Genomic DNA, 56,255 nt, shown 5'->3' with positions numbered 1-56,255 from the left:
CCAGCAGCGGCTCACAGCTCAGAAAGCGTAGAGTTGTTGGAATTTCGAGCAGCATCGGAATGCGATCGTTTGCCTGCTGCTGCCCCTCTACAGTAGTACCGAGCCACACATTCACTGGAGCGTTGCCCTCTAGCCAGGTACTCGCGATGGCGGCACCGTCGTGAGTCAAGCGGCTGACAGCCTTCAAGCGATCGCTCCAGTGCTCGAGGCGCTTTGTCAGTAGCAGCCAATCGAGGTGCGGCGTGGCAGCAATCAGCGTGAGCAAGTCTGCTAGCCAGTCAATTGGCACCTCGTCGTCGAGCCAATCTGCTAACGACGCACAAAACACACGATCGCGCTGACCGTTCGCCTGTGCCTGCCGCTGCCAGCGCGTTGGCTGTTTCCAATAGTCTGCTGTTGTCCGACTACGGGGCTGACCCGCACCCCACTGCACACGATGATACCGGCGCTCCATCATGTCTCTGGCATAACAGTGAGCACAGCCCGGTGAAACCTCGGTGCAGCCAATCCAGGGATTGAAGGTATGGGTGGTCCACTCAATTTTGCTGTTGGTTGCCATGTCTGTCCTGCCAGCTTTGGGCTGATCGATGCGGATGCTTCCTCCGGTATAACAACACTTTGGTGCAGTAGACAGGCAAAGGGAAGAGCGCTATCCTCATGGATGTGAGGAGTTGCCTAGCACTGAAAAGCCCCTGGAGTCGAAACACGGACAGACGCCCAGGGGCTTTTCCATGGCAGTAAACCTGCTGCTACCTCCAAAAACGACTTGTGGTCTCTATTTTCCTCACTGCCAATGCTAGGGTGATAAAAGAACTTTTAACCGGATGACAACCGTTCCATGCAGTTAGCCAGCCGCTTGAGGTGATCCAGGTGTGAAGGCAGTCCAGTGGTATGAGCAAAATGCAGCGACCGTCATCCCTGCCTATGAGAGCCTGAAGGCAGAAGCATTGCATGGTTGGCTACTGGGACTGCTCCCGGATCGTCCCAGGCTAGTGTTGGACATTGGGGCTGGTAGTGGTCGGGATGCCGCTTGGTTAGCGGCGCAGGGACATACGGTAGTGGCTGTAGAACCAGCGGTGGCGATGCGGGCAGCAGGACAGCAACTCCATCCTGATGCCAACATTTGTTGGTTGGACGATCGCCTCCCAGCGCTTCAACACGTACAGCGTTTGGGTATGGCGTTCGACTTTATCCTTGTCAGTGCTGTCTGGATGCATCTGCCACCCGCAGAACGCACACGAGCGTTCCGTAAAGTGATTACTCTGCTGAAACCAGGTGGACTGCTGGCAATCACGCTACGGCATGGAGCCGCAGATAACGATCGTGAGTTGTACGTGGTGTCATGGGAAGAAATCGAACGCTTGGCACAGGATCATGGAGCCACGGTTGTTCGCAAAGTAGTAGACCGCGATCGGCTGGACCGAGACGAAGTTGCCTGGACGCAGATGGCACTCACCTTACCCGATGACGGCACGGGTGCTTTGCCCCTGCTACGACATGTCATTTTGCATGACTCCAAGTCGTCTACCTACAAGTTGGCGCTGCTACGAGTCCTATGCCGGATCGCAGATAGTACGGCTGGCACCGCGCAGTACCAGGATGATGCCTCTGTCAGCGTGCCTTTGGGTTTGGTTGCCCTTTACTGGTTGCGCTTGTTTAAGCCGCTCCTACAAGCAGACCTACCGCAAAGCCCCACGAATCGGGGCATACAGGGGTTAGGGTTTGCTGGAGCAGGCTTTCGGGCGCTCAGTGGTGTTTCTCACCTGGATCTGCGGATCGGGTCGCGCTTTGCAGGGACAACGGCTCAAGCCTTACATCAGGCACTGAAGGAAGCCGTGAAGACAATCACAACGATGCCTGTCCACTACATGACTGACCCTGGTGGCAGCCAGTTACTTAAAGCTACACGCTCAGCCCGTTTACCCACACCAACTGAGCTTGTGATCGATCCAGCCTATCTTGCCAGCTTCGGGCACTTGCTCATCCCGCAACACATCTGGTTAGCCTTACTGCACTTTGAGGTTTGGATTGAACCCGCATTGCTGGCTGAATGGGTACGACTGATGAAAAGCTATGCCAGTGGACAAGGACGATCGCTAAACGAAGCAGACATTGCCTTAGCGCTGACCTGGTCTGACCCTAGCCGTGATGTCACTACAGCACGGCAACGCGCGATCGCCTTGCTAGGCTCACAAGACCTGTTCTGTGTCTGGAGTGGCAAACGTCTAACCGAGCGCTCTTTAGATATTGACCATTGCTTTCCCTGGTCCGCCTGGGCGTGTGATGATCTGTGGAACTTACTGCCGTCTGACCGGACAGTGAATCAACGCCAGAAGCGTGATCGCCTTCCCAGTGCTGCCAGGTTGCAGTCCGCTCAAAACCGGGTGCAAGGCTGGTGGCAGGCAGCGTATCTCCAGGCGCTCAACCCCTTACTGCCTGTACGGTTTACACAGGAAGCCTGTGCTAGCTTGCCGGGATTGTTGTCGATGGCGGATGCGCCCAGTCTGGACGATTGCTTTACCGCCATCCTGCTGCAACAGGTAAGACTGAAGCATGATCAGCAAGTGCCAGAGTGGCGAGATTAGCATTGCCTGCCTCATAAGAGCGCACGCCTCGCATGAGAGCACCACTCAGCGCTGTCTGATGTGAAAGCCTGTGCCTGAATTGTTCTTTCTGGCAATGAATCAACGACAAAGCGCCTGCCAGAGTCAGGTGAAGTTAGCACACGGATGAAAAGTGTCAGTGGGGCAGCAGCCTGCTCCAGCTTGAGTGGTGGAGCCGCGCTCAGGCTCAGCAACGTTCAGTCCCGCACGGGGCTTTTAAGAGTGCACTCGCTTGACCAGACCGGGATCTGGTTGAGGCGGTTGCTCTTTGGGCACAGGTAGCGAGGGAGCAACAGCAATACGGGCTTGCCGCCGGAACTCCCGTACCTCTGCTTTCAGTTGACGTAGCAAGGCAGCATGGCGCGACTGCTCTGCTTGCTCCCAGGCATGGTCTAGCTGTTCAAAGTCACTCATCTTGTCTCTCGCCAATGCTGCTCAAGCACATCTACATTAGCGCAAGCCGGACTGCTTATGGCTGGTGAAAGACTCTTGTGCAATTCGGGATATGAAATGACAGTCAGCCCAGTCGCTCTAAAGCTGGTTGCCCTTGCCCTCCAACTGCTCAATGAGTGTTGCCATTTGCTCCCAATCTAAGTCATCTGCCATGAGTTCACCATCCGCTTCACGTCGCAGGGCACAACCACGAGTGCCATATTTGTAGAGTCGAAAGCCCACAGCCTCAGCGCGATCACTCCAGTCAAAGAACTCAAAGAGCTTCGGTAGTTGCCTCTGTTCCGGTCGTTCTGCTGGTTCTTCCTGCTCTTGTCGGTCTTGCAGTGAGGGCAGTACCGCTAAGACACCCTGACAGCTAGTCGGTAACGCGGCAAGAAATTGCTGTGCTAGCGCCTGACTAGGAAACGCAAACTCCCATCTCCAGCCGTTTGGTGAGCGCTCAGAAGTCCAGCACTCACCCTTCCAAGCCGCTGCCAAAGCACTCAAAGTGTGACGCTGTAAGGCAATCACACGGACGTTAATCAGAGTCATGTTCGCCTCTAGGCTGACATGAAGCCATCATACTTTAAGACTTTATGCCGCTGCGGCTTGTCTGCCACCGCTCGCCATATGGTCTGAAGTTACTGCTCACTCAACGTAGAAAAAGAAGCCCTCAACCTGATTGAAGGCTTTCATACGCGGGGGTACAGAACCCATTAACCTGGCTCAGTCTACCTAAAAGCGACTAAAAGAACAAGTGTACTAAAGTGCTAAAGCGCCTCAGGCAGGCTATGCAATCGGGAAGCTGCTTCTGCTCCAGCGCCCTCAAAACTACTCAGCGGAGCCGCTGCTTGAGGTTTTGTGGAAAGACCGCCTTGGGTCATGAAGTGATCAGTAGCACCTGTTAGCATTCCTACCTGAAAGACCGTGAAGCAACTTGAAATTGAGCATCGTAATCAGATCCTGCGGACTTACCTTGAGAGTCGTACTTGGGACGGCAGTGGTGAATACGCTTTGAAACGGCAACTTGTCCTCAGAAGCACTTAGTTCCTTCCCGACTACCCGTATGTGATTGAGGATGAATGGGAAGTGGAACCCGGTCGCACGGATCGAGGACGTGGAGATCTGGTATTTACGGACGGCGCTGGCTGTTTTGCTGTAGTGGAAGTGAAATGGCTTGACCTTGAGAGCACAGGACGTACTGGTACAACCAAACGCACGAGTAACCGCAAGAAACGCCGTGCTGTTGAGGAGCAGGCTCTTAACTATGCCAGTCCCTATACCGAGTTAGCTTTGAGTGCGTTCGAGGCTGTTAGACGGATAGAAGCCTTTGTGTTTACGAACGAATATCAGCAACCTTGTCTCCTACAAACAAAGAATTTCTAAAGACAGCGGCACTCATAACTTTACCGACCGAGTCTGGTCGTGCTTTATCTACTTATGGCGCGAGCGCTTAGAGCCGTATGCATTCTTCCCGCGCTGGTTGAAGCGTCAAAAGGGGTCAGTACAAAGCTCCCTCAAGGGGTGGAAAACCCACAGCAACGTTTTCTGCCGTAAGGAATGCCTTGTTTCTTGTTTGACTCTACTAGCGAAAGACGTAAGTGCCCCTCGACTCGCACTAGGCTCAAGGAGTGGACTCCCAAGTCCAAGCAAGATGTTCAATCACCGCTGACCCTCATGCGCGCAACCGCCGTGGGAGTCAGCCTTCCTGACCCCAAATCGATCGCTATGCAAAAAGCCCCTGCATGTGCAGGGGCTTCATCATGATTTAAAGCTAGTCGCTTACTTCAACGCTTAGTAGGAGGCGCTCCGACGGGTCACAGCATAGTAGACGAACAGCGCAACAATGGCGCCCAGCACTGCGACTAAGATGCCGCCCAAGCTCAACCCGGCTGAGGTCAACGCTAGGGTACCCGTGGTCAAAAAGCTGAAGAGGCTACCACCGATAAAAGCACCGACAATACCCAGAATCATGGTGCCCAAGATGCCGCCACCTTGATGACCCGGAAACAGCGCTTTGGCAATCGCGCCTGCAATCAAACCTAAAACTATCCAAGCCAAGATATTCATAATGTCAACTCCGGTTAAATAGTGAGTGCGCTGAAAAAGGGCGCTGAAAAACTCTTTTGATGTTCTTAAGTTAACAGGCGCACCCGCTGACTTGTCCCTGCCTGTAGCAAGAACCTGGGCAAAGCAGAGGGAGGAGAAAAAGGGAGCAGCACTCTGCCTGATGGCGCAAGGCAAAGCAGCCAAAGCTGATGATTTCTCTCTCATCAGAGAGGGTCACTTCGCTGATGATGTCCCTTCACGGCTGAGCCAAACCGCTGTCTACATTGGCAAAGAACACTTTCAGACAGGGTGCAAGGAGGCTCGGTAGACACACGCCTTTTTCGTAACGGGTAGGATTACTCTGTCTGCATGGGCATCCTGAATTGGTTGATGCCAGAACATACCTTTATGCGCCTCTACCAGCTTGAAATTAAGGACGATGACTGATCCTGCCTTCCAAAAACTGCCCGAGTGCGATCGCTGCTGGTTCAATGCGGGTAGTCCTTACCTTTGTTGCAGTGTGTATCCCACTGGTGTGCAGAGCGATCGCTGCCCTGACTTCCGAGAAGATACCGCTGCGGCTGATCAGCATCGTGAGTTCATGGCGCTGGAATGGGTTGCCGATGGCGGTAAGAGCTTATGGGAACCCGATGGTGCTAGCTACTACGGGGATGAGTTGGTGATCAACACAGAGCATCGCTGGAACAGGGAACAGAAGCTCGCGCTCTTGGACTGGCACTCGCTGTTCACCGGACGCTGTCCGCACTGTGAAGTGCCGTTGTTGCAAACCGAGCCAGCACGAGTGTACTGGGACTGTGTGTGCGGTTGGCGAGACGATCAGCGTTTGACTGTTGCTGCCAAGGGGCACCCTGTAGTCAAGTAAGCCGTTAAACAGGCAGTGACATCCATGCAGCCGAATAGTGCAGTACTCAACCTTGACCTTGATAGCGGCAAACACAGCACCAGTACGCACGACTTGGTTGCCATTGGCGGTAAGCTGCCGTACTGCTACCAGGTACCTACGAGCAAACTGTTAGATGTCATTGTCGAGGTTGCGCCGGGATGCATAAACCTGGATGCCAACCAGTTATTACCCTACCCCGCACCACCTCAAACCCCTACCACCACACACCATAAAAACAAACTCCCCAAGCTATAAACTAGGAGAGTGTTTGTTAGGAAATAGGGTGAATACTGCTACCTGTTGATGTAAGAGTTTTCAATCAGGCTATTACCTTATTCGGGTACAAGGGTAGGTGTCCAAAAGTTTATGATCATAAGTCCAAGACTGAACAAGATAACCTGAGTCACCAATTTTCACGTCCCAATAGGTCTTTGGGGGAGCACCTTTGTAAGCAGGATTGTTCACAACTGTTAAGTATCCGCCGCCTTGCATTTTGACTCTTGGATAGTTAGGTTCTGGACGACCGAGCATATCTTTACGGGGATTCCCACAGTAATGAGCGTCTCTTGGAAACTCTATACGTACTTCTGCATCTAGAATGCCATTTTGTTTCTTTGTTGGATTACAGTCTTTATTTTTCCAATTGCAGCAAGAGGAATTATTTACAGGGATTCCCACAGAAAAATTCCGGAGGTTTTCAAGGGTAGGAACAGCGCTATAAATAGGCTTATCGGTTTTGTTGTAGACGCAAAAAGCTTGAGCAGGGTCTGTTTTTATCGCAAAACCTAGTGCGGTTACTGCTGTAGCCAAAAGAAATGCGTTCCAAGTTTTCATGTGACTCCTTTAAGTAGGGGCAAGTTTGTAGAAGGGAGGCATTTGCTTCCTCTAATAAAACTTGCGGGCAAGTTAACCGCGTTATGCACAAATCTGGTAAAAGTTTTTTGAAAGCTAGGATTTTGGCGGTCGCGCTACCGGGCTTAGTTATAGCAACGGACAAAAAGTGATCGTTAAGGCTGAAAGACCTATGAATGAAAGCTTTTAGCGGTTGCTTCGTTTTGGTATCTGTTGGCTTGAACTGTTCCATCTTGGACTGTAAACGGGATAGTTGATACCGAAAAAGTCTGATTTTACGTTGGTATAGCCTGCTTATTGTTTACAATCCAAGCATCGAAAATGGGACAGTTACCCTTAACGACCATTTTGACCCCGCTGCTATACAAAGGCGAGTAGGAGCCTTCCGTGCCCCCTGGGTCAAGCACTCTTCGTGCCCTTGGATGCCAATTATCCTTTACAAGCGATCGCTACGCTCCTCGCTGCTAGCAGTGTCTAGATCAAGGTTAATTGCGTGTGCTTGCCGTTGGCTGCAAGCCCAGAGACAGCTTTGCGCTTAGCGTTGGACGCGACAGGACGGGACAAGGTGTAGTGAGACCAGCAGTAGGAAAGCACAACAGCCTCTTGCCGCGCCTCACCGTCTTCACTCAAGGCAGCACCTTTGAGCGCTAATTGTAAAGCGTCTCTACAGGGGTAACCGCCTGTAGACTGAGTGGCGCTATGGACAGCTACATCTTTAGCACGCCACTGCTCTCCCAGAGCCACCAATTGAGCCACAATTGTGTCCTGCTTGGCAGCCAAAATATACAAAGTGTTGGCTGGGTAAAGCGCATCATGAGCACTCTGGATCGCTGGGACAGCACGGTGGATTGCCATTGCCACCAGTGTCCCGATGACTTGATCCAAGCTCCCAGCCTGCTGAGCAGAACCATCGCTGGCTGCCATGAAGAAAAAGCTGCTCCATAACTGAGGCTGCTGGGCGAGATCTGTGATAATCTCTTGCCCATTGAAGGCATTAAACTGTTGCTGCCAAACCCAAGCTGCGTGAAGGTCTTGAGGGCTAGAGTCTTGGGCAAGCTGCCCGATTTTAGCGATGTCCAGCATGTAATTCCTCGCTTTTTAGCGTTGGTTGTTTGATTTGCATAGCTGTTCGCACTTTAATGAATGCGGAGCAACCTCCTGCCACACTAGTCAATGACCTTTGAATCAGCACAAGGGGTTTCAGACGCTGAAGCCAACCGCTGCGTCAGTGTTCGCAAAATGAATGTCACGGTGCTGGAGCAAACCCTGGTTTTACCGATGCTGGTGGCACCGATGGCTTTTCAATGTTCAGCCCATACTGATGGCGAGCGGGGCTAGATCGCCATCAGCTTCAAGGAAGTCGGCTACTTTGCGGGCATACCCAGCTTCAGTGGCTTGTAAAGGAGGTGAGCGCGTACTCATTTAAACATAGGTCAATGAAAACTCCGTGAAGGCTACGCAGTAAGACTAGCGGTAGCAGTTCTGTGGGTGCATGGTTGAAGAGCACCTGTACCTACTGCCTTCATGAACTGCCATCTTTGGTCGATCGCTGCCGCTGTTGGACTTGCCTCCATGACGCTCACTGCTTTGCGTGCCGAGGCTTTACCAGTGGAGTCTGATAGCGCTTGTTACATGACCACTGCGTCTGGGCAAGTCATCGACCTGAAACAATCGCTCTGCCGCACTCAGCCTGCTAGCCGTGCGACCCAAACACGTTCCGCCTACAGCCGACCCGCTTCGTCGCGATCGCACACTGGAGTTCGGTCTGTGGTGAAAAGGGTCAATGGTGGCGTGACGACTACGGTGTACTCTTCGCCTGGCTATAACGCAACCATGCGCTCTGTTTATTCGGGTTCCAACTATGGCTACAACTCCGGTCCCCGCACTCAAACGTCTTCCTCGTCCGGGTATTAAAGCGCTAGTGCTGCCGCTCAACTGCACTGCCGTTAGCCGCCGCTTGCATCTAGCAGAAGGCTGCTCGATGGTTGGATGGCAGACGCTTGCAGCCAATGATGCCCAAAGAACAGCGATCCTGGCGGGATGACAGCCACAAACTCTGCTACAGGAATAGCGATCGTGTCGGTGACAGCGCTCCAGCCGCGTTTCATGCACGCATTTCCACAAGGCTTGACGCTCAGTTGCACCCAGCTTAAATGTAGTGGGCTAGTACTGCTGCTGTCGGTCGTCCGACTGTGCCAGTCATGCCTACGAGCCGTCTAGGTAAGCGGCTAAACTGGAGTCGCCAACTGCAAGCAACCCCCCTAACGACACGATGGTGGTGCCGCGTAAAATCATCCACATCGACATGGATGCCTTCTTTGCCGCTGTGGAGCAGCGTGACCACCCGCAGTACCGTGGCAAGCCTCTGGTCGTCGGCGGTAGACCGGACCAACGGGGTGTGGTTGCCGCTGCCAGTTATGAAGCACGCGCCTATGGCATTCACTCCGCCTTACCCTCACGCCTTGCCCAGCAACGGTGTCCGCACCTGCTCTTTGCCTCACCCCGGTTTGAAGTCTACCGCGCTGTCTCACAGCAGATTCGAGCCATCTTCGACCACTACACCGACTTAGTGGAACCGCTCTCGCTGGATGAAGCCTACCTGGATGTAACCCTGAACAAACCCGGTATTGCTTCCGCGATGGCGATCGCCCGTGCCATTAAACAAGCGATTCGGGCAGAAACGCAACTGACGGCTTCCGCCGGAGTTTCGTACAACAAGTTTCTCGCCAAGCTTGCCTCTGGGTTAGACAAGCCGGATGGACTTTACCTCATTGCGCCCGAGCAGGGGCAGGCAGTAGTGGAAGCCTTGCCAATCGCGAAATTCTACGGCGTGGGAGCGGCGACAGCTCAAAAGATGCAGGCGCTCGGCATTCATAAGGGGGTAGACCTGAAGCAGTGGTCCGAAGCCGATCTGGTGCAACACTTTGGTAAAACAGGCAGCTATTACTACCGCGTTGCCAGGGCTGAGGACGAGCGCCCCGTCAACCCACATAGGGTTCGCAAGTCGATGGAGCCAAGCAGTCCTTTGCGGAAGACCTGGAAGGGCTGGAAGCGATGGATGAGGCGCTGGCAAAGCTGGCTAGGGAAGTAGCGACCCGCCTGGACAAACAGCAGCGCTATGGCTATACCCTGACACTCAAGGTCAAGTACGCCGACTACCAGCAGATGACTCGTGCTCAGACAGTGACAGGGCTGTTGCGGGATGCCGCGACGCTCTACAGTCTAGCTACAAGCTTGCTGCAGTCACACCTTGATCCCAGCCGCAAAGTGAGGCTGTTAGGACTAACGGTGTCCAATCTAACAGAACCCACCATAGAGCGAAGCTACAGTCAGTTACAGCTAGAGTTGCCGCCGTTTTTCTAGGTACTCACCTTAGGTGACACTGTCAACGAAAACCTGCTGCTTTCGCATAGCCTTGTGTGTGTGCGTGCTCTTCAATGTGTTTCTAAAGCAAACGGTTAGGGAGTGAGCGGCATCGCTATTGGAGGGCAGCGATCGCCCGTTAAAACGCGATCTTCTTGAAGAGAAATCAAATCTCTCTTGTCAGCTTCACAAGGACCATAACTTGGTGGTTTATTCTATACGCAATAACTAGACAGCTACCGCTTCATTACTAACTGGGCTTAAAAGTTTGGTAGAACTAGAACCCAACACTTGTTTGATTGTCTCTACATACACTTGATAGGTATGTTCATCTAAACAAACAATTTTGACCTGTTCAATGCTGAAATGCGTATTCAGGAATTGTTGAACCTCACTGATTGCAATCTTTGCCGCTTGATCTACTGGAAATTTACCCCTACCAGTTCCTAGTGCCGGAAAAGCAAGTGTACGAACAGATTGTTGATGTGCCACCGCCAAACAACTTCGATAGCACTGAGCCAGCAGTTCATGTTCTCCACGATCACTTACACCTAAAGTAGGTACAACCGTGTGGATTACCCATTGAGATGGAAGTTTATATCCTTTAGTAAGCTTAGCTTCTCCCACATCACAACCATTAAGGCTTTGACATTCTTTTTGTAATTCCGATCCTGCGGCATCATGAACTACAGTATCGATCTTCCTATTGTCTTTAGGCAAAGGTAACCACCCTATTTTATTGCTTGGAAGCAGATTCTTGTTGGTTGAGTTAACAATCGCGTCTACCGATTGCTGAGTAATATGTCCTTGTACTACTGAAATCCGATCATGTAAGTCTATTCCAGACTTAAGCAAAACTAACCGACGAATTTCATGTACTTCCTCCTCAGCAATATTTACAAATTTTGCAATTCGGTTATGCAAATTAATCTCATCTGAAGTAATAGAACCATCCGCTTTCGCAATTTCCCAGGCAGTACACAATAGCAATCGATATTTCATCTTGGCTTTCTGGGGATTCTCTTCCTTCAAAAGACCTTTATTTAAGACTTCTTCCAAGGTTGTCTGCTGCTTCATCACTTCACGAATTCGTCGTTGGTCTGACTCATTAATGGCGGAGTTGAGTAACAGTTTCTCGAACACATCTTGCTCTGCCATTGAGAAATTTCCATCTATCCAAGCCATAGGTAAAGCAGAAATTAATACGTCAGCAAGGAATGCACTTAATTTTCGCTTCTCACCCTCATCTCGCAGGGTCTTTGCACCATAAATGATGCCAACTCCCGTGATAGCTGTAAGCGCGATTGGAAGGGCGACTGTCAAACCGATAAATGCAGTCGGTGCAACTGCAATGCCACTACCCATACCAATTGCTGCTTTTATAGAAGTTAAAAAACCTGCTTGAACAAACGTAGCAGTTGTAATGCCTTGAGTTGCTGCTCCTGCAATTGCACCACCTACTAATCCTTCTGCAATAGAGCCACCGATTTTTGCAACTGGAGGTAATCCTTCTGTTACGATCCGGCGGTTGATCTCATCTGGTGGTAGTGATGGATCAGATTCGGGATCGGCAAGGTAAGAAATCAGGGCATTCATCAAAGCTGATAAAACGTCATCATACTTACCATTAGGATCGACTGATTCTTTAATTCGATCCAACAAAGCCTGAGTTTGTTGAATTGTTTCTTTCCAAGCTTTAGTTCCTATCAACGCTGTTAGGTCATCAATATCTCGGCTAATCAAGCCAACTTCTTCGGGATATTTGCTAACCAAATAATCCCGATTCGCAGCAACAAGAAAATCTAGAGACACTAAGCTAACAACTGCTGCTACCATACCTGCGATCGGAGTTGTAAGTGCCCCAACTATAGGTACACCTGTCCAGGGTATGTAGGAATATACAATAAAGGTCAAAATACTCCCTAAGACCAACAGCACACTTGTTAAATATTTTCTAGCTTCTGCATTCAGTTCATCATCCTGGTAAATTGTCCAAAGAAGTCGGAGGTAGAGAGGAATTCTTGCTAATCTTGGGAGCGTGAACTTCAAAAGCTGCCCTGCAACGGGAACTATTACTGAAACGAACAGTTGCAACAGTTCGGGAGCAATCTTCATGATAAGCTCAGCAATCACCAGAGGCATAACTCTCTCCTTTTAGAATAAGTACTTCGGTAGTATTTACAGAGTTCCCTTCAAATCATCTTCCCTCGACAATTTCACGAATTGCTTCGCACATCTCGCACGTTTCTCGACTCAACCCCTAGTTAGCATGACCAGCAGCTTAGGCTCGCCTGACAATCAAGAACAGAGCAGCGCTAAGAACCGTGCCAGATGTGAGTGTCTACGGATTTGGCTTCCGATTTAGCGTCCTGTATGGTCAAGCTCTCCGACTAAAATAAGAACCTGCTCAGTGTTGCTTTAGCGAGGGGCACTGCGTGGCGATTTTACCTACCCTCAACTGTTATGGCTTAGCGATGAGTCAACAACCCTGCCCCCTTTGCTCCACATTGATCGCGCACCAGGAAAGATATCCGCGTGCTGTTTGCCAAAATTGCGTTGGTAAAGCGTGCGATGAGCAAGGACGACAGTTGAACTTTGTTAACCTTTCAATGAGCGGCGGCTACGGAGCAGTAGTGGCAGAGACTGGAGCGGACTATCCCAGCCATCTTTGTTATATCAATGGTGTGAAGTGCTGGGCAGATGAAGCCAGGTTTGGCGGGATTGTGATTCAGGTGCAAGATGAGGCGTAGTCTCTGTTTCAGCGACAAACGCATAGCCTTGAGGTGGTTTATTGTTCCACTACTCTCCCAAACCTAAGTACAGCACACCTCCATTGGCGTGGGCATCATTTCATAGTTGCAGCCAAAACGACCGTAAACCAGTGCTTACAGCCTCTGAATGGGCAACCATACCGAGTCCGATTGATCGGAGTACGCATAAGCGCTTAACTTTGGTACAGTAGCGACCCTCTGCCAGGATCGCGTGAGAACCGAACTCTCAAGTCCTGCTACAGCTAATTTTCCTAGCTTGTCTGAGTCTCAATCAAAGGAAACCCCTACTGGTTGGCTGTTTAACTCTTATGTCGATTCTCAAAATCAGTTAGGTGCAATTGTGCGTAACTACTTTACGTGCAAGCTCAATAGTAAAGATGAGTCAATTACTAGCGATCAGCTTGAAGTGACGATGAAATAAAAGGTTTAGCGAAAGGAATGGCAGCGATCGCATACAAAGGGCACAACCATTTCTGATCGTTTTGGTAAAGATCCCGACAACTGATGTCATACAGGGGAATGCTTAATTGTGTTTGAGCGCTTGTAGACAGACAGGAATTTTCGTATGCCTAGATATTTCACACATTACTGGACTAATAAAACTTGGGGGTGGAGCAGAGCCAGTGGTACTGGTAACGACTTACTAGACCATATTGCAGGGAATATGTTTCGCAAACGGAACGTCAGTAAGGACGATGTGATTTACGTCGCCACAGTGGTTCAAGGCAAGCTTTACCTATGCGGAAAGCTCAAGGTCGATAGAATCTGTGAGATGTCTAAAGCTGCCAGCATACTAAATTGTGACATTTATGAGTTATGGGACGCAGGTGAACACATACTTGCATCAGAAGCTACGACGATGGATTTCAAACGTGAAATACCTTTAGACGTAACTGAAAGTCTTAAGTTCAGGAGTGGAGAGAAGCTAAAACCTCTTGCGTTTGTTTCCCCCGGTCATTTGGATCAACAGACCCTACGAGGTGTTAGAGAACTTGATGAGGACTCTGCCTTAAAGCTTGATGAATTTTTACCTCCGCTTGAAGCGGTATCAGCGCTTCGGTCTGAACAGCAAAGGGATATTCCGCTAGCTGAACTCACTTACCCTAATGAAGTTCCTGATGCTCAGACATATTCTGAAGGTGCGGTCAAACAGGTTCTAGTCAATGCCTATGAACGTAGCCCAGAAGCCCGTAAAGCTTGCATAGCTCACTACGGGTTAACTTGTAGCGTCTGCGATTTTAACTTTGAGAAGTTTTACGGCAAGGTTGGTGAGGGTTACATCCACGTCCATCATCGCGTTCCTTTATCTGAAATAGGTGCAACGTATGAAGTCGATCCTGTTAAAGACCTAATCCCTGTCTGTTCTAACTGTCATGCCATGCTACACAGGGAAACACCTCCTTATGAGATTGACCAACTTAGGCAGTTAATGGAAGCGAACAGACAGAGAAAGGAAGAGGCATGATCCTGATAAGGGTAAGGAGTGAAATCGCCAAAGTGTGACGGATAAAAGGCTATCAGGGAACCTAACGATTAAACCTCAGCCTTAACTTTCTCTTACTTGTAGGAATATTAAAGCTTTTGTAAAGCAAAAGTAATATGTCTGGTAATCGCCTAGTTAGCTGGATAATTTTGTGAAATCGGTTCTTTGCAAACGATAAAATCCAACACAAAATTATGGCTCGGATAATTTGTCCTAAATGTGGTTACCCGTTTGAAGCCAACAACCAAGAGAGTTTTGTTACGCGGGGAGGAGCCGCAGCGGTCGGGTCGTGGGTGGGCGCTCAGTGGGGAGCGGGTGTCGGTCTTGCGACGGGTGGCACTGGCATGGCTGCTACGGTGCCTGGAGCAATTGTGGGTGGCTTCATGGGTTGGTTCGCAGCAGATCAATTTCGGCAATGTCCACAGTGTAAAAAGATTTTCAAAACCTAATAGCGGTTGAATCAAAGCAAAAGTTGTCCCTATTATTTACGTTGTTATGGCACCTGATCCAATCGATATGGAATTGGAAGCGCTGAAAACCGCACTGTTTGAGCAGCGCAACTCAGGGCAAGACGAATACTCAAGCTCTATCAGCGCGTCTATTAGAGCATTGCAGACGATCGCATCGGGGCTTGAGGAGTTTGAGCATGAATTGAAACGACGCTGCTTAACCAGTAAAACTAAAGCGGTAGAAGCCGATAAATATCTAAAAATAGCTTTGGCTAAACAGGAGATGGGGCAAGTTTTTCAGCACTCCATTGATAAAACAGTTCATTTAAGGCTTGCTAAAGCGATGGAGAATCAAGCTTCAAAAATAGAGATGGAGCTAATTAAATTAAAGGTCAATTTGGACTTAGCAGCTAAGGAGATTGGTAGACCCTAGATGACTAGGGCTATCTTGAAACGGTTACAAGGCGTGTGCTTAGTGGCTGCTAATGACGATCGTGTAGGTGCTTAGTAGGTGAAATCGCCAAAGTGTGACGGATAAAAGGCATCTGTGACGGATGCGTGACGGATGCGTGATGGCTAGAACCCTTATATAGCGGAATTGTGACGGATGTGGCGGATAAACGTGACTTTATTTACCCCTATACCCCTTTATTGATTGTACCCACAGTTGTTGTTGCAGTGAAAAAAAGTCTTAAATAACGTGAGTTTGGGTTAAGAGTGCCTGAAACTACTGATTTTTCGTACTGCACCGTTTAGAAATTCCCGAATTGGCGGCTTGAGGGCAAAAAACGGGTGTTTTTAGCTGTAGTTCTCAGGGTGGGATGTGGATAAAAGCCCTGTTGAACAAAGCTTTCAGCTTTCCGGCTTAACGTGAGTTCGGGTTAAGCTAGGTTGGGTTGCACCGCCTCTAGCAGGTGTGGCTCCGTTGAAGGGCGAACAGGAACTTAGCCCCGGTCGCCGATCCCAGTTGCACTGAACCTTCTGGGCGCGGCTCTGTTGAAGCTTTGACCAGACACCAATCGGACTTGCACACCTTGTTGCACTATGTGTCCTAGATGGCTTGATGAATACAGGCTTTAGCGTGCCCCAATGAGGGACACCACCCGATTCATCTATGAGCAAAACTCTTGTAAGGAAAGTAGCAGTTCTCAGTCTGACGCTGGCGATCGTTAACGTCTGTCACTTCTCTGCCTCATCTGAACAACACTAAACTTGGCGCTTGCAGATGAGCTTTTCGGTCGGTCGTCTCACTGGCTCCTCGGTGAGGGTGCCGTTGGAGGCTTGCATCAGTTCGTTTCGGGTCAATCCCTTTGGTTGGGAGAGGACGGTCATGAGTGGCGAGTACGTCCATTGCTCCTGGTCAGTCACTGCGTCAAGGCTAAACCAGGCAGAAGACAGTGCATGGCTAGCTGGCAGGGCAGGGGCACCACAAGCGGCGAGCCTGCCCCAGGCGTTCAGTCAAAAGCCTCCCAAGCGCTGTACGGTAAAGCATGTTCCTTATCCAACTGTTCGTGCAGCGATCGATAGAACTCCGCGATTTCGAATGCCTGCTTGGCTGATTCCCAATTGAGCTGCCGTCTGAGGCGATCGACGGCTCCCACGTCCCACTGTAGCCGTAGTTGTTGTTCGATGGTCCACACGAGTTGCTTCACCACCGCCGCATTGTCCTCCACTTGGTCGGGTAGAAAGAACAGCGGCTCGATGGTGAGACAGCCATCTTCCAGCGATTGCAGGTGCGACCATAGCTCCAGCAGTTGTTCACTGGTGTATAGATCCAACCATGGCTCCACCAGTTGTTCAGTGGTGTGTAGACCCAGCCCATCAATAAACGTGTCTTGGTCTAACTTCACAGCTGCATGGATAAAGATAGTCCTGCACGTGTCGTTCAGCCGGAAGGCGACCTGGTACAGTTCACCGCCTACCAATGTGTGGATCGCTTTGGCGATCATCCAAGAGCCTTGAGCCAGCACTTCTAAGCGGTAGCTGTGGTAGGCAAAGAGGCTTTGGTAATCAACCGACGTAACGACTTTGTGCAGTGCTTGGGTTTGCGCTGGAGTCAAATGCTTGAGCATCAGTAGTGTCTTCCTTTTAAAGACAAAAAGCCGCTCCCCCATAAATCGTGGCAGCGGCTTTTTTCAATTGTTGCTGACCATCATAGCACCGACACAGCAAGGGGACACATCTTTCGCTCCAGGCTCTTGCTGCCACCTTTCACTCACAACGTCAACGTCCACATCAACTGAGGCGATTGCCGCCCTGATGCCAGTGCCAGTCTGCACTTGTCACCGTAACAGGGATTGCTTGCCGGATTGAAATGCCAGCACGTAGGGTGAGAACAGTCCTGTTTGCCTACCACTGACGATGCCCATTGAAATCACCCTAGAGCGACGGCAACTGCAATTGACCCGTACAGAAGCAGCACTGGCGAAAGCTGCCACGAGTCGTCACGCCCTACGACGACAGTTTGACCGTGCGATCGCGGTAACCGCGCTGTTTGAGCCTGCTGGCTCTCTCAAAATCGATGAGGCGACTTTACGCTGGTCGATCCATCGCTATTCTGAAGACGAGAGGAAAACAGCATAGTCGATAACGTAGAAAACTGCCAGAGTAAAGCTTTCTCAGTAGTGGTGTGGCAGAAACAGTATCAAACCGGGTGTGTGAACATCACGACAAGTGCTCACGCTTCATCACTGTTTGCCATCATCACTGGTAGGAAAACCCTTCTTGATCAACCAATCCTTGATTGCCTCTTCCAACGCCACTGCTTGGGTCAGTTCCATTCGCACGCAAGCAACTTCAAACGCAATCTTTAAGTCTTTCGGAACTCTGCCCCGAATCTCCCTTATCTCCTTTGCCATAGGACTTTCCGTTTTAGTTCGGGGTTAATTGTTACACGGCAATTTAACAAGATCTCATTTGTGCAAAATTGCACTTGTGCGATTGAGCGATCGTGCCATAATATTAGCGATACAGTTCTGGCGCAGCTTTTTACAGGTATATGCTTCCTGAAACCTTCTTTGCCCTTCCAGAAGAATTCCCACAAACCTCTGCCCTTCCTAAGTTTCAGCTGGGCGATCGCGTCCGCTTTGTCCCCCTGCCTACTGAAGATTACGGCATCATCGTCGGACTCCAGTTCGTACCAGCGGCACACCTTCCGGGCTGGGGGTGGCGTTACACCATCTGGCTTGATCCCCAGTCACCCAGTCGTGCCTGGACTGACTCAGACCTGGTCTGGGAAGACGACCTGCAACGTTTCACGCTTGACCCGGCTGACCCTTTAGCCCAGGAGCAACCCGCATGACCCCGCAAGCCTTAGGCAGACGCGAACTTGCTCTGCTGCACTTTTACTGTGGTTGTCAGTTCAGCATGACCCCGCATGAGTTCTACGCTCGCTGGGGCGTCACACATACGCAAATCGCACAGATCTGTGGTGTGAGTGAGGCATCAGTGGACCGCTGGTTCTCACACGGCAAGCACCACCGTGTGGCTGAAGTCAGGCACCGCCGCAAGCTGGCAGAGATGCATTTTATCTGGGAGCACTACGAGCGCGTGCCGTTAGAACTGGTCGCTTACATCTGTTCACCCCCACGCAATGGTCAAGTCCCCTCACCGTGATAGGAACCATTTCCCTTCGACAGGGGGGCTGTTTTATGGTGATGAAGCTCGGAACTTAACCCAGTGGCTTTGTGATTGAAATTTCCCTGGAAAAACGTTGTCTCACCATTGACCGCATCACCGGGGCGCTCGCCCAGGCTGCCTATAGCCGTTCTGCCATGAAACCCGAACTGCTGACACGGCTGGAGCAACTAGCGGCTCCCTATGCGCCCCTCCCGTCCTGGTCCGTGCATCCCAATACCATCCGTGCCCTGGTGCGGCGTTATTCGGAACAGTCTGCCTTTTACCCGCTGGAGGAAATGGCGCAGTGGCTTGCCTACCAGCGCTACGGGCTGTTCCTGCTGCCAGGGCATCAACCCCTCTTTTATGCCCGTACAGAACATAAAACCGTCTGCCCCAACCGTAGTGCCACCGCTGCCCTCGGTGAAGCCTGCCTAGGCTTGGTGATGCAGTCCCTCTACCACGGTCGGCTGTTAGCGAGACCGATCGGTGATTATCCGGATGCCGTCTGTGCTCACCCCACCGATCAGACGCTCTACTTGGGCGAAGCAAAAGCGACGGCGGCGCAGACGGTAGACGACATCAAGCGCGTGATTGACAGTGAACTACCACGCTTTATCCCCTTTGTGGTAGCAGCCAACGCCTTGGACAATACACCGACTAAAGTGTTAGGGCTACTGGTCGGAACCACGATCCTGAGCAGTGACCAGTGGCATTGCGCGATTTCCGAAGTACAGGTCTAAAGCTGATGGTACAAGTTATTTCCGAGCGTGAGTTTATCCTACAACAGGTGGTGTGTATCCTGGTCGCAAGTGCGGACAGCGGCAATGACAGCAATCTGGTACTGCAACTGGCATTGACGGAACTGGTCAAGCAGGTGATGCGGGAACTGGCACAGGCTAGCGAAGCAGACTATCTTCAGGGCAAGCTGCTACAGGCAGCGATGCAAACCACCACGCAACTGCTGGAGGCACGGGCAGCAACAGTCAACCAGGGCGACCTGTCCCCTTATTGGACACGCATCGCCCGCTCGCTGCGCTGGGTTGCCAAAGAAATGACCACGTTAGGGTTGCGGCTCCAGGCAACACAACAGGGTGAAGTGATGCGTGCGCCCAAGGTGGTGTCTGCTGCCCCCGTCCCTTTCCAGATTACTGAGTTGGGATCACGGGGTCATTCAGAGGGTTTAATTGTCCACCCCCTGGCAGACTGCCGTTTAGCTCTGGAGCGCGTCCCGCAGTCCTACCGGGTCCGAGCTAGCAGGGGTTATCCCTGGGAAGTGGAAAGCGAGGGGATCACGTTCGTGGTTGAGGCGGATAGCAGCATCATCACGTTTCTGGAGGGCTTTCCCGATGCTGTGGTTGAGCAGGCAAAAGCAGCTTTGGAGCAGCTTGCCTATGACTTGTATGCCCCGCTTGAAGTCTGGGAAAAGTTCTAGTCAAGACCAGAATGGCACCCAGGACACTGGAGCATTTGGCGCAGGGCAAGCCGCTCTAGCAAGCAGCAAAATTAGCCAGCACAGCGCTTGGCACGCTCGCTGCTAGTTGTGTGCATGAGTGGGGAGGCTTGTCCTCATTTTCTGATGATGGTTTTACAGCACCTCGGTTTACCGCTAAGCCATCACTCCTAGATCCCCCATCATCCTTGGCGTTTCTATAAACGGCACCGACCAAAGCACAGCCTTTAAAGCTAGGGGAAAGCTACCCCGTGCGGATGAGGAACTTCTGAACAAGGGCAGAAACAGCCTGAAGGCGATCGTGGGTTATTTAGACAACCCAAACACATCAGAGTCGTGGTGGCAAAGCCCAAGTAGAGGAGCAACACTGGCTCTAGCGAGACGATCGCTGCTTTTGTGTCGAGCAAGCTATTGCCGAACAAACGATAGTGCGGTTCAACAGCCATTAGCCGTTCAGTGCCTCTTGAAGCTAGAGTCACCCTCTTCATTCGCTCGTTGACTCTAGAGGTCGATACAAGTCACCGCTAAAAGCTCATCCAACTGCGATTGCACTCGCTACAGGAGAGTAGCAACTTGTCATTTCACCATTTACAGGTGAAAGACTAAATTCTCATTTCAATCATGAGAAATACCTCATCAAAAGATTAAGAAAGTTAAAAATTTGCTCAAACGCAACGATTTTGAGCAAATAAATCTTATCTAAAACATAAGTGCTACTACGGTTGCGAACTAGAAGGAAAAGTGCTTTTCAAAATATCAAATTTCTTGCTTACCTTCTTACTCTCTTTATATCAGCATGCAACCAAAAATGTCAAGTTTTAAGGGAATCCGCTTCAGCAAAGCAATCAAAGATTTTTCGGTCGCAACAGCATGAGAAGAAATTCAGTATCAACCTTTGCTTTCGATAATTCACACATCCTATAAAACTCTTTTTCTTAGCTTTGTAACGTAAGTTTAACTTTGAGTTAAGGTCTCAAAATCCACGGTATCGCGCGCTTTTATTTGTATGTTATGAATGCCGTATCACAGAAAAACAACGGCAAAAATATGCTGACTGACCATAGAAAATTAAATTTTGCGAAACATGTGAAAGCTCTACTTAGTCGAGACTGTGTATATGTGATCCTGCGATCTCTTTTTGAGTCGAGCACTCATCGAGTCAGCAATGCTTCACTCTCTTACGAGGTAGGAATCTAATATGGCAGCCTTTTTAACGCTACCCAATTTCATTGTGAATCTTGAAGCCATTCAAATGATCAAAATCAGCCCAGATCCCCTGACTGTTTTAATCTTCTGGACTTCAGGCTACGAAGAAACAATGCTTCAGGGTGAGGATGCTTTGCGTTTTATAGATGCCGTTGATAAATATTCGATCAATGGCTTCAACAACTCTACCCTTCACGATTGAAGATGGCTGGCTTGAAACAGTTTTGACTCATGAGTCTATGCCGTAGAACTGTTAGTTAAAGCAATTGAGAAATCAAATCTGGTTCAGGCACTCATTTGGTACATGAATGCCCAGTTTTTAATGCTTAATTCAGGCGCACTCAGTTGTGGCATGACTTAATCTACGAGCTAAATAACAAGCTGATTCATTTTACGCCCCTCTTACAACGTTAACTATTGCACTTTGCTTAGGAGTCATTCAAACATGGCAATGCGGACTATTAGAACTGACGCTATAGTCAGGACTAGCAAGCCTCGGCAAAGCAAGAAAGCCATAGATGATTTGGTCTCGTTTGATGAAGCAGCCTGGTGCTGTGTATGTGAATTTGGCTACAAACATACGCTGCTTGTCGATACGATCATTAAACAGATCAAACAGCATCACAAGCTCCTCAATTGGATACATATCAGTCAGGAGCTTCAAAAGCAGGATGAAACCACTCAGGAACCAGAAGCGAAGCAGAGGCAAAATTGGTTGCCAAAGGGGCTAGTCAAAACATTGTGTGATGCTCTAGCACGAACTTCTCAATTTAGTAAGATGTCTGGGCGCTTCTATACCTCAGCTATTGAGCGTGTCGAAGAAATCTTCAAAAGCTGGTTTACTTCTCACCGGAAGCTAATCCAGAGAATAGGGGGCAAACGACGTTGGTTAGCAGTTGTCGAAAGTGATGCTGCTTTAGCTGAAACCAGTAATTTTAGCCAGCAGGAAATCGAGCAGAGAGCAGCACAAATCCTCGCCGAACTAGAAGCTAAAGATGAATTGACTGATGCTAGTGGCGATCGCCCACCCTTCGATTTCCTATTCAAGCAATTTGACGCAACAGAAGAGGTATTGAGTCGTCGTGCCATTATTCATCTGCTCAAAAACGGAGGCAAACCTCAAGCAGAAGTAAAGGAGCCTAGAAAGAGCAAGAGCAAGAGCAAGAGCAAGAGTAAAAGCAAACCTGCACAGCCGCTAACGCTTACTGAGCGCTTGGAAGCAATGCGAGTTGGAATAGAGCGTTTGGAAAAGCAGCTTCTAGAACAGCTTCCGAGAGCCAGAAATCTCTTTCCTAAGCAGGCGTTTGAGCACCATCTGGAAGCTGTAATTGCTATGCCGAACTCAGATGCAACCGAACTTGAGCGGTATTACTTTTTATATTTTTCACTTTTGCTTTACCTTTCTGATTCCAACGAATATATTCAACTTGAGCAGCACTTACTTGCAGCACTGGTACTTCAGTGGAGCAAATTAGGTGATCTTCACTACTATCTAGATTTAATTGATTCTTTCATGCTGTACGCTGCCTCTGAGCAGCAATATCTGCAATTTGGATTCTATCTACTGCAAACAATAAAACTTGAGGCAGAAAGAGTTGAAGCTACTTTCTTTGCTTGGCATGAGTCAATCACACCAAAGCTACATGACTTCTTGAGAGAGCCCAAAGCTCTACCCTATCCAATGAGTTTTGGCTACGATGGTGTCCGATCCTGGTGGATGAATCAAAAGGGGAAGATTTTCTTCAAGTTAAATGGTTGGGGTGACTTGCTGTTTGAGGTGCGTTGCCATCGTCGTCAGTTGTCGCTGATCAAAACCTTTCTGAAGGACTGGCAAACCAAAAACGACTCTGAAAGGAAAGCTCAATCTTCAAAGAAGGATCAATTTACAGGGAGTTTTATGCTCCTCCGCTCCATTGAACTGATCTGGAAGCCTATAAAAGCCAGTGAGCAAAAAGACGCCCAGTTGTGCTCCCAGTGCAAGATCTTTCAGCAGTACGGCGAAAAAGGGTTCTGGCATGAATGCACGCTCACGATTCATTGGACTTTTAATGCCGAGGCTCTGACACGTCAGGGTTTAGAAAAGATTCGTCAGCGCAAGCTGGAGCCACAGTTAAAGCAGTTGCAGGCGAAACAGGCAACGCTGGAACAGAAGCAAGACCTGCTGAACAAGTTAGAGCAAGCAGCACCAGAAGCTTCCAAGAGCCAAGATCAACTCAAACGCCTTGGGAATCTGAAAAAGCAGATTCAGCAGCTTCAGGAAGAGCTTGCCAAACCACGCCCAAAACTAGATTGTCTCAAAGCTGCCAAACCGTTTGAGCGTCCTGATCGCCCCCTTTACGAAGGTGTCCCCAACATCTTTGTTGGTGTGCTCCTTGATCTCGACAAACATCTTGTCGTGACCGTCGTGGATGCGATGCGCCGTAAGCGTTTAACCCTTCGCAGTGCTCCTAAGGTTTCACCAGAAGGTCACAGGCTCCTCCAAAAATATTTTCGGCAACGACGGGAACACTCAAAACAACGCCAAACCGATCAGCAAGTACAGCGACATAACTACCAGACTGAATCTGACTTAGGTCAGCAGGTAGCACGTTTGTTTGCCAAAGGGGTAGTTGAATTAGCGCAGGCCCACAAAGCCAGCACGATCGTCATCCCGGTAACAGATGGATGGCGAGAACGCTTATATAGCCAGCTAATTGCCAGAGCCAAACTTAAGTGTGAGGGCAACAAGCAAGCAATGGACCGATATACCAAAGAACATGGCAAGCAACTGCATCAGTGGGATTACAACCGCTTAAGCCAAGCAATCATTGATTGTGCCGCCACGCACGGTATAGAAGTCGTTCGACAAAAAACTGTGTTTGAAACAGATGTGTTTCAACAGGCAGCAAACCTTACAATCACAGCTTACGATTCGTTAAATTCTGCTCAAATGTGACTGTAATTTCTGCTTCAAGGCAGTACTATTTAAGCAAGGCGTCGAAGGTACATGCTCTATAGACTTAAGTCTCTTAGTGCCTCTGTGCCAGGGATCGTCTTGGTAAAGGGAGAATTGCTTTAGAAAGGTCAGAAACTTTTCCTTAACTGATTCTAACTAACTAGGATGATCGAGGGGGTTACGTTTTACCACTGCAAGGTGGATACTTTCAGACCCCTATGGTAGCTGCTCGCTCTTGGTGAGGTGCACACCTTACCCCACTACAGCAATGTGTGTGGCTGTCTAGGTTATGAGCGAAGTTAAGGCATCGGTTCGTTACCTAAATTCAATCATAAATTACGCGACTAGATAAGTGAGTATGATCCGCAAGGATCTATATGTCTTTAGCAAACCAGAGCTTCTGTTTTGTTACTGGCGTAGGGATGGTTCTCCAAAGTGGCTACTGAATCTTCCCAATTTTTTTTGGCAGACCGAAGCGGGAGTAATACTCCTAGCACGTTTGCCAAATTCCTGTATTCCCTGCTAGCTATAGGTTCTACAAGCGCTGCTATTTGCTAAAGCCTTTCCCTAAAAGGTAAAAGTGAGGCAGAAGCAGAGGTTTGCCAAAACCAGGCTTGAAACTGTTGCCAGTTGGGAATCTTGATGCCAAGGGGTTGCAATGACTGTTTTGGCTTAGGGCAGAATGAAAGCTTGACGTTGTGGATGCTCCACCCTCCTTTTTGAAGTTGCAATGACTGTTTTGGCTTAGGGCAGAATGAAAGTTTTGAATGACTAACTCAGACGGCACAGAACAAGCGTTGCAATGACTGTTTTGGCTTAGGGCAGAATGAAAGTGAATGAAATCACTGAGCCTCAAACAAACGGTTCTGTTGCAATGACTGTTTTGGCTTAGGGCAGAATGAAAGCTACCCTTGCGTTTATCCTCACCCATTACACCCGTTGTTGCAATGACTGTTTTGGCTTAGGGCAGAATGAAAGCGGTGTCACCCCTGCCCTCAAGTCGTGCCTGAATGGTTGCAATGACTGTTTTGGCTTAGGGCAGAATGAAAGGCAATTCACCATCCATGCCTTCCAGCCACTTCGTATGTTGCAATGACTGTTTTGGCTTAGGGCAGAATGAAAGCGGTGTCACCCCTGCCCTCAAGTCGTGCCTGAATGGTTGCAATGACTGTTTTGGCTTAGGGCAGAATGAAAGAGCTAAAAAGTCTTTTTGGTTGCGTGGACAGTCCATTGTTGCAATGACTGTTTTGGCTTAGGGCAGAATGAAAGAGTACCTCCCTTCGCTCGCTCAACGGTCTTCAAACAGCCGCAATGACTATTTTGCTTGGGGTGGAATGAAAGAAAAAATTGAGAGTATTGGATTTATAGCCGAGCAAAGCCGCTATTTTGGCATGTTGGATGTCATAAGTGGTATCAGTTCTATTACAATTCGTCTATGGGAAGGATGAAAGAGGCAGGGGTCTGCAAACTCTTGCGTAAAGTAAAATAAACAGCACAGTATATTTAGAAAACTAACGCACCCAAGCATAAATGTTTGGGTGCGTTAGTTTTTTGGTGGCAGCCAGTGAGGTTGACTAACTTACATCTTCAGTTTCCTGCTAACCTTGCTTTTAGGAGCTTGCTATATTGCTTCAGTCTTCTCACACCGCTAGCGACTAGCGCCATGTAACGTGGACTGTACATGAACTTCTGGAAATTAATTCTTTAAAGCTAGTTTTTAGGGTAATAAGAACTGTTTAATCAAAAGATTCTGCCGCTCAAACGACAGAATCAAGGTTTCAACAATTTTTGGAAATGAACTCTTTAAAACTGCTGAATAATTCTTTAATGTACAGCAAATGTACATTTACGAAGGCGGCACCCAGATTCGAACTGGGGGTAAGGGATTTGCAGTCCCCTGCCTTACCACTTGGCCATGCCGCCAGAAACATAGATTGATGACAGAAATTAAACTATACCAAATTTCGTTCCTTACTGATCGAAAGGATATACAGCTAGCTCTGTTTTCTCGTTATCCTTGCTACAGTAAAGGCGCTTTGCTCCAACAAGTATTGCTGAAAGCGCCTTTGTGATGCTGTTGGGCGATCGTATGTACCGCCCATGCCTCTGCCACGTCAGGGTAATCAACCCGGTAGTGCCCACCTCGGCTCTCGGTGCGGAAGTGTGCGCTCTTGAGAATGAGCCAGGCAACATCAAGCAAGTTACGGGTTTCTGCCCAAACTCGTAGCTCTGCGTCAGCAGCGATCGCCTCAAGCGCAACAACCTTGCCTGGTTGGCGGTGCAGCAACGCTCGACTTACAGCAAGGTTCGCAAATTCTTCTTGCCAGTATTCAACCTGAGCGATCGCCGCTGCCATAGTTGTGCCGTCACGGCAAATACCTGCGCTTTGCCACACCAGACGAGGCAGCTCTTGACGAAGCATTTTGAGCTTATCAGAGTCGGCGAGGGTGGAAGGTAGCTTGCTGATGGGCTGGAGTGGTGTCAATGGCGCGAGCGTAGAAGTTTTCCGATTGGAGTGCTCGAGCAGTTCCTCTGTGCTTCCGCCCTCTAAAGTCTCCACGACCTGTTCCGACGCCTCACTTCTCCACCTCCCGTTTACTTCTAAGTGAGCAAACTGCGCGCCAAAGACCAGACATTCCAATAATGAATTGCTGGCAAGCCGATTGGCTCCATGCACACCCGTACTGGCTGTTTCACCAACCGCATACACACCGGGAATGGACGTTTGGTTACCTAGATTGGTAGCAATGCCACCCATCCAGTAGTGGGCAGCGGGTGCAACGGGAATAGGTTCACGAAAAACATCAATGCCCCAGCGTTGACATACTTGAATAATGTTAGGAAAACGGTGCTGAATTGTTTCAGGTGCAATGGGCCGAAGATCCAACCAGACGTGAGCAGATGCTGGATCAGCGTGGGTTGTCTGCAAGTAGCTAAAGATCGCACGGCTCACAACATCTCTAGGGGCAAGTTCGCCTGCTGGATGGTAGTCAAACGCAAAGCGTCGTCCGTGATCATCAACCAAATGAGCGCCTTCACCCCGCACAGCTTCGCTAATAAGAAAGCGAGGGGCACCAGGTTTTGTTAGCGCTGTAGGATGAAATTGCACAAATTCTAAATCGCGCAAAATGGCACCAGCACGATGAGCGATCGCCACACCATCGCCTGTACTCAGTTCTGGATTAGTCGTTTGGGCAAAGACTTGACCACCGCCACCCGTCGCGAGAATCACAGCCTCTGCTCGCAGCCAAAGTACCTGTCCTTGATAAAGCAAACAAATGCCCTGACAGTGATCGGTTACTTCATCCATCCAAAGGTCAAGCGTCAACGCCTCTGACAGCACACAGATGTTCTTGCGACGCAAGACTTGGGCCGTCAGGGTGCTAACCACTTCGCGACCCGTTGTATCGGCTGCATGGAGGACTCGCCGTCGAGAGTGTGCTGCTTCTAGAGTGAGCGCTAGGGTACCATCATGGCGATCGAAGGCAACACCCATGCCGACTAAGGCTTGAATGCACTCTGGTGCCTGCTCCACCAGAAACTTAACCGCCTCGTAGTCGCACAGTCCGGCTCCTGCTTGCAGGGTATCGGCAAGGTGCAGTGCTGGGGAGTCTTCTGGATCAGTCACTGCCGCAATGCCGCCCTGCGCCCAGTCACTAGCAGACAACGAGAGGGTATCTTTTGTTAGTAGCCCAATCTGAAGATGATCTGGCAGACAAAGCGCTGTGTATAGTCCGGCTGCACCTGCTCCCACAATGATCACATCAAATTGTGGGGGTAACTCAGACGCAAGGGGCGATCGCAAAACAGACGATGGCAACGGCTCTACCAATGTTAGGGTTCAGATTTTAGTGTAAGGAGATGCGAGACTCTACTAAGTAACAAGGTGCTACCTATAGACAAGGAGGTAAACATCCTTTAAGCCGACTCAACGACGGGCAAGCTCAGACTCAGTGTTGCTCGCTCAATGCCTTTAGTCTAAAGCTAGTGACTAAAGTACGGGTCAAAAACAAAAATTGCTCTCCGACCACATAGCAGCCATTGAGCAATTTAGTTTACTTACTTGAGCGTGAGCTTAATTGAATCAGCCTTCTTAGGCTGGCACGATCAGCGGTAGATTCCGTTATTAATCCGATCGGAGCCTTCTACTAGAGCATCTTCTACATCAGTGACGGTGAAGTTATCCAGATTTGCCTGCAACACTTCTTTCTGCTTGTCAGTTAAACCTGCGATCTCCAAAACATCCTCAACGCTTTTGTAAGGTGCGTTCTTGACAATTAACCCTGCCAGAGTAGGATATAAGCCCGCATACTGCCTGAATGAACGCACGTTTGTGTTATTCAAGTCGAGCTTCTTACCGTACTCGGAACTGAGTTTTTCGCCTACAACATCACGAATCGCTTCAGCCGCAAGCAAAGTCGGGGCGATCGCCACATGCTGCAACTGATAGCCAGTTAAATTGTCCAAATTTGCTGCTAGAGCCGTTTGAGGCATTCCGAGCCAACCCAGGCAACCAACCAGCATACAAAGAACTGTCAATACACTAACCAACCGTTTCATGAATACATTCCTCCCTTCCTGTCGTATGGAAGCCATACACAGCATTTGTTTAGAGCCTATCATTTCCTGGTCATCATCTCTCACTATGGCGCGCCTGACTAGAGCGTCTTGGTGCAAATCTTTACACTTGAGGAAGCAAGCAGGCAGTGCCAACAAGCAGTTGCCTTGTCATAGCGAAAGCAACTGCTTCGGCATAGTGAAGGGATGAAGCATGAGCGTTGAGCGATCGCCATCTACTGCAAAAATATTCAGTGCAGAAATTGCTGTGGCTCAAGCCCTCAAAGCACACGCTAATTTTTTAAGCCAGCAGCCAGATCACCTTCTAGCTTGTTTGCCTAGCTTCTACTCTTCATTTGCAGGAAGGTTTCCAGGTCTGGAAACGAGCACGCGTGAGCCACCGTCGAAACCTCGTAGCCTTTGAGGTTAACCGTGTAGTTTCTGAATAGATCGATCGACGTGATTTCGAGATCCATCAAGTGCCTATACGTCGTCTCGCCAACAGCAATATCGAGACCAATTTGCTTTGTAGAGGTTTCCAGCCTAAAGGCTGCATTTACGGTATCGCCTAGTGCCGTGTAGTCAGGGCGATCGCCGCTGCCAGTATTACCGACCATCGCATAGCCTGTATTAATGCCAGCCCCTATTCGCAGTGGGAAGGGAAGCGGGTAGAGGTTGTACAAATCGCTCGTCATTTTATGAAGCGCATTCAGGGCACGAAAAATGCGTAGCATCTCGTCGTTATTCACACCCTGCGGTCCATGAATCCAGATTGCCATGACGGCATCGCCGATGTATTTGTCAACCCAACTGCCATACTCGCGAATAATATCGCCTGCATGGCGAAACCAGGTACCAATGACTTCTGACAAAACCTTTTCATCCAGTTGGCGCGTCAGCACTGTAAAGTCGCGGATATCTACCACCAAAACGGAGATTAAACGACGCACATGCAGCGTTGCTGTTGCCGTAAATTCCTTTGAATCAGCGCCAGCACCTGAGTCAACAGGCGGATTTAAGGTCGGGCAGTAAAAGTCGAGTTCTGTTTGCCCAAACGTAAGGCGATCGCCATTATGCAGCGTGACCGGAATACTGACCCGACGACCATTCACAAACGAGCCATTACGACTACCCAGATCGATCAAATAAAATTCGCCAGTCTCCATGCACTGCAACATGGCGTGATTGCGAGAGATCCAACGATCAGGCAAGACAAAATTATTATCCTCACTGCGCCCGAGTGTCCAGCAGTTGCTACCCGCAAGCGGTAACCGCCGACTGCCAGAGTCAGTACGAAGTACGAGATGGGGAGTGGGTTGTAAAGTCACCACAGGCTGAGACAAATAATCCTTTCCTATGATGCATCCTGACATATCTCACTATGACAGTGTAGTCTTTCGAGGAAAATTCGCTCAAAACAACTTGAACTAATCTTTCCCAGTCGAACTTGCATAGAGAGAATGCGGCAGAGCTACAAGACACATCGAGCTAGAGAAGACCTCAGGAGGCAGTCGCCGCCAGCCAAAACAAGCTATCTACCAGAATTGTACTCAACACTGCGCCACTAAATGCCCACCAGTGAAGCTGCCGCGAGAACAATGGCAACATCGCTACCGTAAAGAGGATAGAGACCAGCACGATCGCCCATCCAGAACCCCAAGGTGTCAGCATTTGAGCGATCGCATTCTGAAAGATAGGCTGTACAGCATCAGGAGCAACTTGAGCATCAACTTGCATCAGTTGCCGCCAGTAGGGGATCAAATCAACCAGGTAAAAGTAAACATCCGTTACAACCGTTCCAAAGAGGGAACCGAAGTAGAAAAAGTTGCCAATCTTGCCAGAGTTACGAGCCACGCCCCAAATGGCGATTGGTAAGCCAATGGCTTCTATAGGCAGATGCAGCAACGGTTCCCACCGAAACCAACCCCAGTAAACCGACCCTGCCAGCCATGTCCAGGTAAAGCCGATTAGCAAATCGCCCCAACGCTCACTTGCAGGACGCTTCAGCAGTCGCAGACTCAGCAAGAGCCAACCAAGCGTCATCACAAGGCTGAGCCACGGCACGAGACGCACAAGGGGGGCTTGCACAAAGACGGGCACCGACACTAGAACCACTGCAGCAGCCAGCATGAGCCAACGTTGTAATCCTTCAGCTTTCTTCACTGAAGAGCTTACTAACGCTTCACTCAACTCAGAATGCAGTTCTGGTAGGTAGATAGCTGGCGGGGCGGCAGAGGTAGAATTAGATGCGGGGGTGTAGGAAACCAAAGTATTACTAATGTTTCTTATTTACTTTACTTTACTTAACATAGCACAAATCCATCTATACCCCCCAGGGGGATATAGCCACTATCCTAACTTGAATTTCTGCTAAAGTGCGGCTGCGGCTGTTCACAATCTGTCAGGGCTTGGTTCAGCTTGCAGGGATCGTTCAAGGTGGCGATCGAGTGCGCTACCGCTACTTAAATATGATTGGCGTGAATGTTATCAGCGCTGCAACCAGAAATTACTCTATTAGTCAGCCTAATCAGCCATGCTGTTGCGAAACATCTCCTGTTAGACATGCATGGCAAGTGTAGGTTGGGAAATAAAGCGGTATGCCTTTAGAGCGTTTGCCAAGGTTGCCGCGATCGTTATGGAGAATAGTTAATGGTTTGGTCAATGTCAAATCCAGGTTTCTTTCTGCTTAATCAGGGATGGCATGGTCTGTTCAGCCTGGCTTCAACGCTTGCAGTCAGCGATGCCGTAACACCTGTAGTGCCTTCCAGCCCTGGTTTGCTGCTTAGTCTCTTGCAAGCGATCGTGCTGGGTTTAGTGCAAGGCATTACTGAGTTTTTGCCAATTAGCAGTACGGCTCACCTCATCATCTTTACCGATGTTTTTCACTGGAACTACCTCGGACAAAAGTTTTTTGTTGATGCCATTCAGTTTGGCAGCGTTGTGGCGGTGCTGTGGTACTTCTGGGCAGACATTCGCCAGATTTTGACTGGAGGCTGGGCAGCGTTTCAGCGCAAAGATTGGCAGCAAGAAGAGTGGAAGATCCTGGTTGGTATTGCTGTTGGCACCTTGCCCGCGTTAAGCGTAGGATTTCTGTTAAAAGATGTGCTGCCTGAAAGTCCGCTGGTCATTGGTATTGCCTCTATTGTAATGGCGCTGTTGCTGGGGTTGGCGGAGACGATTGGTACCCGCAAGCGTGACTTTAATGCACTGGAGATTAAAGATGGCATTTTGGTGGGGTTGGGGCAGATGTTGGCACTGGTGCCTGGTGTCTCGCGCTCTGGCTCAACGCTGACGGCGGCTCTCTTCCTGGGTTTAGAACGGCGAACAGCAGCACGGTTTTCTTTCCTGCTGGGCATTCCGACGCTGACGATCGCTACGCTCTATCAGTCCCGTAAAGCCTTTGGCAACCCCGAAATGCTGCTGCCGTTGCTCGTGGGGATCGTTTCTACCTTTATTTTTTCTTACCTTGCGATTGCCTGGCTGCTGCGCTTTTTGCAAAACCGGAACACCTGGATCTTTGTTTGGTATCGGTTGGCTTTTGGAGGAGCATTGCTGCTTGCGGTAGCAGCAAATTTATTCAGAGACGCTTAAAGATCTGCACGATTAGAGTGGTGGGGTGTAGGGTGGAAGCAGTGCTACCCTGTTCACTCCCATGAGCGAAGTCTCGATTCGTCCTGCTTTAATTACTGCTGTTTTGCCAGACTCGATCGCGGCTGAGATTGGGTTTGAGATTGGCGATCGACTCGTGTCGATTAATGGTCAACGTCCCCGTGACTTGATTGACTATCAGTTTCTTTGTGCCGATGAAGTGTTGGCGCTCGAAGTGCTTGATACGGCTGGCAAACCACATCAGGTAGAAATCGAGAAAGACTACGACGAAGACCTGGGGCTTGAGTTTGAAAGTGCCCTCTTTGACGGTTTAATGCAATGCAATAACCGCTGCCCCTTTTGTTTTATTGATCAACAGCCTCCAGGGATGCGGCAAACCCTTTACCTCAAAGACGACGACTACCGCTTGAGTTTTCTCTATGGCAGCTATCTCACCCTGACTAATGTGAGCCAGCGTGAGTGGGATCGCATCGAACAAATGCGGCTGTCTCCTCTCTTCGTCTCAGTACACGCTACAGAGCCAGACATACGCAGCCAACTCCTGAAAAACCCTCGTGCGGGACAGCTACTAGAGCAACTACGCTGGTTTCAAGAACGGCGGCTGCAAATTCACGCGCAGGTAGTGCTATGCCCTGGGATCAACGATCGCGATCATCTCACTCGCACGCTCCTTGACCTGTTCGAGTTTCATCAAGATGATGTGCCTGCTGTTGCGTCAGTTGCCGTTGTACCCGTGGGCTTGACGCGCTTTCGTCCCAGTGAAGATGAACTCATCCCAGTCAGCCGCGAAAAGGCGCAGGAAGTGATTGCCCAAGTGCAAGACCTGCAAGCCAAATTTCGCCAGCAGGTCGGCTCTACCTTTGCCTGGTTAGCGGATGAGTGGTTTCTCCTCGCCCACCAGGAGTTACCACCCGAATCGCATTACGAAGACTATCCGCAGCTTGGTAATGGGGTTGGCTCGATTCGCCAATTCCTCAAACAGTTCCAAAGCGCTGCTCGAAAGTTGCCCAAACAGTTGGCTCAGCCGCGTCGCCTTACATGGGTCGTCGGCAATGCAGTAGAACAAGCCTTTCAGCCCATCCTCGATCGCTTCAATCAGGTACAAGGGCTAGAGGTGAGTATGGTGGCGATCGCCAGCCAATACTGGGGGCAAACCATGACCGTGACGGGTCTACTCACCGGGCAAGATATCCTGCACACGCTTAAGGAACGGGAACTAGGCGATGCCATTCTTCTACCATCCTTGATGCTGAAGCATAATGACACATGCTTTCTCGACGATATGACGGTTGCAGACCTGAGTCAGCAATTGCAGACACCCATGCTTATCGTTGGCGATGTGGAGCATTTGATCGAGACGGTAATGGGTGAGGGATGAGGGGTGAAGGATAAGTTTTTTCGCTTCCTCCACTCTCCTTGCTTCCCCTGCTTCCCTTTACCCCTGCTCCTCTCACTCCTCCTGCTTAAATGTGCGTCCGATTCAACCTCACCTGATAAGCTGTTGAAGGTTTGCGATCGCCGCTTGGTGGGCTAATGCTTTTTCGGTGATGCTTTAAGGTTCGGCATGATATTTGAGCAAATTTCCAACGTCTTTGAAGCCGGTGGCATCGTCATGTTTCCGCTGCTGGGCTTCTCAATCGTGGCGGTAGCGTTAATTCTAGAGCGTCTTCGTTTTTGGCTACGGATTACAAAGCGCCAGGATAAATTTGTGCGCGACATTCTAGATCTTTACCAGCGCAGTCCTAGAGCCACATTGTTGCAGCTAGAGCAAAATCTAGATTTACCGGTCGCTCGCATTTTTCTGGCAGCGCTGGGACTCGATCGCCCCAATCCAGAGGAGTTTCGTCTGGCATTAGAAAGTGCTGCTCAGGCAGAGATGCCGTTGATTAAGCGGTTTAACACAGTGTTTGAAACCATTATCAGTCTGTCACCGCTGTTAGGACTGCTGGGCACCGTTTTAGGGCTAATTCGCTCATTTGCGTCACTTAGAATTGGTGAAGTGAGTGCTAACAACGCTGCGCCCGTTAGTGCTGGTATTAGCGAAGCGCTAGTCTCAACTGCGGCTGGCTTGGCAGTGGCAATCCTCACCCTTGCCTTTGCCAATACGTTTCGCGGCCTGTACTTGCGTCAAATCGCTTTGATTCAAGAGTATGGTGGGCAAATGGAGCTGCTCTACCGTCATCGCTACGAACGAGGAGAAATTCCCTATGCGTCTCCCTGAAGAACCGGATAATCCGCCGCAGCTAAATATTTTGCCCATGATCGACGTGATCTTTGCGCTGCTGACATTTTTTATCCTTTCTACTCTGTCTCTCACACGATCGGAAGGGTTGCCTGTTAACTTACCAAAGGCGGCGACAGCGCAACCGCAATCAAGCAGCCAGATTGTAGTAACGCTCAACCAGCAAGGACAGCTTACACTCAACCGCCGACCGGCACAATTAGGCGATTTGCAAACAAGGATTCGGGCATTGATGGGTAATAACCCGAATGCAGTAGTGGTAATTAATGCAGATGAGCGTGTGAGCCACGGGCAAGTTATTGCCGTGATGGATCGGCTGCGGTTGATCCCTGGCGTAAGGCTAGCGATCGCGGCTCAACGCCCAGCACCATAGAAAGGCAAAAGTAAAAAGTGAAGAGGTATTGCTTCGTTTTAACTTTTGCCTTTTGCCTTCTAACTTTTGCCTTTAACCTCTTCCAACACCGACATAGCGGAAACCGGCTTGCTCTAGCACTTTGCGATCGAGGAAGTTACGACCATCAATCATGACAGGAGTGTGCATCAGCGATGCCATTTTAGCGTAGTCAAGTTCACGAAACTGCTTCCAGTCTGTGACCAGTACCAAAGCATCACAGCCATCTGCTAGGCGCTCTGCATCGGTTTCGACCATGACATCTGAGAGACCGTGCCGCATTCCGGTTTGCGCGATGATTGGGTCGTATGCTTTCACTTTGGTTCCCAGGCGGGCAAGCTGCTCGATGATATTAAGTGCAGGCGCGTCCCGCAGGTCATCCGTGTCAGGCTTGAAGGTAAGACCCAACAGCCCAACCGTTTTACCTTTGAGGATTTTCAGCACTTGCTGGAGTTTTTCGATTGCAATAATGCGCTGTTGCTGGTTAACGCTGACGGCAGCTTTCAACAGGTGTGCTTCGTAGCCATAGTCATCCGCTGTATGGATGAGAGCAGAAACGTCTTTGGGGAAACAGGAACCACCCCAACCAATACCAGCTTGCAAAAACTTGTTGCCCACACGGGAGTCTAAGCCAATGCCTTTAGCGACTTCAACAACATCGGCACCAACGCGCTCGCAGATGTTAGCCACTTCGTTAATGAAGCTAATCTTAGTTGCCAGAAACGCATTAGCTGCGTACTTAATCATTTCTGCCGAGCTGAGGTCGGTTTCTACAACAGGTACAGGGGGCAGAGTTTTGTCGATCGCATACTCACGTCTGACAATGGGCGCATAGAGCTCTTGCATCAGCGCGATCGCCTTCGCACTAGTGCTACCCAACACAATGCGATCGGGATTGAATGTATCGTCAACTGCACATCCTTCGCGTAAGAACTCGGGGTTGCTCACCACATCAAAGGCTGGGTCTGGCGACAGCACCTTACGTGTTACTAAATCTTCTGTTGCGCCAGCGCCAGCCAGCACAGCCGCATTCAATGTTGCTCGCTGTTCGGCAAAACCTTCCATAATCAGCATTCTGACCCAATCGCCAGAGCCGATCGGTACAGTTGATTTGTTAACAATGACCTTATAGTCACTGCTGAGATGAGAACCAATGCCTCGTGCAACCGCTTCAACATAGCGTGTGTCGCTTTCACCATTGGGTAAGGCAGGCGTACCAACTGCAATGAACAAGATTTGTCCATGGGCGACACCTGCTGCCAAGTCGGTGGTGAACTCAATTTTTTCTGATTGAATCGCCGCTTTGATGATGTCTGATAGCCCTGGTTCAAAGATGGGCGACTGACCACTTTGCATCAACTTCACTTTCTCTTCGTTGTTATCAACGCAGATAACGTGATGACCGACATGAGCGAGGCAGGCTCCAGTTACTAAACCAACGTATCCCGTACCAATGACACAAACGCGCATAGGAAAATCCTCAAGGAGTATTAGCAATTAGCAAGAAGCAATCTGTAGGCAATGTAGCCAGCGCAAAGAATGGGGTCAGACCCCCTGATGACATCTGTTGAATGTTAGTCTGCTCAGTGCTTAGACTGATTGCAGCAGACAACAAGCAAAACTAAAGGGTCGTCACGCGATCACGAGAGGCACCGCTTTCATTAGAAGCACCCTCGTACTGAGCGTCTGGATCGATCATGCGAGCCCGAAAATCGTCAATTGTGTAGTCAAGACCTTGCTGTAAAGGCACTGTGGGCTGCCAGCCGAGCCAGTCGTTCGCCTTAGTAATGTCGGGCTTGCGACGGCGAGGATCGTCTTGAGGCAGGGGTTCAAAGCGAATCTCGGCTGACGGATTGATTTTCTGTTGAATAGCCTGAGCAAGCTGAAGGATAGTGTACTCGTCTGGGTTGCCCAGATTAATGGGTCCCTTCTGTTCACCATTCATCAGACGAATTAAGCCCTCTACCAAATCAGAGACATAGCAAAAGCTCCGGGTCTGAGAGCCATCACCGTAGAGAGTTAGGGGTGTGCCTCTCAATGCCTGCACAATAAAGTTGCTGACGACGCGCCCATCATTCTCTAGCATTCGCGGACCATACGTATTAAAAATACGTGCGACTCGAATTTCGACCCCATTTTGGCGATGATAGTCAAAAGCAAGTGTTTCAGCGACACGCTTGCCTTCGTCATAGCAGCTCCGAATGCCGATCGTGTTGACGTTACCCCGGTAGTCTTCGGTCTGGGGATGCACTTCGGGGTCGCCGTAGACTTCAGAGGTGGAAGCGAGCAAAAACCTTGCTTTGACACGTTTTGCTAAGCCCAGCATATTAAGCGTGCCAATGACATTGGTCTTGATTGTTTTAACTGGGTTGAACTGGTAATGCACTGGTGAAGCGGGGCAAGCCAGGTGGTAAATCTGGTCTACTTCCAGGCGAATTGGCTCTGTAATATCGTGGCGAATCAGCTCAAAGTAGGGATGATTAAACCATTTCAGCAAATTACGCTTGTGACCTGTATAGAAATTATCGAGGCAGACGACTTCGTGACCTTGAAGCATCAAGCGATCGATCAGGTGCGAACCGATAAAGCCAGCACCGCCCGTTACCAGAATTCTCATAGTTTCTTAAGAAAGGGATTAGGTTCTACAAGCTAATTCTTTCTCCTAAGACTAATGGGCAAATCCGTATAAATACTTGTGCTAACCAAAGAGTTTACGAAAACTTCAAAGCTGGATAACACGATCGCCATCATTTTTCCAGCCGCAGCACTGCCATAAAGGCTTCTTGAGGCACATCAACCGTGCCGATCGACTTCATCCGCTTTTTACCTTTTGCCTGTTTCTGAAGCAGTTTCTTCTTACGAGAAATGTCGCCGCCATAGCATTTAGCAAGTACATCCTTCCGCAACGCCGGGATATGTTCACTTGCAACAATCTTGCTGCCGATCGCTGCTTGAATGGGAATCTTGAACTGGTGACGCGGGATGAGTTCCTTCAGCTTTTCGGTAAGAGCACGACCCACGCCATAGGCTTTGTCGCGATGCACGATGCTGGCTAAGGGATCGACGGGATCGCCATTAATCATAATGTCCAGCTTGACAAGCGGGTTCTCTCGATAGTCAATCAACTGGTACTCCATGCTGGCATAGCCGCGCGATCGCGACTTCATTTGGTCAAAAAAGTCAGTTGCGACTTCTGCCAGCGGCAACTCGTAGATCAGCGTGGTGCGTCCCGGCGTGAGGTACTTCATATCTTTGAAAACTCCTCGCCGCCCTTGACTTAGCTCCATCAAGGTACCAACGTATGCCTCTGGGGTAATCATGTCTACCTGGACATACGGCTCTTCGATTTTTTCGCGCAACTGTGGCTCTGGCAGTCGGCTAGGGTTGTCAATTTCTAGCACTTCACCCTTGAGTGTTGTCACCCGATAGACAACAGACGGTGCCGTAGTAATCAAATCCAGGTTGTATTCTCGTTCTAGCCGTTCCTGGACGATTTCCATGTGCAGCAAGCCCAAAAAGCCACAGCGGAAACCAAAGCCCATCGCGCTAGAGGTTTCTGGCTCGTAGTACAGGGCTGCGTCACTCAGCTTGAGCTTTTCTAAGGCTTCGCGCAGGTCTTCAAACTGGTCGGCATCAATCGGAAACATCCCGCAGAAAACCATAGGCTTGGCTTCGACATAACCAGGCAACGGTTGTTTAGCGGGAGCCGCTGCCAACGTAATGGTGTCACCAACACGGGCATCCTCTACGGCTCTAATGGAGGCAGCTAAGTAACCCACTTCGCCTGCGTGGAGTTGGTCAACCTGCACTTGAGTGGGAGAGAGTACGCCCAGTTCATCGACTGCGTACTCTTTGCCAGACACCATCAGCCGGACACGATCGCCCTTCTTCAGCGAGCCATCCATCACCCGGAAGTAAACGATCACGCCCCGGTAAGGATCGTAGTAGCTATCAAAAATGAGCGCACGGAGGGGTTCCTGCACGGTGTCTTGCGGTGGCGGCACCTGCCGAACGATCGCCTCTAGAATGTCTTCAATGCCAATACCTTCTTTAGCAGAAGCTTGGATCGCATTGCTACAGTCCAACCCGATAATTTCTTCAATTTCTTGCTTGACGCGATCGGGTTCTGCACCGGGAAGGTCAATTTTGTTTAAGACCGGGATAATCTCCAGGTTGTGTTCCAGTGCTAAATACACGTTTGCGAGCGTTTGCGCTTCTACACCTTGAGACGCATCTACCACTAGCAGCGCGCCTTCACAAGCAGCCAGCGATCGCGACACCTCATACGAGAAATCAACGTGCCCCGGTGTATCAATCAGGTTTAAAACATAGTGCTGTCCGTCACGAGCTGTGTAGTTCATCCGTGCGGCTTGCAGCTTAATCGTAATGCCTCGCTCTCGCTCCAACTCCATGTTGTCGAGAAACTGTTCCTTCATTTCTCGCGCCTGAACGGTGCCCGTGTCTTGCAGCAACCGATCTGCCAGGGTGGATTTGCCATGGTCGATGTGGGCAATGATTGAAAAATTACGAATATGAGAGACAGGTGCGTCGGTCATGCACTTCCACTGTAGTTGGGTAAGATGGTCGCTGAGCTAAGACGGAAAATAAAGCAGAAAGAAGACAGTAGAATTAAGTTGTCACGGCTTGGGCTTTGGATCTTAGACTCTAGCTTACTGATGCGCGATCGCACACACAAGCGACGTTCCAGTCCTTTCTACTTAACGTATTGTAATGCTTTCTTGCTAGCAACATGGCATTGGCTGTTCTGTCTGATCTTCGGATGAGCCTTAGCTACAAGGTCAGTAAAATCTATGAAGGAGTTATAAAGTTTTGCGGAGTGTAGCCATGTTGATTGCTATCTGGGAATTGCCCATCGCTTTCCTTAGGTAGTAGGCTAGGCAAGATGGACACACTCCATGCTTTAATTTGCGTTTTTCTACAGAATCCTCTGGTTTTCCCTTATGAACGAGCCTGCTGTCCATTCACATCCATCGGCTGAAAAGGTGGCGGTTTCCGTCCAGCTTGACCCTGATCTGCTCGAGCAACTCAAGCACTTGACCAATGATCCAAGCAAAGTGATTGAAGTAGCAATCCGACAGTGGCTCAGAAATCAAGGTGGTCGCGAGGATGAACTGGCTCGGACGTTGAAGCGTAACCCGCCTGTACCGCCACGGGGCGAGTGGAACGATTAGTGCTGCTAGCGATCGCTGATGCTTAGTACCAACGTTTTATTACTGTTGAACGCTGTAGTTTGGTTCCAGGTCTTATTAGTAACGGGATTGTTGGCAAACGCCTAAGTTGTTTGTTTGATCGGTTTCGCTTCAAAGCATCTGACTGCATCTACCCTGCGCGAATAGCACATCAACTCATTCCCATTCTGACTCTGATGACTACCCCTACAGAATTTCAACGTCCCCTGTCAGAAGGCGTGGCACTCATCCCGGTCAGCGATCAGCAAACTGGGGTGACGAATGAGTTGATGTTCCTTCAGGATGCAGCAGGGAATTATCTTTCCTTTGTTTGGCAGCAAGCTAGTAACTATGGTTTGGAGCCAGAGCAATTGCTGGGCAGCCATCCTGATGCTATTTTTAGTCCGGTTGAGTTAGCGCCTTATCTAGAACGACTTCAGCGTGTTCTAAGTTGTCGTGTTGCAGAGCATTTTTGCTGCGATTTTCGCTGTGGTGAACAGACGCTGCTGCTTGATTTGGTCATGAGTCCTGTTTTGATGCCGAGCCAAGCACCAACGACTGTCGTTGTCGCTGGGCGATCGCTGCACTCACCAGATGGAACTGCTCTCACGCCAGCCTTAGCAGCATCACTGGTCTCTAGCGGCGGTTATCCGCTTGCCTCACTCAGCTCTGATCGCTATCAGCGCCTGTTGACTCAGATTGCCTGGAACGTACGTCGGACGCTCGATTTACCCACTATTTGGCAGCAGACGGTGCAGGGCTTAGGCAGAGCACTGAGCGTTAGCCGTTGTTTGGTTGGTCCTTACGAACGTCTAAATCCTCAAATCAAGGTGATCGCGGAGTACTGCCAAGAGTCAATCCCTTCTATGCTGGCAATGGAGTTTGAGGTGGCTGATCATCCCCTACTGGCAGCGTCGATCGCCTCGCTCAAACCGATTGCGCTGAAAGGCAACGCCGCTCTACAGATAGCTCCTACAGATTTGCAGCAACAATCGACACTGGTTGTAGCAACGTGCTACCAAGATCAACCGAATGGACTGATTGTGCTGCACCAGTGTGATTACGCCCGCCTGTGGACAGAAGCCGAACTGGAGTTAATGCAGGAAGTGGCAGACCAGGTTGGTACGGCGATCGCCCATGCGTCTCTCTTTTCTGCTAGTAATGCGCTGACCGCAGACTTGAAGCAAGCAAACAGTCGCTTGCTCCAAAAGCATCATGAACTGGAAGAAGCAAAGCAACAGGCTGAAGCAGCATCGCGCTTAAAGAGCGAGTTTCTCGCCAACACGTCTCACGAGTTACGCACCCCTCTAAACGGGATGATTGGCTTTCTCAAGCTCATTTTGGATGGCATGGCGGATGATCCCGCTGAAAAAGACGAATTTATTAGAGAGGCATATGGGTCTGCCCTGCACCTCCTTGAAATCATTACGGACGTGTTGGATATTGCCAAGATTGAGGCGGGCACGCTGCAAATCGAGCTTAACCCGGTGAACCTGAACGAGCTGTTGGATGATGTTCGCCGCTTTGCCAATAGCCAAATGCATCAGAAGCGACTTAGCTTTGAAATTCAAAAGCCGCCTACTGATGACGAGATCATTCTGTTTGGTGACTACTTGCGGCTCAAGCAGGTGATGTTTAATCTAGTTGGCAATGCGATTAAATTCACGCACGAAGGCGGAGTCACGATCGGCATTGAGGTCATCAAGAAAAAAACGACCTTTTTGACCTACGATCTCCCTGGCATGGTGAAGGTGCGCGTTGCGGATACAGGCATTGGCGTTTCTCTGGACAAGCAAGATCGGCTCTTTCAATCGTTTAGTCAGATTGACGGTTCTCGTACCCGCCAGTATGGTGGCACTGGGCTGGGATTGGCGATTTCTCAGAAACTTGTCGAAGCGATGGGTGGTACCGTCGGGTTTTACAGCATGGGCGAAGGCTTGGGATCAACCGTAACCTTTACAGCGCTGCTCTACCAGGAACCCGTTATGATTACGTCTTAGATAATTTTAGAAAACAAAATACCTGTAGAGAGTTTTGTTGTTGCTTAACAAGTGAAATTGTTAATGAGCACTATGGCATTACAATCGTACCAAATTTGCAAGTGTGGAATCTGCGATCACTGCAACAGCAAGGGCGACAAACATTGAGTTCTCTAAAAGGTTTTTGTTCTCTAGAAAAAACAAAAAAGGATGAAATTCTCCTACACAATTCTCTAGGTTAAAGATGTTGTCCAAGCGATCACGTTTTATAAACCTGCCTTCGGTCTAAAGCAACGGTTCATTGATGCAAGTCATTAATGAAGCAAGACACTGAGACTGACCAGCAGGCAGCAAACGACAACAGCGAGCGACTTACTAAGCCACCACCTTACTCACGGTGCAACACAAAGAAGAACGGCTGCTTCATACCCTTGAGATCCATAACGCTAAAGACAGTTTGTGCATCAACCTGGCGAAAAATGTCGTTGATTGGGAGATTGTCATAAAGCATCGCCGCACTTTCTTTGCCTCGGTAGTGGGTCAAGCGAAGACGTGCTGTCGAACTACTAGTACTTAATAACGGTAGGCATAGCTGAAAAAAACGCCCAATAGCTTGCGACTGGGGGAGTGGCAGCAACCGCTCAAGCCAACTGACAGATGGTAGCAACCAGAGCGGATTGACGTTAGTTGTGCCACCGCTCAAGGTCTGGAACACTAGCGGGTGGACATGCTCTGCGTCAACAAACCGCTTACCATGCCAGTGATACGCCTCAAGGACGCCATCAAGGGGGTGATCGGTCGGGAAACTCACACCTTTCCAGTTCCCATACATAAAATTGATAGCCACAGGCTCAAGGCGATCGAAAATGTCCCAGGCTTCAGCAGTGCTAGCACTGCCAACAGTCACAGCTTCCGAAAAGGTCTTCACGCGTATGCTCTCCAGTCGTACCGAATTTCTTGGGGCTTACTCTTATTATGAGACAGCCGCTGGCGGCATCAAGCGGCAAGGGGTACAGTGTTTGCCGAAACCAGTCATTTTCGGCAGAATTGGGCGTGCTGAGTTGCTGTTTGTGGTCAACGTTTCCTCTACAAACCACGCACGTAATGCTTCTATATCGCTTTTTCGCTAGAGCCTTTCTCTTAATATCAAGTGCGGAAGAACGATCGCCATCTGTTAGTGAGCACCTACACTTTGTGCCGGTGCCATTGAATTAGGCGTGTACTCACTATCTATCTATGTACCGCGTTGTTGCACGTTTATGCCAGAAAACAATCTGGCATGAGTTAGCGATAGAGCTTCAGTAATTACACCAAGGACGGGTGAAGCCTTCTGTACGCAATTTGCCACAACACAGGAGATCATTATGCGTCAGCTTATACTCAAGCAACTGAAATGTCACGAGTCCGAAGACTGGGGTGCAGATGAGTGTCGCCTAGAAGTCTACCTTGATGGAGCCCTACAGCCTTACTTAAAGACGAATCTCAACAACAAACAAGTGTGGGCACTCAACCGCACATATACCTTTCAAACCAGTGTGGACATCAAGCTGTGGGACGAAGATTCTCCCGATGCTGATGACTTTTTAGGAGCCACTCACATTGGGACAGGAGTGACCGATAATGCTGCTGCATCCTTTACCCAAGACGGTGCTAATTATAAGCTCTGGTATCAGGTTATTGAAGCACCGGATGTTGACCCTGTTAAAGCTGCGATCGACGCATTCGAGCACTCATCTCAACCAGGGGTATGGCCCTATATTCAAAAGGCAGATCTGCTAGCAGACATCCGTTCCACGGTGCTCAATCCCTTTGAGGTCAACCAAAACTATACGCCGTTTTGTGGTCCCACTGCGATCGTGTTTGAACTAGTGGCGAAGCAGCCCGCTCGCTACGTCGCACTTTGTCAGTCGCTCTATGAAACCGGGCAGTTTCAGAGCCGCACCAAAGTGGTTAGACCGTCCGACCAGTTGCGCCAGAGCAAAGTGCGTGCTGGTATCTCTGTTGCCGACTGGATGCTGATTGCCACGCTACGAGACAGTGAAAACCTGATTTTTCCGATTGATGCCAACTCCAGTGGACTGGTAAATAACATTGCTGGCATCACAACGCCCTGGGAAATGAAAGGCTGGATTTATGAGATTCTCGGCTACGACCAGGTTAGCTTTGAGTCAACTTTTGTCTACGGTGAGTTTGATGCGATGCGCAAAGCTCATGCGGCTCGGCAACAAGGAGGCGTTGGCTTTCTAATGATTGATGCTTCTATGCTGCAAGGATCGGCACCAGCGATCGCCTATCCCAATCACTGGGTGTCGTATCTAGGAAACTTACAGATTGACGACGGCATTTGGTATCAGCATGACAGTGGGCACATCCGCTTCGACTGCTACAGTTGGGGACGCAAATATTCGGTTGATCTGGGTGAAGGTTCCTTTGAAGATTATATGTGGGGCGTTGTCACCGGTTGCTAGAGGTGAGCGTCTCTAGAGGGGGTTAGTGAGCCTCTTCATACATATTACGTCTACTCTTTGATCGGGGTCTGGTAATCCATCAAGTGCAACATCAAGAGGTGCTGCTCTCCCAGCGATCGCTGACTGAGAGCAGCACCTCTTGATGTTGGTGACATACTCTAGTAGAGCAAGCACAGCACCCGCAGCCGTTTCCTGCTAACGCCGCAAACGCTGCAAGCGGTTAAAAAAGTAGAACTACTGTACAAGGGTTCTGAGGCTTGTGCTGATTTGGGTCTAGTCCAGCGTGAAGAGTACAATCGCCTGGTTAGCCGGGCTGATCAACGGGTGGTTACTTTTGGTTCAGAGCGGAGTCGGTGGTAGATAGACGGGCTTTCAGGGTGTTTAAGTCCAGATCAAACTTTTCACTAATCGCTTCCAGCACCTTCGTTTCTGCTGCCGAAACCTGACCATCAAGTTGAGCGATCGTGTCGCAGCGTGAGAGTGTTAGCACCGCAAAATCACGATTAAGTTGGTCGAGCAAGGCACCTAAAGGTTGCGGCGCTTGTAAATGGTTGGCGATCGCTTGCAACGAATTTGGATGTAGCCCCAATGATTGCAGATTCGGCAAAATGTCCTCCCAGGCTTTTTCGGGATAGCTGGCGAGCATCATGTGTGCCAAGACCTGATCCATAATCGCTTGTTGGGCGATCGCAACTTCTAGATAACTGTCGCTCTTCTGCTTAATGTCCTGCAATGTCTCTGTTGCAGTCTCGGCGACTTCCGGATCAAGCTTGGCTTCGTAAAAGCGACAGGCCGTTTCCGTGCCGGATCGTTCAACGTCAGCCCATAGGCTGCCGCAATTTGATAAAGCATCTCGGTTTGCAGTTTGCTGGTTGTTGCTAGATCAACTGCTAACAGCGCGATCGCTCCGCCTGGCACTAAACTGCTGGCTAACCCAACGCTACCAGCATAGACGGCTTTCTCAAGCATGATGCGATGAGCAATTTGACTAGGCGCTTCGTTTGGGTGCGCTTGCTGAAGTTTATGAACAGCCGCTTCTGCCTTTGCCAAATCAACCTGATCGCTGATGCTAACGAGCCAATCAAGCTTCAATGCTTTAGTCAGTCGGCGAATCATGGGATTATCGCTAACGTAAGTAACGGCTTGATCGGTGCCAGCAGTGGCTTGTTCAGCCCAGTGATGCCCTTGTTTAAAGACAACGTTACTAAACCCTGTCGCCACCTTCCACGCAGAGCGACTCGTTTGCGATGCCGTGCGTCCGATCGTGCCACCAAGGTTTGCCGATGTTTTGACCAGCGCTTGACCTGTTTGTGAAGCTTTGCTGCTAACGGCTGCGCCAAATCCAGCTACGGTGCTGACCACCGATCGCATCAACGATGGTGAGCGCACCGCTAACGGACGATCGTCCTTAGTTGTTGTGGAGGAAGCAGCGAGTTGTGTCTCAGATGCGCCTTTTGTAGACTCTCTAGCCACTTCCGGCTCCGATCGTTCACGCCGCTTGCTGTTCATGGCATAGACTCACATTAGTGGTCGATCAATCTGGGTTGACTAAAGTGCTTAACATTAGTGCGCGATGAGCAACATTTACTGTGCGATCGTACACGTGCAGTGCATCAGAAGTTTTTTGCAACCACGACTTAGCCTACTCACACCAAATCTACTCTAATTGCTTCACTAAAGACTTACAACTACCGCCCATATCAATAAACTAAGCCGCATAATGTCCCTGTTCACCCACCGCAAAAAACTTTTCGGACTCGCCGATCGCTCGGATGCAGACGGTGTACAACGGGCTTGTTGAGCTACGGATTTTTGTGCCTTGGGAAGGGCAGCTTTGAGGTCAACAGATCACTGCTTTTTTCAAACTCAGTCCGGATAAGGCTTCTAGGTCACTTGGCACCTTCTTGCCCTTATGTTAGTTCCATCCCTACCAAGTCTTAGAAGCGATCGTGTACGTCACATAATCGAAGTATTCAAGCAACCATAGGTGATTCGAGCTGATGTTGAGGGCACTATTTCTCAAGGGGTGCAGGTCTTCGACTAACCGTAATGCCGCTCTAGCTCGGCTTGAGCAAAATTCACTTGCAGTCCTTTGATACAGCAGCGATTTATCTGATGCAAATCATTGCTTGGTAAAAAGGTCTGCTGCTAGCGAGAGTATAACCAACTCACTTGGCAAGACTGGCGATCGCAACTGGATCAAAGACTACCGATTGCAGGTTTTTCTCTAGTCGGTTTGCCAACAGTATCATCTCTTGTCGCCCTCTCACTGCTTACTGATGACTGATGACTGAGAAAGAAGGAATGAAATTGACTAAACCTTTTCCTTTCAAGCGGTTGACTCTTCGAGGGAAGACAATTCTTACCTTCTGTTTCATTCTGACTGGTTTAACCAGTGTGGTTTATTTTGCTTCTTCAGCGATTCTACTAGGCAGCTTGAGGAGAGCAGAGGAGCAAAGCGCCTATCAATCGTTGCAAGGCGTACTAAACGTTCTTGCTAAAGATCAAGAAGCCTTTACGTCTCGCTACAGCGATTGGTCTGCTTGGGATGACACCTACACTTTTATTGAAGACCGCAATCAGGCGTACATTAAATCCAATTTAGTGCCGGAGCAGCTTAAGAACTTAAAGGTTAACCTAGCGCTATTTGTAAATGCTGATGGTCAAGTTGTCTATGGCACAGGGTTTGACCTCAGAACCAAGCAAGTAAAGCCACTACCTAAAGGATTACCCCCTCAGTTCGCAGCTAATCTGCTCTTGGACTCCCCCCTCACAAAAGGACCCTTAACCGGCATTATCCAGTTAAAGGAAGGTCCTATGTTGATCACTTGCCAACCAATTCTGACCTCAGCGGGTCAAGGACAACCGCGTGGAGTGCTCATCTTTGGGCGCTACATTAATGCCGATACCAGCGCCAATCTGACGAAGCTGACGCGCTTTCCAATTAGCATCCAACCGCTCAATCAAAAAAACCTGCCTGCTGATTACCAACAGGCTCGTCAAGCGCTGTCCCGCCAAAACCCCATTTTTGTTCACCCGCTTAACGAAACAGTGCTCGTTGGCTACCTGCTGCTGCTGGATGTTTATCAGCAGCCTGCTTTGATTTTACGGATTGAACTACCCAGAGAGATCTATCAGCAAGGGCACCGCAGCCAACAGTCCCTGATGATCATGATTCTCCTGCTCGGACTCCTCTTTGGTAGTGTGAGCGTCCTTTTGCTAGAGCGCTTCGTGCTAGCCCGCCTCACCCATTTAAGCCAAGGCGTCAGCCAGATCCGAACTAAACGCGACTTAGCCTTACGGTTACCAGTAACAGGTCAGGATGAAATAGCGAACCTGACGCAGAATATCAACGAGATGCTAAAAACCCTGGAAAAAGCCCAGTGGGAAGTAAGTGAGGCTTTAAAACAAATCACTCAAACAAACCAAGAATTGTGTCTTGTGGTGGCACAGTTGCAAGATGAGATTCTCGAACGGCAGCGGGTAGAGTCGGCTTTGAGACAATCTGAGGAACAGCTAAGAGCGCAAACACAGCACTTGGAGCAAACATTGAGCGCACTGCAACGCGCGCAACTTCAGTTAGTGCAGAGCGAGAAAATGTCAAGTTTAGGACAACTGGTAGCTGGTGTAGCGCACGAAATCAACAATCCGGTCAACTTTATCTATGGCAATCTCACCTATGCCACGGAGTATGCCCAACAGCTACTGCAATTACTTGCACTCTATCAACATCAATATCCTCATCTCACACCTGGGCTACAAGCGGCTTTGGAGCAGATTGATCTTGAGTTCGTAGCTGTGGACTTACCTAAAGCACTGGCTTCGATGCGGGTAGGAGCCGAACGTATTCGAGACATCATTAAATCCCTGCGTAGCTTCTCGCGCCTGGATGAGGCAGAGCTTAAAACGGTTGATCTGCATGAAGGTATTGATAGCACCCTATTAATTCTGCAAAGTCGTCTAAAAGCCAACGGAAATAATTCAGGTATTGTGGTTGTCAAGAATTATGGGCAACTTCCACCAGTGGAATGCTTTGCGGGACAGTTGAATCAAGTTTTTATGAACATTTTGACAAATGCCATTGACGTGATCGAAGAGACTAGAACCCAGCGAGCCACATTGAAGGGACAAGGAAACGAGGCGCTAGCAGCCCAAATAGCTGCCTGTTTAGCTGCAACCATTACAATTCAGACTCAATCTTCCGCTGACGGTTGGATCACCATTCGCATCAGTGATAACGGGTTGGGGATGCCGGAAGCAGTGAGAAAACAGCTCTTCGATCCTTTCTTCACCACTAAAGCTGTTGGTCAAGGAACAGGGTTGGGTCTGTCCATCAGCCATCAGATTATTGTTGAGAAGCACCAAGGCACGTTGGAATGTTACTCAACTCTTGGTAAAGGAACAGAATTTATCATTACTATCCCGAGCCGTCTCAGCGCTAAAGCTGGCAAGGATTAACTTAAACGGGTTGATTCGGAGTACATGTAGGCTTAGTTTGAGCAACGGACAAATACTGGTCATTAAGGTTCAAAAGCTGTCAGAGCAGAGCGTTTATGAGTGTGGCTGGCAGCGGCTGACTACTGTCCCTAGCAAATCAGTTGGTAACGCCAAGCGCTCTGGCACCATGAGGTCAGGAGTGGTAGTAACTAGACTAATTGCTCCCGTGGGCGCGGCTTGCAGTCCATAACCTCGTTAAGCTGTACTGTGCTACTTAAAGCAGGACTGGTTCTAGTAGTGGTGATGTCGCTCAAAGGTATACCTTGAGGGCGAAACTGAAGGTCAAAGGTGCCAAGGGTATTAATCCAGATGTTGCTGCCCCAAGCATTGACAGAATTAGCGCGAATATCACTATTTTCATTGGGAAGGGCGACGATCGCTCCTGTATCAATGCCACCACGACTCCATTTGAGCGCAAGCATCGGCAGCATCAGGATGGAGCTTGTAGTGATAGAAAGCACGGTATATCAGTAGGGCGATGCTAACAGCAAGGGATTCGGTCAAGCTAAAGAAGCTAGATCAAAATTGGCGTCTTCGGTTGAGCTGAGCTTTTGCAGATGAAGGAATTTGATTACTCACTAGATTTTCAGGCGATCGACTTTCGCCAACAGCCAGAGTTGTACCAGATCGGTCGGGGCGAACAGGGTGTTTTGCTGGTTGAACCCTACAAGAGCGAGATTTTGCCCTACTGGAAGTTCAAAAACCCAGACATCGCTCGTCAATCGGCTGACAAAATCTACAGCCTGTTTGCCCAATATAAGGCGGAAGACGATTTTGTGGGCATGGATATGGCACGCAAGTTTTTGCAGATGGGGTATACTCGCTCTCGTCGCTATGCCAATCACAAGTCGGGGCGTAAGTATGCCTCCGGTTCCAAAACGGTGCTGCCGCGTGAAGAAGATCCGATCAAAGCCCAATCAGCTAGGATTTTCTATGAAAAGTGGCAACTGGCTAAGACTGATCCAGTGTATGTGCGCTTAGCTGTACGTCACCGCGACCAGTGCGAACGCCCTGAAATAGCTGCTACCAAAAGTCCAGGTGTGTCACAGGGAGTAGAGGCATGAAGTTCTCAGCTTTGAAAGGCATTTTTGCTCAGGAACAAACAAGCCGAGGGCTAGTGGTGGTTGGTTTGGATGCCGAAGGGCGACAAGTGGAGGTGCTCTTTCACATGACCAATGAACCAAAGGCTGACTGGGAAGCCGTAAATGTGAGATACCTGTAAGCGGATCGTTCCACTAACCTGAACTGCTGCAAATTATTCATTCCATCAACTGCCGATACCAATCCCACTTGACCATCTTACGGAGATGAGGATTTTCTCAGCCAACCTGCGATCGTGGTATCGAGAGAGAATAAACCGCCCCCATTGGTGAGGAAGAAGCTAAACCACAAGGCATACAGGGAAGCTGTTTCCAAAGGGGAAATATGCCAGCCATCTTTCTTGAGATGAAAGAAGAGCGCAATCAGCATGGTCGATAGCAAGATCAAGGCATTGAACCGAGTGCATAAGCCGATCGCCAGCAGAATCGAACTCCCAATTTCAGCGTAGGCAGCACAATAAGTCAAGAAGACTGGGTAAGGCAAGCCAATAAAACTCACAACCCCGCTTGCAAACCCCTGCACGTCCGCCAGTTTGCTAAAGCCGTTATGGATCATCAGTAAGCCCACCGCTACTCGAGCAATAGTCCATACCACCTGAGCAGCGCGATTCTCGATCGCGGTCGATTGCAGAGTGGCAAGCAGTAAGGTTGGTTTCGTTTGAATTGCAGTCATTACCAGAAATGGTTCCAATCAGGTTTAATTAATTTTCGCTCATAATTGCCTAGATAATGCTGTTCTGATGGTTCTAGTGTTTTTTCACTAGGCGGGTAGAAAATTAATAGGTAATACAACGAAAGTTATGGAGCATCACCGTAACTGTCACAGATGTGGCGATCGCTTTCCTCCAACATGGGATTTGTCCTTAAATAATCGTGTAGCTACTGACAGCCAAAGGGCAACAGCGCTTTCAACTCTGAAAGCTGTTTGCTTCGTACTATCGAATTGCCATAGGTGAACTCAGCCTAGCCAAACGCTTGAAGCAATCTTTTGTACAGGTTTGGACATTGTAGCTGTCAGACATTGCTTGATCCAGATGTGCAGCGTGATCCAGACGTATAACTATCCGGACGTACAAAAACCATTCTGATCAATGGAAGAGATACCGTATGTTTCAGAGTTTGATCGTGCCACGCAGAGTACAACTGCTACCCCATCTCACTGCTAAAGAGTTGAAAGACCGTTACCAGCAAGCGCAAGACCCTATTGAAGCGCGTCGATGGCACTTGCTGTACCTTGTTAACCAACAGTGGACAGTGAAGCAGGCAGCAGAGAGCGTGGGCTTAAACTATGACTACGCCAAAGAAATTGTCCGCCGCTACAACCAGAACGGCGAAGCTGGCATCAAAAACCGCAGTCAGCGCGGTAAACCCTCACCACGATCGCTCCTGACGCTGACCCAGCAGCAAGAACTACAGCAGGCGCTTTGCAGTGCCCCTCCTGAAGGCGGACGCTGGACAGGACCGAAAGTTGCCCGCTGGATCGCAGACAAGACTGGCAAGCAGGTCTGGAACCAGCGTGGTTGGGATTATTTGCAGCGCCTAAAACATTAAAAATTCATCTCATTGCTCAAGAAAAGCTCATATGCAGTTTGACTTGCTGCAACAAAGACGTTGAGTTTGAAGCTAGAGAGCAGAGGTAAAGCGTACCATAGCTTCCCTTTTACCTTTTGCCTTCTGCCTTTTGCCTTTCTCCATAAGCACAGCTCATGAGTAAGTTTACCTAACAAAACTTTACAGATAGCAATCGCGCAACAGATAATAAGAGGTGTAGCGAGTTACAAAAACCCAATTGTCATTAGACAGAGAGGCAGGTATGGTAGCACTCACCGATCGGCAGCGCTTAACATTAGAAACCGTTGCGTTGGCACAGGCTGATGGCGTTAGCGAGTCTGATACCACTATCATTCGTTGTCTAGATTGGGATCGAGAACGCTTCGACATCGAATTTGCGCTCAACAATGGCACAACCTACAACTCATTCCTCATTCGCGGTGAAAAGGTTGCCCTGGTTGATACCTCCCACGAAAAGTTTCGGCAGCTTTATCTCGATACTCTGAAGGGCTTGATTGATCCCGCTGCAATTGATTATCTGGTCATCAGCCACACTGAGCCAGATCACAGCGGTTTGGTTGCAGATATCCTGAAGCTGGCTCCTCATGTGACGGTCGTTGGTGCGAAGGTCGCCATTCAATTTCTAGAAGATCTGGTGCATCAGCCCTTTGAGCGGAAGCTAGTGAAGAACGGCGATCGCCTTGATCTGGGCAATGGGCACCTGCTGGAGTTTGTCTCTGCGCCTAACCTCCACTGGCCCGACACCATCTTTACCTATGACCACAAAACGCAAGTGCTGTATACCTGCGATGCATTTGGAATGCACTATTGCGACGATTCTACTTTTGATGAAGACCTGGAACTAATTGAGTCGGACTATCGCTACTATTACGACTGCTTGATGGGACCCAATGCGCGCTCGGTGCTCTCTGCACTCAAGCGTATGGGCGATCTACCTGGAGTTGCAACGATCGCGACAGGGCATGGTCCGCTTTTGCAGTACAACCTGGAAGAGCTAGTCGGGCGCTATCGCACCTGGAGCCAGGAGCAAGCAAAAGCCGTGACGACAGTTGCACTCTTTTACGTTTCTGACTACGGTGCGGCAGAGCGTCTGGCACATTCGATCGTCCAGGGCGTCATGAAAACGGGCGTGGCGGTGGAACAGATGGATTTACGTACCGCAGAACCCCACGAAATCCGAGAACTGGTTAGCCTTGCGTCTGGTATAGTCATTGCCATGCCGCCCCAGTCCGGTGATTTTGCGTCTGTGGCGAAAACTGCCCTGGGAACGATTCTGGCTGCAACGCACGCGAAACAATCCTTTGGTCTGTTTGAAAGCGGTGGTGGTGACGATGATTCAGTACATCTGCTGCGGAACAAGCTGCAAGACGTGGGCTTATCTGAAGCCTTTCCACCCATTTTGGTGAAAGAAGCGCCGACCGAAGCGACGTATCAACTTTGCGATGAAGCAGGTACTGACCTGGGACAATGGCTGACCCGCGATCGCACCATTAAACAAATGAAATCGCTGGATGGCGATCTAGACAAAGCGTTAGGTCGCTTAAGCGGTGGGCTATACATCATTACAGCGCAAAAGGGTAAAGCATCCAGCGCGATGCTTGCATCTTGGGTGGCTCAGGCAAGTATCGAACCGTTAGGCGTTACGATCGCGGTTGCCAAAGACCGGGCGATCGAATCCTTTATGCACGTGGGCGATCGCTTTGTGCTGAATATTCTTGAAGAAGGCAGCTATCAGCCGTTGATGCGGCACTTTTTGAAACGCTTTGCGCCTGGAGCCGATCGGTTCGCTGGGGTCAAAACCTATCCGGCGACCAACGGTGCACCGATTCTGTCAGAGGCTTTGGCATACCTGGAGTGTGAAGTCATGAGCCGAATGGAATGCAGCGATCATTGGATCGTCTACAGCACGATCAATGCTGGTCGTCTTGCAAAGCAGGATGCGCTGACGGCAGTCCATCATCGGAAGGTGGGCAACCATTACTAGAGTTAATTGTTAGTGGTCAGCAGTCAGCAGTCAGCAGTCAGCGTTTGGCAATGAGCGTTGACAGTTAGCAGTCAAAACTAACTCAAATCTCGAAGCTTTCCTGCTGCTTCCTCGCCGTTTCTACTCCCCGAGCCCCTCTGCCATCCCTTCACCCTCTCACCGCTGCCATGTCTTCTCCAAATTCGTTCCTTAAAGCGATTGCCAGTTTCTTTAAACCCTCTGCGCCCTCGCCAGATGTCTCGCCAGATATTTTAGAGGAACCGGATGTGCAGGAGGCGTTCGCGGAAGTAGAGACGGAGGTGGATGAAACGGCTGACGATGTGCCAGCTGTAGAGACTCGACCACGTGATGTGCAGGTGACGGCGCTCGGGGATGGTACAACGGTGCTGCGATCGCGCACATGGGATCGACTCAAGTTTGAGGTCGAGTACGGTCGGCAAAAAGGTACTACAGCCAATGCCTATCTCATCCAGGCAGACAAAATTGCTCTGCTTGATCCACCAGGCGAATCGTTTACAGACATTTTTCTTGCTGCGTTGCAGCAGCAACTGGATTTATCACAGCTTGATTACATAATTGTTGGGCACGTTAACCCGAACCGGATCGCAACGCTCAAGAAGCTGCTGGCACTTGCACCACAGGCAACGATTATTTGCTCAAAACCAGCGGCAATTTTCTTACGCGCAGCTTGGGCAAACGATAACACGCAGATTAAGCCCATTCGTGGTGACGAGGTGCTAGACCTAGGGCAAGGACACGCCCTTCAATTCGTGTTTGTGCCGACTCCCCGCTGGCACGATGCTCTTTGCACCTACGACCCTGCCACACGCATTCTGTTTACCGACAAATTCTTTGGTGCACACGTCTGCGATGAGCCAGTGTTGGACGAAAACTGGAAGCAGCTTGATGACGATCGCCACTACTATTTCAACTGCCTTCATGCGGCGCAGACCCGTCAGGTTGAGGCAGCGCTGGATAAGTTTGCCACGTTTACCAAAACGAAACTCTATGCACCTGGACATGGTCCGATGGTGCGTTACAGCCTCAGCCGCTTGACGTACGACTATCGTGAATGGAGCCAGCAGCAAAAGACGAAGGATTTAACCGTGTTGGTGCTTTATGCGTCTGCTTATGGCAACACGGCAACGATTGGGCAGACGATCGCGAAAGGCATTGCCCAAACAGGCGTTCAGGTTGAATGTGTCAACTGCGAGTTTGCTGACCCTGCTGAGATTACCAGTTTGATTGAGCACTGCGACGGGTTTATTATTGGCTCACCAACACTAGGCGGACACGCCCCTACTCAAATTCAGACGGCGTTAGGCATTATTCTATCTACGGCTCCAAGAACGTTACTGGCAGGTGTGTTTGGTTCCTATGGTTGGAGCGGTGAGGCAGTTGATCAAATTGCAGAAAAGTTAAAAGACTCTGGGTATCGACTGGGGTTTGAGACACTGCGGATCAAGTTCAAGCCGACTGAGGAGACGCTTCAGCAATGCGAAGCCATTGGCACAGATTTTGCCCAAAGCCTCCGTAAAGAGAAACGCATTCGTGCCCCGTATCAAAATGCAGCAGATGGGCAAACTGATCGCACTGGGCAAGCGGTTGGACGAGTGACTGGTTCGCTCTGCGTACTGACTGCTACACAGGATGATACCAAGCTAGGCTTACTCACGTCCTGGGTTTCACAAGCCAGCTTTAATCCGCCAGGGCTGACGATTGCGATCGCGAAGGACCAGACTGCCGAGCTACTCGCGCACATAGGCGAGCCCTTTGTACTAAATATTCTTAAGCAGGGCAAAAACCTCCGGCGACACTTTCTTAAACCGCCCAGCCCTGGTGAAGATCCGTTTGTGGCGATCCAAACCGACACGGCAACTAATGGTTGCCCGATACTTACAGATGCCCTTGCCTACTTAGAATGTACCGTCCAGAACCGCATGGAATGTGGCGACCACTGGCTGCTCTATGCGGTTGTAAATCAAGGTAAGGTTTTGGACGCTTCAGGTGTAACTGCCGTCAACCATCGTAAATCAGCGCTTCAGCATTAGGAATGCACTAGCGGCACTACAGCTGAGGTCTGTTATACCAAATCAAATTGCAAGGGCTACAGATCCGTTGCCCTATCCCCAGCGTTTCTCCCGAAGGAGAAGGGTGCTAAAGGCAAAGTCCCTCTTTAGGAGAGGGATTGAGGGTAAGGGTAGCTCGATTGATCTGTAACGTCTATTTTTGAATTTGGTATTACTTCTAAGCTGACCTGAAAAATGGTGCCATCAGGAAGGGGAATTATGTCGTCTCCAAAATTACTACATAGTCTTACAGCAAAGAGCGCTCCCTCATGTGAGGAAGCGCTCTTTGCTTAATCAGGCAATCAACTGAATCAGTGGAACAGTCGAGCCGTCGTCAGTCGACTAACCGTTGATGGCAGGAGCCGAGAGGGCAACCGGAGCCGCTTCACCCGCAGCCAAGTCCAACGGGAAGTTGTGCGCATTCCGCTCGTGCATCACTTCCATCCCCAGGTTCGCCCGGTTCAAGATGTCCGCCCAAGTACC

Annotated in this window: 56 protein-coding genes, 1 tRNA gene, 2 pseudogenes and 1 CRISPR repeat array (1 of these 60 running past the window's edge); of the genes and pseudogenes, 33 read left to right on the top strand and 26 right to left on the bottom strand. The window is 49.7% G+C overall.

Features of this window, described 5'->3' with window-relative positions; all coding sequences use genetic code 11:
- Positions 1–559: the 5' portion of a DUF5131 family protein gene (locus tag H6F76_RS18425; RefSeq protein WP_190510524.1), read on the bottom strand. 416 nt of this gene lie to the left of the window's left edge; 559 of the gene's 975 nt are visible here — the first part of the coding sequence; the start codon lies at positions 557–559; its stop codon lies beyond the left edge, outside the window.
- 313 nt (positions 560–872) lie between these two features.
- Between H6F76_RS18425 and H6F76_RS18420 the strand changes: the two genes are divergently transcribed.
- Positions 873–2,585 carry a methyltransferase domain-containing protein gene (locus tag H6F76_RS18420; protein ID WP_190510522.1) on the top strand — a complete coding sequence of 571 codons (1,713 nt, stop codon included), beginning with the start codon at positions 873–875 and terminating at the stop codon, positions 2,583–2,585.
- Positions 2,586–2,819: 234 nt separating this feature from the next.
- Here H6F76_RS18420 and H6F76_RS18415 read toward each other — a convergent pair whose 3' ends face one another.
- Together H6F76_RS18415 and H6F76_RS18410 are read right to left on the bottom strand one after the other, a co-directional pair.
- Positions 2,820–3,017, bottom strand: coding sequence for a hypothetical protein (locus H6F76_RS18415; protein WP_190510520.1), 198 nt, complete (start codon positions 3,015–3,017; stop codon positions 2,820–2,822).
- A gap of 117 nt (positions 3,018–3,134) precedes the next feature.
- Complete coding sequence (locus H6F76_RS18410; RefSeq protein ID WP_190510518.1) at positions 3,135–3,587, bottom strand: hypothetical protein; 453 nt, start codon at positions 3,585–3,587, stop codon at positions 3,135–3,137.
- 516 nt (positions 3,588–4,103) lie between these two features.
- Between H6F76_RS18410 and H6F76_RS18405 the strand changes: the two genes are divergently transcribed.
- The gene (locus H6F76_RS18405; protein WP_242036735.1) at positions 4,104–4,421 is read left to right on the top strand and encodes a hypothetical protein; all 318 of its coding nucleotides are present in this window, start codon (positions 4,104–4,106) and stop codon (positions 4,419–4,421) included.
- Between the two features lie 408 nt (positions 4,422–4,829).
- On the opposite strand, the gene H6F76_RS18400 is transcribed toward H6F76_RS18405, so the two are convergent.
- A complete protein-coding gene (locus H6F76_RS18400; RefSeq protein WP_190510517.1) occupies positions 4,830–5,105 on the bottom strand; it encodes a GlsB/YeaQ/YmgE family stress response membrane protein in 276 nt (91 codons plus the stop codon).
- Positions 5,106–5,196: 91 nt separating this feature from the next.
- On the opposite strand from H6F76_RS18400, the gene H6F76_RS18395 reads away from it, so the two are divergent.
- The 3 genes from H6F76_RS18395 (at position 5,197) to H6F76_RS18385 (ending at position 6,243) form a co-directional block, all read left to right on the top strand.
- Positions 5,197–5,412 carry a hypothetical protein gene (locus H6F76_RS18395; protein WP_190510515.1) on the top strand — a complete coding sequence of 72 codons (216 nt, stop codon included), beginning with the start codon at positions 5,197–5,199 and terminating at the stop codon, positions 5,410–5,412.
- A gap of 111 nt (positions 5,413–5,523) precedes the next feature.
- Positions 5,524–5,967 carry a hypothetical protein gene (locus tag H6F76_RS18390; RefSeq protein ID WP_190510513.1) on the top strand — a complete coding sequence of 148 codons (444 nt, stop codon included), beginning with the start codon at positions 5,524–5,526 and terminating at the stop codon, positions 5,965–5,967.
- A 24-nt stretch (positions 5,968–5,991) separates the two neighbouring features.
- Entirely contained in the window at positions 5,992–6,243 is a 252-nt protein-coding gene (locus H6F76_RS18385) for a hypothetical protein (RefSeq protein ID WP_190510511.1), read from the top strand.
- Positions 6,244–6,315: 72 nt separating this feature from the next.
- Here H6F76_RS18385 and H6F76_RS18380 read toward each other — a convergent pair whose 3' ends face one another.
- Together H6F76_RS18380 and H6F76_RS18375 are read right to left on the bottom strand one after the other, a co-directional pair.
- Positions 6,316–6,822 carry a hypothetical protein gene (locus H6F76_RS18380; RefSeq protein ID WP_190510509.1) on the bottom strand — a complete coding sequence of 169 codons (507 nt, stop codon included), beginning with the start codon at positions 6,820–6,822 and terminating at the stop codon, positions 6,316–6,318.
- A gap of 492 nt (positions 6,823–7,314) precedes the next feature.
- Positions 7,315–7,923, bottom strand: a complete 609-nt coding sequence (locus H6F76_RS18375; RefSeq protein ID WP_190510507.1) for a hypothetical protein — start codon at positions 7,921–7,923, stop codon at positions 7,315–7,317.
- A gap of 90 nt (positions 7,924–8,013) precedes the next feature.
- Between H6F76_RS18375 and H6F76_RS18370 the strand changes: the two genes are divergently transcribed.
- The gene (locus H6F76_RS18370) at positions 8,014–8,178 is read left to right on the top strand and encodes a hypothetical protein (protein ID WP_190510504.1); all 165 of its coding nucleotides are present in this window, start codon (positions 8,014–8,016) and stop codon (positions 8,176–8,178) included.
- Positions 8,179–8,364: 186 nt separating this feature from the next.
- Complete coding sequence (locus H6F76_RS18365) at positions 8,365–8,754, top strand: hypothetical protein (protein ID WP_190510502.1); 390 nt, start codon at positions 8,365–8,367, stop codon at positions 8,752–8,754.
- Positions 8,755–8,786: 32 nt separating this feature from the next.
- Here H6F76_RS18365 and H6F76_RS18360 read toward each other — a convergent pair whose 3' ends face one another.
- The gene (locus H6F76_RS18360; protein ID WP_190510500.1) at positions 8,787–8,948 is read right to left on the bottom strand and encodes a hypothetical protein; all 162 of its coding nucleotides are present in this window, start codon (positions 8,946–8,948) and stop codon (positions 8,787–8,789) included.
- Between the two features lie 164 nt (positions 8,949–9,112).
- Between H6F76_RS18360 and dinB the strand changes: the two are divergent.
- Positions 9,113–10,203 (top strand): annotated as a pseudogene (gene dinB / locus H6F76_RS18355) (DNA polymerase IV).
- Positions 10,204–10,431: 228 nt separating this feature from the next.
- Here dinB and H6F76_RS18350 read toward each other — a convergent pair.
- Complete coding sequence (locus H6F76_RS18350; protein ID WP_190510498.1) at positions 10,432–12,345, bottom strand: macro domain-containing protein; 1,914 nt, start codon at positions 12,343–12,345, stop codon at positions 10,432–10,434.
- A 293-nt stretch (positions 12,346–12,638) separates the two neighbouring features.
- Here H6F76_RS18350 and H6F76_RS18345 point away from each other — a divergent pair, with 293 nt between their 5' ends.
- From H6F76_RS18345 to H6F76_RS18330, 4 genes are all read left to right on the top strand, one after another.
- Entirely contained in the window at positions 12,639–12,953 is a 315-nt protein-coding gene (locus H6F76_RS18345; protein WP_347276062.1) for a hypothetical protein, read from the top strand.
- A gap of 586 nt (positions 12,954–13,539) precedes the next feature.
- Positions 13,540–14,439, top strand: a complete 900-nt coding sequence (locus tag H6F76_RS18340) for an HNH endonuclease (RefSeq protein ID WP_199322194.1) — start codon at positions 13,540–13,542, stop codon at positions 14,437–14,439.
- Between the two features lie 212 nt (positions 14,440–14,651).
- On the top strand, positions 14,652–14,906 hold the full coding sequence (locus H6F76_RS18335; protein ID WP_190510496.1) for a hypothetical protein: 255 nt from the start codon (positions 14,652–14,654) through the stop codon (positions 14,904–14,906).
- A 46-nt stretch (positions 14,907–14,952) separates the two neighbouring features.
- A complete protein-coding gene (locus H6F76_RS18330; protein ID WP_190510494.1) occupies positions 14,953–15,339 on the top strand; it encodes a hypothetical protein in 387 nt (128 codons plus the stop codon).
- Between the two features lie 773 nt (positions 15,340–16,112).
- Here the strand turns inward: H6F76_RS18330 and H6F76_RS18325 are convergent.
- Both H6F76_RS18325 and H6F76_RS18320 read right to left on the bottom strand, forming a co-directional pair.
- Entirely contained in the window at positions 16,113–16,274 is a 162-nt protein-coding gene (locus H6F76_RS18325) for a hypothetical protein (protein ID WP_190510492.1), read from the bottom strand.
- Positions 16,275–16,360: 86 nt separating this feature from the next.
- A complete protein-coding gene (locus tag H6F76_RS18320; protein ID WP_190510490.1) occupies positions 16,361–16,978 on the bottom strand; it encodes a hypothetical protein in 618 nt (205 codons plus the stop codon).
- 289 nt (positions 16,979–17,267) lie between these two features.
- Between H6F76_RS18320 and H6F76_RS18315 the strand changes: the two genes are divergently transcribed.
- Complete coding sequence (locus tag H6F76_RS18315; protein WP_190510488.1) at positions 17,268–17,489, top strand: hypothetical protein; 222 nt, start codon at positions 17,268–17,270, stop codon at positions 17,487–17,489.
- Positions 17,490–17,593: 104 nt separating this feature from the next.
- Here the strand turns inward: H6F76_RS18315 and H6F76_RS18310 are convergent, their stop codons facing one another.
- Positions 17,594–17,764, bottom strand: coding sequence for a hypothetical protein (locus tag H6F76_RS18310; RefSeq protein WP_190510486.1), 171 nt, complete (start codon positions 17,762–17,764; stop codon positions 17,594–17,596).
- A 140-nt stretch (positions 17,765–17,904) separates the two neighbouring features.
- Between H6F76_RS18310 and H6F76_RS18305 the strand changes: the two genes are divergently transcribed.
- The 4 genes from H6F76_RS18305 to H6F76_RS18290 all read left to right on the top strand — a co-directional run bounded on the left by H6F76_RS18305 (position 17,905) and on the right by H6F76_RS18290 (position 19,956).
- The gene (locus H6F76_RS18305; RefSeq protein WP_190510484.1) at positions 17,905–18,207 is read left to right on the top strand and encodes a hypothetical protein; all 303 of its coding nucleotides are present in this window, start codon (positions 17,905–17,907) and stop codon (positions 18,205–18,207) included.
- Positions 18,204–18,521, top strand: a complete 318-nt coding sequence (locus H6F76_RS18300; RefSeq protein ID WP_190510482.1) for a helix-turn-helix domain-containing protein — start codon at positions 18,204–18,206, stop codon at positions 18,519–18,521. The genes H6F76_RS18305 and H6F76_RS18300 overlap by 4 nt, the downstream gene beginning before the upstream one ends.
- A gap of 71 nt (positions 18,522–18,592) precedes the next feature.
- Complete coding sequence (locus H6F76_RS18295; protein ID WP_190510480.1) at positions 18,593–19,264, top strand: hypothetical protein; 672 nt, start codon at positions 18,593–18,595, stop codon at positions 19,262–19,264.
- A 5-nt stretch (positions 19,265–19,269) separates the two neighbouring features.
- The gene (locus tag H6F76_RS18290) at positions 19,270–19,956 is read left to right on the top strand and encodes a hypothetical protein (protein ID WP_190510478.1); all 687 of its coding nucleotides are present in this window, start codon (positions 19,270–19,272) and stop codon (positions 19,954–19,956) included.
- Positions 19,957–20,207: 251 nt separating this feature from the next.
- On the opposite strand, the gene H6F76_RS18285 is transcribed toward H6F76_RS18290, so the two are convergent.
- Entirely contained in the window at positions 20,208–20,420 is a 213-nt protein-coding gene (locus tag H6F76_RS18285) for a hypothetical protein (RefSeq protein ID WP_190510476.1), read from the bottom strand.
- A gap of 752 nt (positions 20,421–21,172) precedes the next feature.
- Here H6F76_RS18285 and H6F76_RS18280 point away from each other — a divergent pair.
- Together H6F76_RS18280 and cas12k are read left to right on the top strand one after the other, a co-directional pair.
- Complete coding sequence (locus H6F76_RS18280) at positions 21,173–21,382, top strand: hypothetical protein (RefSeq protein ID WP_190510474.1); 210 nt, start codon at positions 21,173–21,175, stop codon at positions 21,380–21,382.
- 243 nt (positions 21,383–21,625) lie between these two features.
- Positions 21,626–24,115 carry a type V CRISPR-associated protein Cas12k gene (gene cas12k / locus H6F76_RS18275; RefSeq protein ID WP_190510472.1) on the top strand — a complete coding sequence of 830 codons (2,490 nt, stop codon included), beginning with the start codon at positions 21,626–21,628 and terminating at the stop codon, positions 24,113–24,115.
- Between the two features lie 652 nt (positions 24,116–24,767).
- A CRISPR array of direct repeats spans positions 24,768–25,456; the repeat unit is 37 nt; unit sequence GTTGCAATGACTGTTTTGGCTTAGGGCAGAATGAAAG.
- Positions 25,457–25,967: 511 nt separating this feature from the next.
- Here cas12k and H6F76_RS18270 read toward each other — a convergent pair.
- The 5 genes from H6F76_RS18270 to H6F76_RS18250 form a co-directional block, all read right to left on the bottom strand.
- Positions 25,968–26,038: transfer RNA gene (locus tag H6F76_RS18270), tRNA-Cys, on the bottom strand.
- Positions 26,039–26,135: 97 nt separating this feature from the next.
- A complete protein-coding gene (nadB, locus tag H6F76_RS18265; RefSeq protein WP_242036732.1) occupies positions 26,136–27,947 on the bottom strand; it encodes an L-aspartate oxidase in 1,812 nt (603 codons plus the stop codon).
- A 275-nt stretch (positions 27,948–28,222) separates the two neighbouring features.
- Positions 28,223–28,675, bottom strand: coding sequence for a photosystem II complex extrinsic protein PsbU (psbU, locus tag H6F76_RS18260; protein WP_190510470.1), 453 nt, complete (start codon positions 28,673–28,675; stop codon positions 28,223–28,225).
- A gap of 335 nt (positions 28,676–29,010) precedes the next feature.
- Positions 29,011–30,003 (bottom strand): adenylate/guanylate cyclase domain-containing protein, encoded by a 993-nt coding sequence (locus H6F76_RS18255; protein ID WP_347276065.1) that lies wholly within the window; start codon positions 30,001–30,003, stop codon positions 29,011–29,013.
- Positions 30,004–30,172: 169 nt separating this feature from the next.
- Positions 30,173–30,802 carry a DUF3120 domain-containing protein gene (locus H6F76_RS18250; protein ID WP_190510566.1) on the bottom strand — a complete coding sequence of 210 codons (630 nt, stop codon included), beginning with the start codon at positions 30,800–30,802 and terminating at the stop codon, positions 30,173–30,175.
- Positions 30,803–31,321: 519 nt separating this feature from the next.
- Here H6F76_RS18250 and H6F76_RS18245 point away from each other — a divergent pair.
- The 4 genes from H6F76_RS18245 (at position 31,322) to H6F76_RS18230 (ending at position 34,896) form a co-directional block, all read left to right on the top strand.
- The gene (locus tag H6F76_RS18245; protein WP_242036730.1) at positions 31,322–32,263 is read left to right on the top strand and encodes an undecaprenyl-diphosphate phosphatase; all 942 of its coding nucleotides are present in this window, start codon (positions 31,322–31,324) and stop codon (positions 32,261–32,263) included.
- A gap of 61 nt (positions 32,264–32,324) precedes the next feature.
- Positions 32,325–33,659, top strand: coding sequence for a TIGR03279 family radical SAM protein (locus H6F76_RS18240; RefSeq protein WP_190510466.1), 1,335 nt, complete (start codon positions 32,325–32,327; stop codon positions 33,657–33,659).
- A 186-nt stretch (positions 33,660–33,845) separates the two neighbouring features.
- Positions 33,846–34,502, top strand: coding sequence for a MotA/TolQ/ExbB proton channel family protein (locus tag H6F76_RS18235; RefSeq protein WP_190454522.1), 657 nt, complete (start codon positions 33,846–33,848; stop codon positions 34,500–34,502).
- On the top strand, positions 34,489–34,896 hold the full coding sequence (locus tag H6F76_RS18230) for a biopolymer transporter ExbD (RefSeq protein WP_190454525.1): 408 nt from the start codon (positions 34,489–34,491) through the stop codon (positions 34,894–34,896). Before H6F76_RS18235 ends, H6F76_RS18230 begins: the two co-directional genes overlap by 14 nt.
- Before the next feature lie 72 nt (positions 34,897–34,968).
- Here the strand turns inward: H6F76_RS18230 and H6F76_RS18225 are convergent, their stop codons facing one another.
- From H6F76_RS18225 to lepA, 3 genes are all read right to left on the bottom strand, one after another.
- Positions 34,969–36,384, bottom strand: coding sequence for a UDP-glucose/GDP-mannose dehydrogenase family protein (locus H6F76_RS18225; RefSeq protein ID WP_190454528.1), 1,416 nt, complete (start codon positions 36,382–36,384; stop codon positions 34,969–34,971).
- Between the two features lie 151 nt (positions 36,385–36,535).
- Entirely contained in the window at positions 36,536–37,531 is a 996-nt protein-coding gene (locus H6F76_RS18220; protein WP_190510464.1) for a UDP-glucuronic acid decarboxylase family protein, read from the bottom strand.
- A gap of 130 nt (positions 37,532–37,661) precedes the next feature.
- On the bottom strand, positions 37,662–39,470 hold the full coding sequence (lepA, locus tag H6F76_RS18215; RefSeq protein WP_190510462.1) for a translation elongation factor 4: 1,809 nt from the start codon (positions 39,468–39,470) through the stop codon (positions 37,662–37,664).
- Between the two features lie 405 nt (positions 39,471–39,875).
- Between lepA and H6F76_RS18210 the strand changes: the two genes are divergently transcribed.
- A complete protein-coding gene (locus tag H6F76_RS18210) occupies positions 39,876–40,106 on the top strand; it encodes a type II toxin-antitoxin system CcdA family antitoxin (RefSeq protein ID WP_190454540.1) in 231 nt (76 codons plus the stop codon).
- Between the two features lie 194 nt (positions 40,107–40,300).
- The gene (locus tag H6F76_RS18205; protein ID WP_190510460.1) at positions 40,301–42,103 is read left to right on the top strand and encodes an ATP-binding protein; all 1,803 of its coding nucleotides are present in this window, start codon (positions 40,301–40,303) and stop codon (positions 42,101–42,103) included.
- Positions 42,104–42,470: 367 nt separating this feature from the next.
- Here the strand turns inward: H6F76_RS18205 and H6F76_RS18200 are convergent, their stop codons facing one another.
- On the bottom strand, positions 42,471–43,010 hold the full coding sequence (locus tag H6F76_RS18200) for a DUF4334 domain-containing protein (RefSeq protein ID WP_347276059.1): 540 nt from the start codon (positions 43,008–43,010) through the stop codon (positions 42,471–42,473).
- Between the two features lie 4 nt (positions 43,011–43,014).
- Here H6F76_RS18200 and H6F76_RS18195 point away from each other — a divergent pair, with 4 nt between their 5' ends.
- Together H6F76_RS18195 and H6F76_RS18190 are read left to right on the top strand one after the other, a co-directional pair.
- A complete protein-coding gene (locus H6F76_RS18195; protein WP_190510458.1) occupies positions 43,015–43,212 on the top strand; it encodes a hypothetical protein in 198 nt (65 codons plus the stop codon).
- Between the two features lie 234 nt (positions 43,213–43,446).
- A complete protein-coding gene (locus H6F76_RS18190) occupies positions 43,447–44,550 on the top strand; it encodes a hypothetical protein (RefSeq protein WP_190510456.1) in 1,104 nt (367 codons plus the stop codon).
- A 328-nt stretch (positions 44,551–44,878) separates the two neighbouring features.
- Here H6F76_RS18190 and H6F76_RS18185 read toward each other — a convergent pair whose 3' ends face one another.
- Both H6F76_RS18185 and H6F76_RS18180 read right to left on the bottom strand, forming a co-directional pair.
- Positions 44,879–45,283 (bottom strand): hypothetical protein, encoded by a 405-nt coding sequence (locus tag H6F76_RS18185; protein WP_190510454.1) that lies wholly within the window; start codon positions 45,281–45,283, stop codon positions 44,879–44,881.
- Positions 45,247–46,059: a hypothetical protein gene (locus tag H6F76_RS18180; protein ID WP_190510452.1), complete on the bottom strand. Its 813-nt coding sequence runs from the start codon at positions 46,057–46,059 to the stop codon at positions 45,247–45,249. Before H6F76_RS18180 ends, H6F76_RS18185 begins: the two co-directional genes overlap by 37 nt.
- Before the next feature lie 795 nt (positions 46,060–46,854).
- Here H6F76_RS18180 and H6F76_RS18175 point away from each other — a divergent pair.
- On the top strand, positions 46,855–49,008 hold the full coding sequence (locus H6F76_RS18175) for a CHASE4 domain-containing protein (RefSeq protein WP_190510450.1): 2,154 nt from the start codon (positions 46,855–46,857) through the stop codon (positions 49,006–49,008).
- A 188-nt stretch (positions 49,009–49,196) separates the two neighbouring features.
- Here the strand turns inward: H6F76_RS18175 and H6F76_RS18170 are convergent, their stop codons facing one another.
- Positions 49,197–49,478 carry an S-layer family protein gene (locus tag H6F76_RS18170; RefSeq protein ID WP_190510448.1) on the bottom strand — a complete coding sequence of 94 codons (282 nt, stop codon included), beginning with the start codon at positions 49,476–49,478 and terminating at the stop codon, positions 49,197–49,199.
- A 126-nt stretch (positions 49,479–49,604) separates the two neighbouring features.
- Between H6F76_RS18170 and H6F76_RS18165 the strand changes: the two genes are divergently transcribed.
- Complete coding sequence (locus tag H6F76_RS18165) at positions 49,605–50,111, top strand: DUF4385 domain-containing protein (RefSeq protein WP_190510446.1); 507 nt, start codon at positions 49,605–49,607, stop codon at positions 50,109–50,111.
- On the top strand, positions 50,108–50,269 hold the full coding sequence (locus tag H6F76_RS18160; RefSeq protein ID WP_190454564.1) for a hypothetical protein: 162 nt from the start codon (positions 50,108–50,110) through the stop codon (positions 50,267–50,269). The genes H6F76_RS18165 and H6F76_RS18160 overlap by 4 nt, the downstream gene beginning before the upstream one ends.
- Before the next feature lie 77 nt (positions 50,270–50,346).
- Here the strand turns inward: H6F76_RS18160 and H6F76_RS18155 are convergent, their stop codons facing one another.
- The gene (locus H6F76_RS18155; protein WP_190510444.1) at positions 50,347–50,820 is read right to left on the bottom strand and encodes a DoxX family protein; all 474 of its coding nucleotides are present in this window, start codon (positions 50,818–50,820) and stop codon (positions 50,347–50,349) included.
- A 452-nt stretch (positions 50,821–51,272) separates the two neighbouring features.
- Here H6F76_RS18155 and H6F76_RS18150 point away from each other — a divergent pair, with 452 nt between their 5' ends.
- From H6F76_RS18150 to H6F76_RS18140, 3 genes are all read left to right on the top strand, one after another.
- Positions 51,273–51,698, top strand: coding sequence for a helix-turn-helix domain-containing protein (locus H6F76_RS18150; protein WP_190510560.1), 426 nt, complete (start codon positions 51,273–51,275; stop codon positions 51,696–51,698).
- A 262-nt stretch (positions 51,699–51,960) separates the two neighbouring features.
- Entirely contained in the window at positions 51,961–53,703 is a 1,743-nt protein-coding gene (locus H6F76_RS18145; protein ID WP_190510442.1) for a diflavin flavoprotein, read from the top strand.
- A gap of 167 nt (positions 53,704–53,870) precedes the next feature.
- Positions 53,871–55,754 carry a diflavin flavoprotein gene (locus tag H6F76_RS18140; RefSeq protein WP_190510440.1) on the top strand — a complete coding sequence of 628 codons (1,884 nt, stop codon included), beginning with the start codon at positions 53,871–53,873 and terminating at the stop codon, positions 55,752–55,754.
- A gap of 360 nt (positions 55,755–56,114) precedes the next feature.
- Here H6F76_RS18140 and H6F76_RS18135 read toward each other — a convergent pair.
- Positions 56,115–56,255 (bottom strand): annotated as a pseudogene (locus H6F76_RS18135) (photosystem II q(b) protein); the annotation flags it as partial.

The sequence above is a fragment of the Leptolyngbya sp. FACHB-321 genome, from assembly GCF_014695975.1.
Lineage (GTDB): Bacteria > Cyanobacteriota > Cyanobacteriia > Leptolyngbyales > Leptolyngbyaceae > Stenomitos.
Note: the sequence above shows the minus strand (reverse complement) of the source record. Positions and strands in the feature narration are given on the sequence as shown.

Coding starts and splice junctions, on each gene's coding strand:
- H6F76_RS18375 (WP_190510507.1), bottom strand. CDS start 7,923: ATGCTGGACATCGCTAAAATCGGGCAGCTTGCCCAAGACTCTAGCCCT.
- H6F76_RS18305 (WP_190510484.1), top strand. CDS start 17,905: ATGCTTCCTGAAACCTTCTTTGCCCTTCCAGAAGAATTCCCACAAACC.
- H6F76_RS18380 (WP_190510509.1), bottom strand. CDS start 6,822: ATGAAAACTTGGAACGCATTTCTTTTGGCTACAGCAGTAACCGCACTA.
- H6F76_RS18155 (WP_190510444.1), bottom strand. CDS start 50,820: ATGACTGCAATTCAAACGAAACCAACCTTACTGCTTGCCACTCTGCAA.
- H6F76_RS18320 (WP_190510490.1), bottom strand. CDS start 16,978: ATGCTCAAGCATTTGACTCCAGCGCAAACCCAAGCACTGCACAAAGTC.
- H6F76_RS18175 (WP_190510450.1), top strand. CDS start 46,855: ATGAAATTGACTAAACCTTTTCCTTTCAAGCGGTTGACTCTTCGAGGG.
- H6F76_RS18330 (WP_190510494.1), top strand. CDS start 14,953: ATGGCACCTGATCCAATCGATATGGAATTGGAAGCGCTGAAAACCGCA.
- H6F76_RS18190 (WP_190510456.1), top strand. CDS start 43,447: ATGCGTCAGCTTATACTCAAGCAACTGAAATGTCACGAGTCCGAAGAC.
- H6F76_RS18390 (WP_190510513.1), top strand. CDS start 5,524: ATGACTGATCCTGCCTTCCAAAAACTGCCCGAGTGCGATCGCTGCTGG.
- H6F76_RS18230 (WP_190454525.1), top strand. CDS start 34,489: ATGCGTCTCCCTGAAGAACCGGATAATCCGCCGCAGCTAAATATTTTG.
- H6F76_RS18250 (WP_190510566.1), bottom strand. CDS start 30,802: ATGCTGGCTGCTGCAGTGGTTCTAGTGTCGGTGCCCGTCTTTGTGCAA.
- psbU (WP_190510470.1), bottom strand. CDS start 28,675: ATGAAACGGTTGGTTAGTGTATTGACAGTTCTTTGTATGCTGGTTGGT.
- H6F76_RS18370 (WP_190510504.1), top strand. CDS start 8,014: ATGACCTTTGAATCAGCACAAGGGGTTTCAGACGCTGAAGCCAACCGC.
- H6F76_RS18285 (WP_190510476.1), bottom strand. CDS start 20,420: ATGGCTGTTGAACCGCACTATCGTTTGTTCGGCAATAGCTTGCTCGAC.
- H6F76_RS18140 (WP_190510440.1), top strand. CDS start 53,871: ATGTCTTCTCCAAATTCGTTCCTTAAAGCGATTGCCAGTTTCTTTAAA.
- H6F76_RS18145 (WP_190510442.1), top strand. CDS start 51,961: ATGGTAGCACTCACCGATCGGCAGCGCTTAACATTAGAAACCGTTGCG.
- H6F76_RS18170 (WP_190510448.1), bottom strand. CDS start 49,478: ATGCTGCCGATGCTTGCGCTCAAATGGAGTCGTGGTGGCATTGATACA.
- H6F76_RS18365 (WP_190510502.1), top strand. CDS start 8,365: ATGAACTGCCATCTTTGGTCGATCGCTGCCGCTGTTGGACTTGCCTCC.
- cas12k (WP_190510472.1), top strand. CDS start 21,626: ATGGCAATGCGGACTATTAGAACTGACGCTATAGTCAGGACTAGCAAG.
- H6F76_RS18205 (WP_190510460.1), top strand. CDS start 40,301: ATGACTACCCCTACAGAATTTCAACGTCCCCTGTCAGAAGGCGTGGCA.
- H6F76_RS18300 (WP_190510482.1), top strand. CDS start 18,204: ATGACCCCGCAAGCCTTAGGCAGACGCGAACTTGCTCTGCTGCACTTT.
- H6F76_RS18310 (WP_190510486.1), bottom strand. CDS start 17,764: ATGGCAAAGGAGATAAGGGAGATTCGGGGCAGAGTTCCGAAAGACTTA.
- H6F76_RS18210 (WP_190454540.1), top strand. CDS start 39,876: ATGAACGAGCCTGCTGTCCATTCACATCCATCGGCTGAAAAGGTGGCG.
- H6F76_RS18225 (WP_190454528.1), bottom strand. CDS start 36,384: ATGCGCGTTTGTGTCATTGGTACGGGATACGTTGGTTTAGTAACTGGA.
- H6F76_RS18400 (WP_190510517.1), bottom strand. CDS start 5,105: ATGAATATCTTGGCTTGGATAGTTTTAGGTTTGATTGCAGGCGCGATT.
- H6F76_RS18385 (WP_190510511.1), top strand. CDS start 5,992: ATGCAGCCGAATAGTGCAGTACTCAACCTTGACCTTGATAGCGGCAAA.
- H6F76_RS18340 (WP_199322194.1), top strand. CDS start 13,540: ATGCCTAGATATTTCACACATTACTGGACTAATAAAACTTGGGGGTGG.
- H6F76_RS18165 (WP_190510446.1), top strand. CDS start 49,605: ATGAAGGAATTTGATTACTCACTAGATTTTCAGGCGATCGACTTTCGC.
- H6F76_RS18360 (WP_190510500.1), bottom strand. CDS start 8,948: ATGAAACGCGGCTGGAGCGCTGTCACCGACACGATCGCTATTCCTGTA.
- H6F76_RS18315 (WP_190510488.1), top strand. CDS start 17,268: ATGCCCATTGAAATCACCCTAGAGCGACGGCAACTGCAATTGACCCGT.
- H6F76_RS18245 (WP_242036730.1), top strand. CDS start 31,322: ATGGTTTGGTCAATGTCAAATCCAGGTTTCTTTCTGCTTAATCAGGGA.
- H6F76_RS18235 (WP_190454522.1), top strand. CDS start 33,846: ATGATATTTGAGCAAATTTCCAACGTCTTTGAAGCCGGTGGCATCGTC.
- H6F76_RS18180 (WP_190510452.1), bottom strand. CDS start 46,059: ATGAACAGCAAGCGGCGTGAACGATCGGAGCCGGAAGTGGCTAGAGAG.
- H6F76_RS18240 (WP_190510466.1), top strand. CDS start 32,325: ATGAGCGAAGTCTCGATTCGTCCTGCTTTAATTACTGCTGTTTTGCCA.
- H6F76_RS18220 (WP_190510464.1), bottom strand. CDS start 37,531: ATGAGAATTCTGGTAACGGGCGGTGCTGGCTTTATCGGTTCGCACCTG.
- H6F76_RS18280 (WP_190510474.1), top strand. CDS start 21,173: ATGGCAGCCTTTTTAACGCTACCCAATTTCATTGTGAATCTTGAAGCC.
- H6F76_RS18335 (WP_190510496.1), top strand. CDS start 14,652: ATGGCTCGGATAATTTGTCCTAAATGTGGTTACCCGTTTGAAGCCAAC.
- H6F76_RS18195 (WP_190510458.1), top strand. CDS start 43,015: ATGCTCTCCAGTCGTACCGAATTTCTTGGGGCTTACTCTTATTATGAG.
- H6F76_RS18350 (WP_190510498.1), bottom strand. CDS start 12,345: ATGCCTCTGGTGATTGCTGAGCTTATCATGAAGATTGCTCCCGAACTG.
- H6F76_RS18410 (WP_190510518.1), bottom strand. CDS start 3,587: ATGACTCTGATTAACGTCCGTGTGATTGCCTTACAGCGTCACACTTTG.
- lepA (WP_190510462.1), bottom strand. CDS start 39,470: ATGACCGACGCACCTGTCTCTCATATTCGTAATTTTTCAATCATTGCC.
- H6F76_RS18415 (WP_190510520.1), bottom strand. CDS start 3,017: ATGAGTGACTTTGAACAGCTAGACCATGCCTGGGAGCAAGCAGAGCAG.
- H6F76_RS18290 (WP_190510478.1), top strand. CDS start 19,270: ATGGTACAAGTTATTTCCGAGCGTGAGTTTATCCTACAACAGGTGGTG.
- H6F76_RS18160 (WP_190454564.1), top strand. CDS start 50,108: ATGAAGTTCTCAGCTTTGAAAGGCATTTTTGCTCAGGAACAAACAAGC.